The following is a 55,815-nucleotide window of genomic DNA, read 5'->3' as shown; positions in this document are numbered from 1 at the left end:
GATGGAGGCCCAGGGCTCGGTTCTGACCAACAAGTACGCCGAGGGCTACCCCGGCCGCCGCTACTACGGCGGCTGCGAACACGTCGACGTGGTCGAGCAGTTGGCCATCGCACGGGTGAAGGAACTCTTCGGCGCCGAGGCCGCGAACGTCCAGCCGCACTCGGGCGCCCAGGCCAACGCGGCCGCGATGTTCGCCCTGCTGAAGCCCGGCGACACCATCCTCGGCCTCGACCTCGCGCACGGCGGTCATCTGACCCACGGCATGCGCCTCAACTACTCGGGCAAGCTGTACGACGTCGTGCCGTACCACGTGCGCGAGTCCGACCTGCGCGTCGACATGGACGAGGTGGAGCGGCTCGCCCTCGAGCACCGGCCGAAGATGATCGTCGCGGGCTGGTCGGCCTACCCCCGGCAGCTGGACTTCGCCGGGTTCCGGCGGATCGCCGACGCGGTGGGCGCGTATCTGATGGTGGACATGGCGCACTTCGCGGGACTGGTGGCCGCGGGCCTGCACCCGAGCCCGGTGCCGTACGCCGACGTCGTCACGACGACCACCCACAAGACCCTGGGCGGTCCGCGCGGCGGTGTCGTCCTCAGCCGCGCCGACCTGGCCAAGAAGATCAACTCGGCCGTGTTCCCGGGCCAGCAGGGCGGCCCGCTGGAGCATGTGATCGCGGCGAAGGCGGTGGCCTTCAAGGTGGCGGCGGGCGAGGAGTTCAAGGAACGCCAGCGGCGCACCCTCAGGGGCGCGAAGATCCTCGCCGGCCGACTGCTGGCCGACGACGTGGCCGAGGCCGGGATCACCGTCCTGACCGGCGGCACCGAGGTCCATCTGATCCTCGTCGACCTGAGGAACTCCGAGCTCGACGGGAAGCAGGCCGAGGACCGGCTGCACCGCATCGGCATCACCGTCAACCGCAACGCCGTGCCGTTCGACCCGCGCCCGCCGATGGTGTCGTCCGGTCTGCGGATCGGAACGCCCGCCCTGGCCACCCGCGGCTTCGGCGAGACGGAGTTCCGCGAGGTCGCCGACATCCTCGCCGAGTCCCTGAAGGGCGAACGCCCCGAGGACGAACTGCGCGCCCGGGTCGAGAAGCTCGCCGCCGCCTTCCCCCTCTACCCCCACCTCGACGGAGACGCGGCATGACCGCCGAAGCCCTGCCGGAGCACCCGGACTTCCTCTGGCGCAACCCCGACCCGAAGCGGTCGTACGACGTCGTCATCGTCGGCGCGGGCGGCCACGGCCTCGCGACCGCCTACTACCTCGCCAAGAACCACGGCATCACCAACGTGGCCGTCCTGGAGAAGGGCTGGCTCGCGGGCGGCAACATGGCCCGCAACACCACGATCATCCGCTCCAACTACCTGTGGGACGAGAGCGCGGCGATCTACGAGCACGCCCTGAAGCTGTGGGAGGGCCTGCCGGAGGAACTGGACTACGACTTCCTGTTCAGCCAGCGGGGCGTCCTCAACCTCGCGCACACCCTCCAGGACGTCCGTGAGGGCGTGCGCCGAGTGAACGCCAACCGGCTCAACGGCGTCGACGCCGAGTGGCTGGAGCCCGACGAGGTCGCCAAGGTCTGCCCCATCCTCAACGTGTCCTCCCGCACCCGGTACCCGGTGCTCGGCGCCACCTTCCAGCCCCGGGCCGGCATCGCCAAGCACGACCACGTCGCCTGGGCACTGGCCCGCCGCGCCGACGAGCTGGGCGTGGACCTCATCCAGGGCTGCGAGGTCACCGGCTTCCTCAAGGACGGCGACCGGGTGGTGGGCGTCGACACCAACCGCGGCCGCATCCACGCCGGCCGGGTCGGACTCGCCGCCGCCGGGCACAGCAGCGTGCTGGCCGAGCGGGCGGGCGTACGGCTGCCGGTGCAGTCCCACCCGCTCCAGGCCCTGGTCTCCGAACTGCACGAGCCGGTGCATCCGACGGTCGTCATGTCGAACCATGTGCACGTCTACGTCTCCCAGGCCCACAAGGGCGAGCTGGTGATGGGCGCGGGCGTCGACTCGTACAACGGCTACGGCCAGCGCGGCTCCTTCCATGTGATCGAGCAGCAGATGGCCGCCGCGGTGGAGCTGTTCCCGATCTTCGCCCGGGCGCACGTGCTGCGGACCTGGGGCGGCATCGTCGACGTCACTCCGGACGCCTCGCCGATCATCGGCAGCACCCCGGTGGCGGGTCTGTACGTCAACTGCGGCTGGGGCACCGGCGGTTTCAAGGCCACTCCGGCGGCCGGCTGGACCTTCGCGCACACCGTCGCCACGGGCGAACCGCATCCGCTGAACGCTCCCTTCGCCCTCGACCGCTTCACGACGGGCGCGCTGATCGACGAACACGGCGCAGCAGCCGTGGCCCACTGAGGCATCGAGGCACCGAGGAGAACGCCATGCTGCTGATCACCTGCCCGTGGTGCGGTCCGCGCAACGAGACGGAGTACCACTACGGCGGACAGGCCCATGTCCCCTATCCCGAGTCACCGGCCGACCTCACCGACGAGCAGTGGGCCGAGTTCGTCTTCTACCGCGACAACCCCAAGGGCCCCTTCGCGGAACGGTGGATGCACAGCATCGGCTGCCGCCGCTGGTTCAACGTCCTGCGTGACACCGCCACCCACGAGGTGCTGACCTCGTACCGGCTCGACGAGCCGCGCCCGGGAGGGAACCGATGACCGACCAGCTCTTCCGGCTGCCGCGAGGCGGCCGTGTCGACCGCGGCACCCTGCTGCGCTTCACCGTCGACGGACGGGAGTTGACCGGCCACCCCGGCGACACCCTCGCCTCGGCGATGCTGGCGAACGGGCTCGTCGAGGTCGCCCCCTCGCTCTACCGCGGCCGCCCGCGCGGCATCGTCACCGCGGGCGTCGAGGAACCCAACGCCCTGGTGCAGCTGGGCGGTTCGTGCTCGGAGGGCATGCTCCCGGCGACGACCGTCGAGCTGTACGACGGCCTGTCCGCCACCACGCTCTCCGGGATGGGCCGCCTCGACCCCACTCCCGACCCCGCCGTCTACGACAAGAAGTACGTCCACACCGACGTCCTGGTCGTCGGCGCCGGACCGGCGGGCCTCGCTGCCGCCGCCGCTGCCGCCGCCTCCGGCGCCCGCGTGATCCTCGTCGACGAGCAGCCCGACCCCGGTGACGGGGCGGGGACCGACGAGCTGCGCGCGAGGCTCGACGCCGCGCCCGAGGCCGTCGTACTGCACCGGACCACGGCCTTCGGGTCGTACGACGACAACTACGTACTGGCGCTCCAGCGGCGCACCGACCATCTCGGCGCGGGTGCCCCCGAAGGCGTCTCCCGGCAGCGTTTGTGGCACATCCGGGCCCGGCAGGTGGTCCTCGCGACCGGCGCGCACGAGCGTCCGCTGGTCTTCGCGGGCAACGACCGGCCCGGCGTGATGCTCGCCGGGGCCGTGCGCACGTACCTCAACCGGTATGCCGTGGCGCCGGGTTCACGGGCCGTGGTGAGCACGACCAACGACAGCGCCTACGACACGGTCGCCGACCTGTGTGCCGCCGGGATCCCCGTGGCCGTGGTCGTGGACGCGCGTCCCGAGCTGTCCGACCGGGCCGCCGGAGTCGCCGCGGCGACCGGGGTGCCGGTGCTGACGGGCAGCACGGTGGTGGACACGGCGGGCGAGCACAGGCTGACCGGCGTCACCGTCCGGGCGCTCGACGCCGAAGGCCGACTGAAGGGTGCGGCCCGGTCGTTCGACTGCGACCTGCTGGCCGTGTCGGGCGGCTGGAGCCCGGTCGTGCATCTGCACACCCAGCGTCAGGGGCGGCTGCGCTGGGACTCGGACCTGGTCGCGTTCGTGCCGGACGGCGTCGTACGGGATCAGCAGGTCGTGGGGGCGGCCCGGGGGACGTACGACCTCGACCGCTGTCTGGCCGAGGGGGCACGGGCCGGAGCACTGGCGGCGACGGCGGCGGGCTTCCCGGTGCCCGTCCCGGGCGAGGGCGCGCGGCGCGCTCCCGGCCCGACGCGCGCCCTGTGGCTGGTGCCCGCCCCCGAGGGCGAACCCGGCACCTGGGACGGCCACTTCGTCGACCTCCAGCGCGATGTCACCGTCGCCGACGTGTGGCGCTCCACCGGCGCCGGCATGCGCGGCGTCGAGCACGTCAAGCGGTACACCTCGCTCGGCACGGCGAACGACCAGGGCAAGACGTCCGGTGTCAACGCGATCGGGGTGATCGCCGAGGCGCTCGGCGGTTCGCTGGGCGAGATCGGCACCACGGCCTACCGGGCCCCGTACACACCGATCGCCTTCGCCGCCCTGGCAGGACGCGAGCGCGGGGAACTGTTCGAACCGGAGCGCACCACCTCCATCCACGCGTGGCATGTGGCGCACGGCGCGGAGTTCGAGGACGTCGGGCAGTGGAAGCGCCCCCGGTACTACCCGCAGACCGGTGAGGACATGGACGCGGCCGTGGCGCGCGAGTGCCGGGCGGCCCGTGAGGGGGTGGCGTTCATGGACGCCTCCACCCTCGGCAAGATCGAGATCTGGGGTGCGGACGCGGGCGAGTTCCTCAACCGGATGTACACGAACGCCTTCAAGAAGCTCAAGCCCGGCCACGGGCGTTACGGCGTGATGTGCAAGCCCGACGGCATGATCTTCGACGACGGTGTGACGCTCCGCCTCGACGACAACCGCTACTTCATGACCACCACGACCGGTGGCGCGGCGAACGTGCTGGACTGGCTGGAGGAGTGGCTCCAGACCGAGTGGCCCGAACTCGACGTCCACTGCACCTCGGTGACCGAGCAGTGGGCGACGATCGCCGTCGTCGGGCCGCGGTCGCGCGAGGTCGTCGCCCATCTCGCCCCGGACGTCGACCTGGCCAACGAGGCCTTCCCGTTCATGGCCTTCCGCGAGACCACCCTGGCCTCCGGCATCCCGGCCCGTATCTGCCGGATCTCCTTCTCCGGCGAACTCGCCTACGAGATCAACGTCTCCGCCTGGTACGGCCTCGCCGTCTGGGAGGAGGTGGACGCGGTCGGACGGCCTTACGGCATCACCCCGTACGGCACCGAGACGATGCACGTCCTGCGGGCCGAGAAGGGCTACATCATCGTCGGCCAGGACACCGACGGGACCGTCACCCCGCAGGACGCGGGCATGGGCTGGGTGGTCTCGAAGCAGAAGGACTTCATCGGCAAGCGGTCCTTCGCCCGCGCCGACACCTCCCGCACCGACCGCAAGCAACTGGTCGGACTGCTCCCGGCCGACCGCACGACCCGGCTGCCCGAGGGCACCCAACTCGTCGCGCCGGACGTCGACCTGGGGACGGTGCCGGTGCCGATGCTCGGCCACGTCACCTCCAGCTACCACAGTCCGGCCCTCGGCCGCCCGTTCGCCCTCGCCCTCGTGGCCGACGGGCAGGCGAGGAAGGGCCAGACGCTGCTCGCCCCGGTGGGCGAGGCGCTGGTGCCGGTCGAGGTGACCGACTTCGTCCTCTACGACCCCGAAGGGACCCGGCGAGATGGCTGAACCGATCATGGCGGGACCGGTGGCCCTGCGCACCAGCCCGCTGGCCCACCTGGAGGAGCGGATGCGGGCCGCCGCCGTCACCGGCGCCCGGGGTGTCGCCCTGGCCGAGCTGCCCTTCCTCACGATGGTGAACGTACGGGTCGCCCCCGCCTCCGGGGCGGCCGACCGGATCGGGAGGGTGTTGGGGGCCCCGCTCCCCCTCCGGTGCGGCGACACCGCCGCCCACGGCCCCCACACGGTCGTGTGGCTGGGTCCCGACGAGTGGCTCGTGCTGTCCCGGGCCGACTCCGACCTCGTGACCGCACGGCTGCGGGAGGCGCTCGACGGCGACCCGGGTTCGGTCGTGGACGTCTCGGCGAACCGCACCACCCTGGAGCTGAGCGGCCCGGCCGCCCGGGAGGTCCTGGAGAAGGGGTGCCCACTGGACCTCCATCCCCGAGCCTTCGGACCCGGCCGCGCGGTGTCGACCACGGTCGGCCCGGTCCCGGCACTGCTCTGGCAGACGGACGACACCCCGGCGTACCGCCTGCTGCCGCGGTCCTCGTTCGCCGACTACCTGGCCCGCTGGCTCATCGACGCGATGAGCGAGTACGGGGACCCGCTGGTGGCCTGACGCGGAGGCGGTGCCGAGGGGCCGGGTCAGGAGGGCGTCGGCCCGGTCAGTGCCGGGAGGGGGTGACGCACCGGAAGCCGGAGGCGAGGGCCGGGTCCGCGTGGCCCGTGTACCGGGACACCCGGGGGTAGCGGCACAGGTCCCGGGCGACCTGCTCGCCCTCGGTGTTGATCAGCGTCGCGGGCAGCGTCCTGGGCGCCTTGCCGTGCTCGACCCAGGCGGTGAGCGCACCGAGGTCGTCGGTGGTGCCGTCGCCCTTGTTGAGGCCGCAGTGGACGGTGCCCGGGACGAGGAAGAGCCGGTAGAAGTCGTCGACCCGCTCGGCGCCGCCCAGCTTCCGTTCGACCTGCTCGCGGTAGCGCACGGTGCCCTCCGCGGGGATGTACTGGTCGTCCAGGCCCTGCCAGGTCAACAGCTTGCCGCCGGAAGCGCGGAAGTCCGAGAGGTCCGGGTCGTCGGTGCCGATGACCTTGTCGTACTCCGCCCGGGACTGCTGGAAGAGCTGCGTGAACCGGTCGTAGGTGAGCGTCGACAGGTCGAGTGACGGGTCCTTCGCCACCCACAGCCTGACCCAGTCCGCGGGCACCGGGAACGGCGCTCCCGGCGTGGCCAGCGCGGACAGATCGGCGCCGATCGGGACACCGGCCCACAGCTTCTTCCCGGAGGCGGTGCGCGGACCGTCCCAGATCTTGCGGACGACCGCCGCGTCGGCCGCCGTGATGGTCAACTCCTTGCCGTCGCACACCACTTGGGTGCCGATCAGACGTCGCGGGTCGAAGTCGCAGCGGCCGGGGTCGTTGACCAGGCCGTCCTCGAGGCCGTCGAGCGGGTCGCAGGTCTTGACGGCCGCCTCGGTGAACGCGGCGAACTCGCACTTCGACAGGTAGGTCCTCTCGTTGTTCATGACCACCTGCGGCCACAGGGTGGCGACCTCGAACTCGTCCCAGTTCACGGCGGGCGCGTCGGCGAGGATGCCGTCGTAGTCGTCGGGGTGGCGCTGGGCCTCCATGTAGCCCTGACGCCCGCCCGTGGAGCAGCCGTTGAAGTAGGAGTACGCGGGGCCGTGGCCGTAGACCGCGTCGACGACCTCCTTGCCGACGACGGCCGCCTCGTGCTGGGAGCGGGAGGCGAAGTTCTCCAGCAGCGCGGCGTCGACCCGGCCCGCACCGTTCAGCGCCCAACCGGTGTCGAGGGCGTCGCCGACACCGGCGTCCGTGGTGGTGGCGGCGTAGCCGTTCTTGACGGCGGTGCCGAGTCCGACGCCGTTGTCACCGGCCAGGTAGGCCGCGCCGCCGAGCCCTTGGAGGCGGCCGTTCCAGTCGCTGACGGGGAGCCAGGTACGCACCGTGGCACGGTCGTCGGCGCCCGGGTGGGTGAGCGTGACCGTCACCTCGCAGAAGGCCGGGACACCGGAGACCGACCCCTGCAGGACTCCGGTGCCGTTGATGGTGCCGCCCGCCCGACGGGCCGCGGCCACGGAGTCCACCCGGGTGCCGGCCGGGGCCTTCACGGACGGCGCCGAGCAGGTGACGGGCGCGGATGCGGAGGCGGTCCGGGGTTCCGCAGAGGCGGTCGGCAGGTACACCGCCGCGGCAAGCGGCACACCGGCCGCGACGGCGGTCAGAAGTCGTCTCATTGCGTGTCCGTCCAAAGAGGTGGGTATGCCGGAGAGCGAGCGTCACCGGTTTAACGGGTGACGATGCTGGCATGATGATCTCCGGGCTGTCAACAACAGGAGGCACGCATGGGGACCGGGGCTCACCGAGCGCGACTGCTAGGCTGGGAGCGGCGTTGACCGTGTATCGAGGAGTCACAGACGTGGTGGGTGAAGACGACATCTCCGGGTGAGACCCGGATCTGACGGCCACCGGCCGGCGCTCGGGAGCGCTGCCGAGGTGGTCCGTCTCGTCGTACCCCTTTTCCCACGTCTGCCCAGGGCAGAGGTCTCTTCCCTGCCCTCACACCGCCCGAGGTCATCCCCATGTCCGACGCGTCCGTCGTCTGCTCGAACCTCTCCTTCGCCTGGCCCGACGACACCCCCGTCTTCCAGGACCTGTCCTTCACCGTGCCCTCCGGCCGCACCGGCCTGGTCGCCCCCAACGGCTCCGGCAAGAGCACCCTGCTCAAACTGATCGCCGGTGAACTGAAGCCCCGCACCGGCTCGTTGACCGTGAGCGGCACGCTCGGCCACCTCCCGCAGAGCCTCCCCCTGACGGGCCGCCTCACGGTCGCCGAGGTGCTCGGCGTCGACGCCGTGATCCGCGCCCTGGACGCCGTCGAGTCCGGGGACGTGGACGAGGCGCACTTCGCCGTCATCGGCGACGACTGGGACATCGAGGAGCGCACCCGCGCCCAGCTCGACCGCCTGGGCCTCGCCGACCTCGGCCTGGACCGCAGCCTCAGCACGCTCAGCGGCGGCCGGATCGTCTCCCTCGGCCTCGCGGCCCAACTGCTCAGGCGCCCCGACGTACTGCTGCTCGACGAGCCCACCAACAACCTCGACCTGGCGGCCCGGCACCAGCTCTACGACGTGCTCAGCGACTTCACCGGCACCCTGCTCCTGGTCAGCCACGACCGCGCGCTGCTCGACCGCATGGACCGCATCGCCGAGCTGGGCAGCGACGAACTCCGCTTCTACGGCGGCGACTTCACCGCGTACGAGGAGGCGGTGCGGGCCGAGCAGGAGGTCGCCGAGAAGAACGTCCGCAGCGCCGAGCAGGAGCTGAAGCGGGAGAAGCGGGAGCTGCAGCAAGCCCGCGAACGCGCCGAGCGCCGGATGAGCAACGCCTCCAGGAACCTCAAGAACGCCGGGCTGCCCAAGATCTTCGCCGGCACCATGAAGCGCGGCGCGCAGGAGGCCGCGGGCAGGGCCGGCACGATGCACGCCTCCCGGGTCGGCGAGGCGAAGGCCCGCCTCGACGAGGCCGGACGCGCGCTGCGCGACGAGCAGCGCCTCGTCCTGGAACTGCCCGACACCCAGGTGCCCGCCGGGCGGAACCTCTTCCTCGGCGAGGGGATGCGGATCCGCCTCGGAGACCGGGACGTCTTCGCGGCGGGCGGTGTCGACCTGACCGTACGCGGCCCCGAGCGCATCGCGCTGACGGGGCCCAACGGCGCAGGGAAGACCACCCTGATGCGGCTGATCACCGGTGAACTCGCCCCGGACGAAGGGCGGATCAAGCGGAACGACGGCCGGATCGCCTACCTCTCGCAGCGTCTGGAACTGCTGGACCCGGACCGCACGGTGGCGGAGAACTTCGCCGCGTTCGCCCCCGGGCGGCCCGAGGCGGAGCGCATGAACCTGCTCGCCCGCTTCCTCTTCCGGGGCGCACGGGCCCACCTGCCGGTCGCTGTCCTTTCCGGTGGCGAACTCCTGCGCGCCACGCTGGCCTGCGTGCTGTGCGCCGAACCGGCCCCGCAGCTGCTGCTGCTCGACGAGCCCACCAACAACCTCGACCTGGCCGGCGTGGGCCAACTGGAGAGCGCGCTCAACTCCTACCGGGGCGCCTTCATGGTGGTCAGCCACGACGAGCGGTTCCTCGCCGAGATCGGGGTGAAGCGCCGGCTGCGGCTGGCCGACGGAGCGCTCAGGGAGACGGGAGCTCCCGCGGTGTGAACCGCCGACGTGTGAAGCGGCCCGCGCCCGAGGCCCTGTGCCCGGCGGGCCGACCACCGATCACGTCGGAAGGCCTCTCATGCACCGCTCCCCCATGCACCGCTCCGCCACGCCCGGGACCGCCGCGCCCCGGACCGCGATGTCCCAGCCCGCCCTGCTCGCCCACGATCTCGTCCGTGACCTGGGCGGACGACGTGTCCTCGACGGCATCTCCCTGACCGCCTCCCCCGGCCACCGCATCGGCCTGATCGGGGAGAACGGCGTCGGCAAGTCCACGCTGCTGCGCGTCCTGGCCGGCGTCGAGGAGTCCGACTCCGGAAGCGTCACCCGCCCCGCCGAACTGGGTTTTCTCCACCAGGAGTTGCCGTACGACGCCGACGCCACCATCGCCGTGGTGCTGGACGAGGCGCTCCGCGAGGCCCGCGAGGACCTCGCCGAGCTGGACCGGCTCGGCACGGAGCTCGCCCGTGTCCCGGAGGACGACCCCGCCCACCGAGGCCTGCTCGACGCCTACGGCAGGCGCCTGGAACAGGCCCAGGACCGGGAGTCCTGGGACGCCGACCGCCGTGCGGCCCTGGTGCTGGACGGCCTGGGCCTCGGCGCGTTCGGTCACGACCGCACGCTCGGTTCGCTCTCCGGCGGACAGCGCGGCCGTCTCGCCCTGGCCGCACTGCTCGTACGGCGGCCCTCGGCGCTGCTGCTGGACGAGCCGACCAACCACCTCGACGACGACACCGCCGCCTTCCTGGAGGAGCAGTTGCGCGGCCTGCCCGGAACCGTGGTCGCCGCCGGCCACGACCGCGCGTTCCTCGACGCCGTCTGCACCGACCTGATCGACCTCGATCCGGCGGTGGACGGCCCGGTCCGCCACGGCGGCAACTACAGCGCCTACCTCGCGCACAAGCGCGCCGAACGGGAGCGATGGGAGCGCCGGTACGCCGAGGAACAGGAGGAGTGGGCCCGGCTGCGGCACTCGGCGGGTGTGAGCGCGCACCGGGTCGCGCCGGACCGGGGCCCCACCGACAACGAGAAGATGGGCTACGGCCATCGGGCGGGCCGGGTGCAGAGCCAGATCTCCCGACGGGTGCGCAACGCCACCCGGCGCCTGGAGGAGCTGGAACGCACCCGGGTCGGCGAGCCGCCGCGCCCGCTGCGGTTCACGGTCGGGGAACTGGCCGCGCGCACGGAGGAGGAGCACCCGGGTCACTCGGACCCGCTGGTGTCCCTGCGCGACGTGCGGGTGCCCGGCCGGCTCGCACCGCTCGGCCTGAAGGTGACGGCGACGGAGCGGTTGCTGATCACGGGCGGCAACGGCACGGGCAAGTCGACGCTGCTCGCCGTGCTCGCCGGGCACCTGCCCTCCGAGGGCGAGGTGCACCGGCGGCCCGGGCTGACGGTGGGGCTGCTCACCCAGGACACCGAGTTCGAGCGGCCCGACCGCACGGTCCGGGACACCTACGAGCTGTCGCTGGGCGCGCAACGGGCCGAGCAGGTCCCGCTGAGCTCCCTCGGCCTCCTGGCCGAAGCGGATCTGGCCAAGCCGGTCGGAGCGCTGTCCGTGGGCCAGCGCCGCCGCCTCGCCCTGGCCCTGCTGGTGGCTCGCCCGCCCCAGCTGCTTCTGCTGGACGAGCCCACCAACCACCTCTCCCCCGTCCTGTGCGACGAACTGGAGGCCGCGCTGGGCCCCGGACCCGGCGCGATCGTCGTGGCGAGCCACGACCGCTGGCTGCGACGACGCTGGCAGGGTCGCGAGCACCGCCTGGAACGGTGACGCTTCTTGCGTCCGACCGGAGTCACCTGTCAAGATGGTGATGTGAATCTTGACCATGTCTTCGTATGCGGACACCCGGCCCTGGACTTCGCGGCCACCCTCCGCGCCCGGCGCTCGGCCCGGTTCGAGATGTTCGTGACGCCGGAGCGGCTCAACGCCTGGTACGTGGAGTCCGGGCTGGTGGACACGATCACTCCCGGGAAGGAGGACGACGTCCAGGAGGCGAGGGCCGTACGCGAGGCCCTGTACCGGCTCGTCACCAACCGGCGACTCGGCGAGGACTTCGACCGCGAGGCGCTCGCGGTGCTCAACGCGGCGGCGCGGAAGGCTCCTGTGACGCCGCAGCTCACCCTGGCCGGCCGGCACACCGACGCGACGCCCGAGCAGGCGCTGGCGACCGTCGCCCGGCAGGCGGTCGAGCTGCTCAGCGGCCCGGACGTCCCGCTGATGAAGGAGTGCGGCAACCCCGAGTGCACGCGGGTCTACATCGACCGCTCGCGAGGCATGCGGCGCCAGTGGTGCGGCATGGAGTCCTGCGGCAACAAGATCAAGGCCGCGGCGTACCGGGCCCGCAAGAAGACCGCCCCCGCGGCGGCGCACTGACCCTCACACGCGAGGTGTGGCGAGCGACTGCGCTCGCCACACCTCGTCGTGCTTTCCGGCTTCGGCGACCGGCCTTCGGGGCTCAGCGGCCCGGGGCGCGCTCGGTGACCTCCTGCAGGAACCACTCGTTGCCGTCGGGGTCCTTGAAGGCGGCGAACGTGCCGTAGCTGGCCCGCTCGGGGTGCGGGCCGGGCACCCGGTGGGAGTCACCGGCGTGATGGAAGGCGCCGGTCTCGTCGCGGAACGGTCCGGAGACCTCCACACCACAAGAGGCCAGCTCCTCCTGGGCCTTGAGGATGTCGGTGACGGTCAGCTGGAGGCCGTGGAGCGTTCCGGGCTCCTGCCGGGTGAGGCCGCTCCCGAAGATGATCGAGCACTCGGAACCGGGCGGAGTCACCTGCACGATCCGGTAGCCGTCGTCGATCGGGAAGTCGGCGTCGAGGCGCCAGCCGAGCTGCTCCGCGTAGAAGCCCTTGGCACGGTCCACGTCGGAGACGGGCACGATCACGACTTCGAGCTTCATGTCCATGGCCGGGATCTCGCTTTCGCTGGTTCTGTCGGGCGGGAAGGACTGCGCACGCCTGCCGGGACGGACGCAGAAGGCGTCACCACTTCAGGCGGTGACGCAATCATGGCAGCGCGCTCGTTACAGGTCAAGGCGGTGACGATTGCATCCGATGTCACCCTTACGGATTCACCGTCACCGGTTTGACAGGTGACGAGTGTCGTGCGAAGGTCAGCTCACCGAGAGTGACAGCGGTCACCGGAGACACACGGCGGAGGACTTCACATGATCGACAGGCGTACCTTCAGCAAGGCCGTCGGCCTGGGCACCGGCGCGACCGCGGCCGCACTGTCCGGTCTCGGGACCAGCGCGTCGGCCGCGACCGGGCCGGGTCTGCCGGGCGCCACCGTGCCCACGGTCGCTCCGGGCACCCACACCGGTTTCGGCACGATCAAGCAGGTCAAGGCGGGGTTGCTGAACATCGGTTACGCCGAGGCCGGCCCCGCGCACGGCCCGGTCGTGCTCCTGCTGCACGGCTGGCCGTACGACATCCACAGCTTCGTCGACGTCGCGCCGCTGCTCGCCGACCAGGGCTACCGGGTCGTCGTGCCCTACCTGCGCGGCCACGGCAGCACCCGTTTCCTGTCCCGGCACACCCCGCGCACCGCCGAGCAGTCGGCCATCGCGCTGGACGTCGTCGCCCTGATGGACGCCCTGAAGATCGACAAGGCGATCCTGGCCGGTTTCGACTGGGGTTCGCGCACCGCCGACATCATCGCCGCGCTGTGGCCCGAGCGGGTCAAGTCCCTTGTCTCCACGAGCGGTTACCTCATCACCGACCGCAAGGCGCAGCTGTCGCCCGCCCTCCCGGCCGTGGAGCACAACTGGTGGTACCAGTGGTACTTCGCGACCGAGCGCGGCAAGCAGACGATGGAGTCCGTCGACAAGCGCATCGCACTGTGCCGCTATGTGTGGACCCTCGTCTCCCCCAACTGGGACTTCGACGACGCCACCTTCGCGCGCACCGCCGAGGCCTTCAAGAACCCCGACTACGCCGCCATCGTGCTCTTCAACTACCGCTGGCGCATCGGCCTCGTCGAGGGCGAACCCCGTTACGACCGCTACGAGAAGCTGCTGGCGGCCCAGCCCTCCATCGGCGTTCCCACGATCACCCTGGACGCGGCCCTGGACCCCTTCACCGCTCCCGGTGACGGCTCCACGTACCGGGGTCACTTCACCGGCGCCTACGAGCACCGCACCGTCGCGGACATCGGCCACAACCTGCCGCAGGAGGCACCAGCCGTCTTCGCCCAGGCCGTGGTCGACGCCGACCGGCTCTGACCGCAACCACACAGGAAAGAGGTTTGTCGTGACGAACATCAGAGGTGGCCGCGGGCGGCTCACGACGGGGGCGGTCGCGACGGTCGCCGCGGGGCTCGCGTTCGGCGCGTTCGCGCTCAGCGGCTCCGCCGACGGGGCCACCAGGAGCGCCGAGGCCGGCGACGCCGGCCGACACCCCAGGCCGACCGTCGTCCTGGAGCACGGCGCCTTCGCCGACGGCTCCAGCTGGAACGGCGTCATCGCCGATCTCCGCGCCGACGGCTACCCGGTCGTCGCCACCGCCAACCCGCTGCGCGGCCCGGCCTCCGACGCCGCCGCCCTGCGCACGGTCCTGGACCACGTCAAGGGCCCGAAGATCCTCGTCGGCCACTCCTACGGCGGCAACGTGATCAGCCAGGCCGCCACCGGCGACCCCGACGTCAAGGCCCTCGTCTACGTCGCCGCGTTCCTGCCCGCACCCGGCGAGAGCGCCCTCGAACTCACCGACAAGTACCCGGGCTCCACCCTCCCCGAGGCTCTCGACCCGGTCACCTACACCCAGGCCGACGGCTCCACCGCCACCGACCTGTACATTCAACAGGCCAAGTTCCGCAAGCAGTTCGCCGCCGACGTCCCCACGCAGCAGGCCGCACTGATGGCGGCCGCACAGCGCCCCGTCGCCCAGGCCGCCCTGACCGAGAAGGCCACCACGGCTGCCTGGCGGACCACGCCCAGCTGGGACGTCGTCACCACCCGCGACCTCAACATCCCGGCCGCCGTCCAGCGCTTCATGGCCGAGCGCGCCCACGCGCACACCACCGAGATCGCCGCCTCCCACTCGGTCGCCGTCTCGCACCCGCACCTGGTGGCCGACGTGATCGAACGCGCCGCCCGCGCCACCGTCCGCTGATCGCCCTCGAAGCGCGGCTTCACGCGTCACGTCGACGCAGCACTTGACACGGTGAGCTCTACGTCGAAGAGACACTTGACGTCTCAGGTTTCACACCGGCCGACTAAGCTCGGTGCGGTGAGAGCCGACGCAGCGCGCAACCTGGAAGCCGTCCTGACCACCGGAGCCCGCATGCTCGCCGCCGACCCCGGCGCGAGCATCGCGAGCATCGCGGCCGAGGCGGGTGTGGACCGGCGCACCGTCTACCGCCGCTTCGCCTCCCGCGAGGACCTCCTGGCGGCCATCTACGCGGCCCGCCTCACGGCCATCGAGCAGGCCATCGAGGACGCGCGGCTGCGCGAGGCACCCGTCGCCGTCGCCCTGCACCGCTACGTCGAGAACATCATCGCCGTCAACCGCACCTGGCCCGTCGACCTCACCCGCATGCTCGCCGACGACTCGGTCCACAGCCGCCGCGACGCAAGCATCGCCGAGGTCGACATGTTCCTCCGCCGCGCCACCGACGAGGGCCTCCTGCGGCCCGACCTCCCGAGCGGGTGGACGAGCGCGCTCCTGCCCCAGCTCATGCACCTCGTGTCCCGGCAGCTGCCCGACCTGAGCCCGGGCCAGGCCGCGGACGTCGTCGTCGACACCCTCCTCAACGGCCTCGGGACCCCCTGACACCCCGCGCTGCCGCACACGAAAAGGGCCCCCACAGGCTCTCGCCTGCGAAGACCCTTCGCACCGTCGGGACGACAGGATTTGAACCTGCGACCCCTTGACCCCCAGTCAAGTGCGCTACCAAGCTGCGCCACGTCCCGGTGCCCGTCTGACCTGGGGTTTCCCCTGGCCGAACGCGCAGAGAAACCATACCGCACTCGGGTCGGTGGTCGCGCACCCCTTTCTCCGCTTGACCTCAGGTTTGGTTGAGGTTGCACGATCGTCCGCATGACGATCACCGAGGAACGCGGACAGACGTACGGCTACGAGGACCTGCCCCGGCTCATGGGGCTGATGACGGGCGACGAGAAGCACGGACCGGCGGCCACGTCCACGCTGGACGTGCTGTGGGTGCTCTACGACCGGGTACTGCGAGTGAGCCCGGAGCGCGTGGACGATCCGGCGCGGGACCGTTTCCTGCTGTCCAAGGGACACGGGCCGATGGCCTACTACGCGGTGCTGACCGCGAAGGGTTTCGTGCCCCTGGACTGGCTGCCCGGCTTCGGCGCGTACGCCTCGCCGCTCGGCCACCACCCGGACCGCGTGCTGGTGCCGGGGGCGGAGATCGGCAGCGGGTCGCTCGGCCACGGACTGCCGATCGGCGTCGGGACGGCGCTGGGGCTGCGCGCCCAGGGCATCGACGATGCGCGGGTGTGGGTGCTGGTCGGGGACGCCGAGCTGGACGAGGGCAGCAACCACGAGGCGATCGCCTTCGCCGGACCCGCCGGGCTCGACCGACTGAACACCGTCGTCGTCGACAACTCCTCCGCCAGCCATGCCCGGCCCGGCGGGATCGCGGCCCGCTTCGAGGCCGCGGGCTGGTCCGCGGTCACGGTGGACGGCCGGGACCACGAGGCGCTGTACACCGCTTTCACCGCACCGCATCCGGACCGTCCGCACGTGGTCGTGGCGCAGGTCGAGCCCAAGTCCTTCTGAAGATCCTTTCCCGAAAGAGGTTCGCATCCCCATGGACACCATGCGTGAGCGCTTCACCACCACCGTCTCGCGACTGCTCGACGAGGACCCCCGGGTCGCGGTCGTCCTGGCCGAGATCGGCAGGGACGGATTCACCGAGGCGGCCCGCCGGCATCCCGACCGGGTCGTCAACGTCGGCATCCGCGAGCAACTGCTCGTCGGGACGGGCGCGGGCCTGGCGCTCACCGGACTGCGTCCCGTGCTGCACACCTTCGCCAGCTTTCTCGTCGAGCGACCCTTCGAGCAGGTCAAGCTGGACCTGGGCCACCAGGACGTGGGGGCGGTCCTGGTGAGCGCGGCCGCGTCCTTCGACTGGCCCGCGGGCGGGTACACGCACATGGCTCCCGGTGACGTGGCTCTGCTGGACACCCTCGACGGCTGGACGGTCCATGTGCCGGGCCATCCGGACGAGGCCGAGACCCTGCTGCGGCACGCCGTCGCGGCGGGCGACGACAAGGTGTACGTACGGCTGTCCCTCCAGGCCAACCGGGAGGCGCGCCCCGTCGACGGCGAGCGGTTCCGCACCGTGCGCGAGGGACGCTCCGGGGTCGTGGTGGCCGTCGGGCCGCTGCTCGATCCCGTCCTCGCCGCCACGGAGGGCCTCGACGTCACCGTCCTGTACGCGACGACCGTCCGGCCCTTCGACTTGGCCGCGCTGCGCCGGGCCACCGGGGCGGCGGGCGCCGAGGTCGTCCTGGTCGAGCCCTACCTGGCGGGCACGTCGACCGCCGCGGCGAACGACGCCCTGGCCGACGTACCGCACCGGGTGCTGGGCCTGGGTGTGGGCCGCCGTGAGCTGCGGAGGTACGGCACCGTCGAGGAACACGTCGCCGCGCACGGGCTGGACGCGCGGTCGCTGCGGGAGCGGATCGGCGCCTTCCTCAGCCTCTAGGCAGCCCCAGGTCCGGATAGGCGTCGAGGAGCCGGGGCGGGGCCGCCTGCCGCCAGGAGTCGGCGAGGATGTCCCGCAGTTCACCCTCGTCCTCGATCTCGGCGAGGCGGGCGCGCACCCACGCGAACTGCGCCTCGTGGTCGGCGATCCAGAACTTCCCCGGCTCGGCCAGCACCAGCTCGTCGCGCTCCTCCTTCGGGCAGCGCACGGCGATGGAGGTCTCGTCCTCGGGCAGCGTGGCGAACATCTTGTCCGCGACCCGGAACGTGGGCATGCTCCAGGCGATCTTCTCCGTCGTGTCCGGCAGGGACAGGGCGATACGGCGTACGTCTTCGGCGTCCGGCATGACAGGCACCGTATCGGCCGGGACTGACAATCACCTGGTGGGAGCCGTCACATCCAGCTGCTTGTAGTACAGCGTCGTCGGCCGCAGCACCCCGGCGGGGTCGGCCGCGTAGTCGGGGATGACACCGGCCCGGGTCCAGCCGGCCGAGCCGTAGAGGTGCTCGGCGGGGCTGTCGGTCTCGGTGTCCAGGTGGAGCAGGGTGATACCGGCCGCCCGGGCGGCCCGCTCCGCGGTTTCGAGGAGGAGGCGTCCGAGACCCCTGCCGCGCGCGTCCCGGTGCACCATCAGCTTGACCAGCTCGGCGCGGTGGCGGGAGTTGGGCTTGTCGGGGAAGGCCAGACCGACGGTGCCGACCACGCGGTGGCCGTCGTACGCCGCCCAGACCGCCAGGTGTCCCGCGGCCACCGCGCCCGCACGCTCCTTCCACCAGGCCAGCGCGGCGGCACGGTCCATCGGTGCGAGGAACCCGATGGAGGCGCCGTCGTTCACGGTGTCGGCCACCAGATCGGCCAACTCCTGCCGATCGGCCGACAGTTGCCTCTCGTCGAGGCGGGTGACGATCACGGCAGCACCACCGCCAGCGCATACCGCGCGGCGTCGGGACCGGCGCACCTGAACCGCGTGGGTCCCCACACGCGCAGCCGCAGACAGTCCCCGGTGCCGAGGTGGTGCTCGACGTCCTGGGCGGTGACGTCGAGCGCGCCCTCGAGGACCCAGATGTGCTGCTCCAGGCCGGGCACGGGCGGCCGGTCGTAGGCGATGTCGGCGCCGGCGGCCAGCCGCCCCTCGACGAGTTCGCCGCGCAGCCCGGGGTGCGGCGGCGACACCGACCTCCGTACGAACCCGGAGGCCCGGTCCTCCCACACCGGCTGCTCGGCGCCCCGGACCACCGGTGCGGGCTCGTCCTCCACCTCGCTGAGCAGTTGGGACATGGTCCGTCCGTACACCCCGCACAGCCGGTTCAGCAGCGAGGCGGTGGGGCTGATCTCGGCGCGCTCCGCGCGGGAGAGGGTGGACCTGCTGACTCCGCTGCGCTCGGCCAACTCGCCCAGGGACCAGCCACGCCCGGCCCGCAGCTCGGCGAGCCGGAGGCCGAGGCGGGTGTCGACGGGGTCAGGCGACTGCTGTTTCATATCCGGGAAGCTATCCCACATACGAGATTCCATCCAGTCCCCGCGGCCTCCCGGTCCCTGCGCCCTCCAGCCCCCTGCGATCCTCTACTCCCTGCCGCCGAACGCCGCCAGCGTGCGCTCCAGCGCGGGCATCGCCCGCACCACCCGCTGCGACCGGATCAGCAGGTCCCACGCGGGCTCGAACTTCTTCCAGCCGCCCGCGTAGGCGAGATGCCGCAGCCGTTCGTGCCGGCCGGGCTGGGCCGCCGAGCCGCGCCAGATGTTGGACCAGCGGTAGAAATCGCGGTACGCCCGCCAGTAGCCGTCCTCCAGCTGACGGGGCGTCATGCCCGCTGGTCGATAGACGACATGACGGGTGTCGTACAGGTCCCAGTCGCGGTGCACGATGCGGTTCTCGGACTCCAGCTGCTTCCACAGACCCGTGGAGGGATACGGCGTCATGATGTGGAAGGTCGCCGTCTCGATGCCCTGTTCCACGGCCCAGGCGACGGTCCGGTCGAAGACGTCGGGGCCGTCCTGGTCGAGCCCGAAGACGAAGCTGGCGTTGACCATGACCCCGGCGTCGTGCAGTCGACGTACCGCGGCCGCGTAGTCGGTGCCGATGTTCTGGTTCTTGCGGCGCTCGGCGAGGTTCGCGTCGTTGACGGTCTCGAAGCCGACGAACAGGCTGCGCAGCCCCGCCTCCACCGCCCGCTCCAACAGATCCGGTCGCAGTACCGAGTTGACGGTGCCCGCCGCCTGCCACAGTCGGCCCATGCCCTTCATGCCGTCGAACAGGGCTTCCGCGAAGCGCCGGTTGCCCAGCAGGTGGTCGTCGAGGAAGTAGAGATGACGGCCGGGCAGTCGGTCGATCTCGGCCAGGGCGTCGTCGACGGCCTGGGTGTAGAAGGACTTCCCGCCCTCGAAGAAGGCGTCCTTGTAGCAGAAGTCGCAGTGGTGCGGGCAACCCCGTGACACGACGATGGAGTTGGGGACGAGATACAGGTGACGCTTGATCAGGTCGCGTCTTATGGGCGGCAGTCCCGCCAGGGTGCGCTCCTTCGAGTCGTAGCGGCGGGCCGGGACGCCGTCGCGGAAGTCCTTCAGGAACAGCGGCCAGGTGTCCTCGCCCGGGCCCGTGAAGATCGTGTCGGCGTGGGCGGCCGCCTCCTCGGGTAGCGAGGTGACGTGCAGGCCGCCCATGGCGACGTGGACGCCCCGGGCGCGGAAGTGGTCGGCGATCTCGTAGCTGCGGCGGGCCGAGGTGATGTACGGCTGGACGACCAGGAGGTCGGGGGTGTCGAGGGCTTCCAGGTCGATCCGTTCGACGTGTTCGTCGTGGAGCGTGATCTCGTCGTCGGGGTCCAGGTAGCCGGCCAGGGTCGCAAGGCCGAGCGGCGGGAACAGCGAGTACTTGATGGGCCGGAACAGCGGGCTGGTCGCCTCGGTCAGGGCCGGAAGGATCATCGTCACACGCATGTCAACCCAGACTGCGTTCGGCCGGTGGCCGGTTCCCTACCCCTCGGCGACGGCCTCGAGCGCGTCCAGGACGGGGCGGATCAGGGGATGCTCCTCGGCCCCCCGGCGTACGGCCGCGAAGACCCGGCGGGTCGGGGCCACCCCGTCGACGGGCCGTACGACCACTCCGGCGAGGCCCATCCCGATCAGTGCCGACCGCGGCACCAACGCCACCCCGGCGTCCGCCGACGCCAGCGCGACCACCGCGCGGAAGTCGTCCGAGGAGTGCTCCAGGCGTGGCTGGAATCCGGCGCTCTCGCAGGCGAGGACCACGACGTCGTGGCAGGGGTTGCCCGGGTAGGGGCCGATCCACGGGTCCTTGGCGAGCTCCGCAAGAGGCACCTCGCCCGCGTCGGCCAGCCGGTGGCTCACCGGCACGACCGCGTCGAAGGGCTCGGCGTAGAGCGGCACGTGTGCCAGGCGCGGGTCGTCGGCGGGCGGGGCCCCGCGGTACTCCACGGCGACCGCCACGTCGACCTGCCGGTCAAGGACCATCGGCAGGCTGGCGTCGCCCTCGGCGTCCAGGACGCGCAGGTGGATGCCGGGGGCCGTCGCGGCGAGGCGGGCCACCGCGGGCGCCACGACCAGGGCGATCCCGGTCGCGAAGGAGGCGACCGTGACCGTCCCCGCCGCGCCCGAGCTGTAGGCGGCCAGCTCCGCCTCGGCCCGCTCCAGCTGGGCGAGGACCGCGTGGGCGTGGCTGAGCAGGATCTCGCCCGCCGGGGTCAGCCGTACGCCCTTGGCGCCGCGCTCCACCAGACGATGTCCGGTCTCCTGCTCCAGGGCCGTGAGCTGCTGCGAGACCGCCGAGGGCGTGAGATACAGCGCGGCGGCAGCCGCCGTGACCGTACGGTGGTCGGCCACCGCACGGAGGATGTGGAGCCGCCGCGCTTCGATCATGGGATCGATTATCGCAAGCCGTCGGGGCTAACCGGCCATCTCGGCCCTGGCCGCGACGAACGCGTCGACCGCCCGGTTCACGTCCTCGGTGGAATGGGCCGCCGAGAGCTGCACCCTGATGCGCGCCTGCCCCTGCGGGACCACCGGGTACGAGAAGCCGATCACGTACACGCCCCGCTCGAGGAGCAGCTCCGCAAGACGCCCGGCCTGCGCCGCGTCCCCGATCATCACCGGCGCGATGGCGTGATCGCCGGGCAGGACGTCGAAGCCCTCCTCCGTCATGCGGCGCCGGAACAGCGCGGTGTTCTCGCGCAGCCGCACCCGCAGGTCGTCCGCCGACTCCAGCAGGTCGATGACCTTCAGGGAGGCCGCGGCGATCACCGGGGCGAGCGTGTTGGAGAAGAGGTACGGCCGTGAGCGCTGACGCAGGAGCGCGACGATCTCGGCGCGGGCGGCGACGTAACCCCCGGAGGCACCGCCGAGCGCCTTGCCGAGGGTGCCCGTGATGATGTCGACGCGGTCCATGACGCCGTGCAGTTCGGGGGTGCCGCGGCCGCCGGGGCCGACGAATCCGACCGCGTGGGAGTCGTCGACCATGACCATGGCGTCGTGGCGGTCGGCGAGGTCGCAGATCTCCTTCAGGGGCGCCACGTAGCCGTCCATGGAGAAGACCCCGTCGGTGACGATCAGCTTGCGGCGGGCGCCCGCGGCCTCCTTCAACTGCCGTTCCAGGTCGGCCAGATCACGGTTGGCGTAGCGGAAGCGGCGGGCCTTCGAGAGCCGGATGCCGTCGATGATGGACGCGTGGTTGAGGGCGTCGGAGATCACCGCGTCCTCGGGGCCGAGCAGGGTCTCGAAGACACCGCCGTTGGCGTCGAAGCAGGAGGAGTACAGGATCGTGTCCTCCTGCCCGAGGAAGGCGGACAGCCGCGCCTCCAGCTCCTTGTGGACCTCCTGGGTGCCGCAGATGAAGCGCACGGAGGCCATGCCGTAGCCCCAGCGGTCCAGGGCGGCGTGGGCGGCGGCGATCACCTCGGGGTGGTCGGCGAGACCGAGGTAGTTGTTGGCGCAGAAGTTGAGGACCTCGCCGGGGCGGCCGCCCGCGGAGACGTTCACGGTCGCCGACTGCGGGGTGTCGATCACGCGCTCGGGCTTGTGCAGTCCGGCGGCGCGGATCTCGTCGAGGGTGGCGCGCAGGTCGTCGCGCACGGAGTCGAACATCGTCAGTCCCTAAGTCAGTTGGTCCAGTCGAGGATGACCTTGCCGCCGCGGCCGCTCGCCGCGTCGGCGAACGCCGCCTCGAAGTCGCGGTACCCGTACCGGCCGGTGATCACGGGGGCGAGGTCGAGGCCGCCCTCCAGGAGGACCGACATCGCGTACCAGGTCTCGAACATCTCACGGCCGTAGATGCCCTTGATGGTGATCATGGAGGTGACGATCCGGGCCCAGTCGACGGCGAACTCCGCGGCCGGCAGTCCCAGCATCGCGATCCGGCCGCCGTGCGTCATGTTGGCGATCATGTCGCGCAGGGCCTCCGGCCGCCCGGACATCTCCAGGCCGATGTCGAAGCCCTCGCGCAGCCCCAACTCCCGCTGCCCGTCGGCGATCCCGGCGTCCGAGACGTTCAGCGCGAGGCTCACTCCGATCTTGCGGGCCAGCTCCAGGCGCTCCTCGCTGACGTCGGTGACGACGACGTTGCGGGCCCCCGCGTGCCGGGCGACCGCCGCCGCCATCAGCCCGATCGGCCCCGCACCGGTGATCAGCACGTCCTCGCCGACCAGCGGGAAGGAGAGCGCGGTGTGCACGGCGTTGCCGAACGGGTCGAAGATCGCGGCCACGTCGAGTTCCACGGGGACTCGGTGCACCCACACGTTGGCCGCCGGCAGCACGACGTACTCCGCGAAGGCCCCGTCCCGGCCGACCCCGAGTCCGACCGTGGCCCGGCACAGGTGCCGTCGCCCGGCGAGGCAGTTGCGGCACTTGCCGCAGACGAGGTGCCCTTCGCCGCTCACCCGGTCGCCGGGCTTGATCTCCGTGACATCGCGCCCGGTGTCCACGACCTCGCCGACGAACTCGTGCCCCAGCACGAGCGGGGTCCGGATGGCCTGCTGCGCCCAGCCGTCCCAGGACCGGATGTGCAGATCGGTGCCGCAGATCCCGGTGCGCAGCACCTTGATCAGTACGTCGCCGGGTCCGACGGCGGGCTCCGGGACGTCCACGAGCCACAGCCCGGGCTCCGCCTTCTCCTTGACCAGCGCCTTCACGCTACGGCTCCTGTGGGTACGAGGGGTGGAAACGTCCAGCAATCTGCCGTACGGCACCGTCCTGGTCCATCGAGGATTTCTTAAGCGGTGCCACAGTTCCGCTTCACACCCGCGCACCGGCCTCGGGGCTGCCGGGACGGTCATGGCCATCGATAAACATCCGGGTTGCGAATTTACGAAAGAAATACCCTTGCGCCAGGTCCGTACTATCACGGGGCACCAAACGAACGCCAGGGCGGCCGAGAACCTGTCCAAAGGTGGTGGAGGTCTGGCGGATTCTTCATCCTTGCAACCTCCTCAGCACATTCGTAAGATCATTCCATCTGCGCTATCGTTCGACGGGGGAGCAAATGGCGATGCAGAACACAGGTATGCGGTCCTGCGTGGATTACCCTTCGGGGCGGCACCGACCATGACGGCCAGAACGGTACTCGACACAAGAATCGTTCTCCGGTCCGGCCGGGCGTCCGACACCCTGCACTCACGCGATCTCGCACTGCTCGGTCCGGAAGAAAGAGCCAGGTTCTCGGCTTTCCGAGACCGGGTCCGTGGAGCCCATTACGCAGCCGCGCACGCGGCGGTGCGGCGCATGCTCTCGGATCTGCTCGGCTGCGGCGCGGGTGATATCCGCTTCGATCGTCACCGTTGCCCAGGCTGCGGCCGGACAAGCCACGGCCGCCCTTTCATTCAGTCGCCACGGACCTCGTTGGAGCTGAGTCTGTCCAGGTCAGGACCGTACTGGCTGTGCGCGGTCGCCGACGGGGTACGGGTGGGTGCCGATATCGAGAGGGTGCGACCGTTCAACGCCGAGCGGCTGGCGCGGCTGGCCGAAGCCGTTCTGACGGGCGGCGAGCGATCCTATATGGCAGAGGTCCCCGCCGAACGGCTCCCGGCCGAATTCATCCGCTGCTGGACGCGAAAAGAAGCCGTGACCAAGGCGAGCGGTATCGGCATCGAGGCCGCAATGGGGCGCCTCGATGTACATCCGGAGCGCTCGCGCGCGCTGGTTCGCCACTCGGTCGGCGGCTGTCCAGCGAACACCTGGACCGTGCATAACCTGCCCAGCGGGCCGGATCATTTCGCCGCTGTGGCATTCCCTGCCGAGTAGCCGGTCCTTCTTCCTCTTCTTTTCCTGCCTTATTGAAGGAGATTTCTCACAGTGGGAACTCAGTCGAGCGCCGCTGGGTTGCGCGTTTCCCTGATTATCGAGAACACGATTCATCGCTATGGCATCGAGGGCATGATCCGTTCGCTGAACGGAATCAGCTCGGTCCACAGCGTCAGCTTCGGCCTGGACGAGATCAGAACCTGGGACGGACAGCAGTTCGACCTCGTGCTCGCGGCGGCCGACGACCTCGAGACCGACGAGGCCCGCGACGCCATCCGCGCACTGTGCAACCAGGGCATGAAGGTGCTCCTGCTCATCGACGGCCCGGACGGGCTCGACGCGTCATGGCTGGCGCACATCGGTGCGCAGGGATTCGTGGACTGGACGGGCCTCGAACCGCGGATCCTGGCCGACGCGGTGGCCGACGTCACCGCGGGCAAGTTCCACGTGTCGAGCTCACTGGCCCGGCGGTTGCTGGGGCGGGCCGGCCCCAACTCGCTGGGCGGGGTGCAGCCCTGGGGTCCGGCCGGTGCGACTCTGACGCCACGTGAGCTCCAAGTGCTGCGGCTGGTCGCGGAGGGCCTGAGCAACAAGCAGGTGTCCCGCCAGCTCCAGATCTCCGAGCACGGCGTGAAGCGGTTGGTGGGCAATGTGCTGGCCAAGCTGAACTGTCCCAACCGCACCCTGGCTGTCGTCCGCGCCATGGAGGACGGCCTGTTGGCGGTCTGAGCCGCGGGCGGCCCGGGTGACACGGGCGGCGGGACACCCACGCGCCGCCCGTGGGCCGCTTGTACGCCCGTCCGGGCGACGGCGCCGACGCGGCCGGCCTCGACCGTCCGGCGCGGGAGCTGCCTCGCGCGCGCGTCCGGGCTGTCGAGGACGGCTTCAGGATCTTCAGGATCCGGCGCGCCGGCCAGAGCCTGCGGCCCCCCTGCGGACGCGGAGGCCGAGGTGGTTCCGCCGGGTTCGGCGTGGAGCCGCGTGTCGCCCCGCCCGCCGTCCGGCACGTGGCGGACCCCGGCCAGGACTGTCCCGCGCCCGGTGGTGGCGAGGACGTCCGGGGCACCGAGGTTCAGGCTCCGGGACTTCACGGCGTCCCGCGGTCCGGCTCCGCCGTGCCGCGGGTCCAGGTTGTCCCGGCGGTGGCCCTCGAAGGTGTGCACCCGCAGCGCGGCCGCCGGGCGGAGCCGGAGCCCGCGGCTCCCGCCGACCGCTCCCGGCCGCGGGCCGGCCACAGGTCGGGGGCACCGGTGGGGCGGTGCCTGCTGAGGTCGCATCAGGGGCGGGCCTGATCGGTCCGGGCCTCGGTCCACATGCTCGGCCTCCAGTGGGTGGACTGCGAAACGGCTCGACTATACAACAGGCGTCGCTTATCCATTGAGTGTCGTCCACGGGTAGGGTGGCAGGGTGGTGGAATCCAACGCAGAGACCTCGACCGGCCGCGTCGACCCCCGGGTGCTCAGGACGCGCGCGCTGCTTCGCACGGCCGCGCTGGAACTCGCCTCGGAGCGCGACGCCGACAGCATCACGATGGCCGACATCGCTGAGCGGGCGACAGTGAACCGGGCCACCGTGTACCTCCATTACAAGGACCGGGACGAGCTGCTGCTCGCGGCCATGGAGAGCGAGATCAGCGCTCTCGCCCGCGCCGCCGCCAGCTGCCCGCTCGCCCATCCCCCGGACCGGATGCCCCCCGAGCTGGTGGAGCTGTTCCAGCACATCGACTCCAACGCCACGCTGTACCGGCGGCTTCTGGGCCCGTCCGGCACGGCCCGCTTCGTCAACCGGCTGCGGGACCTGCTCGCGCAGGAGGTGATGGCCCAACTGCGCACCCCTGGTGCCCGGCCGTCCGGCGCACTGCCGGACGACCTGCGCGCGCACTACCTGGCCGGTGCCTTCGTGGGCCTGATCACCCAATGGCTGACGAGGCCGGACCGGCTGTCCTACCGGGAGGCGGCGGCTGCCGCGTGGGAAGGACTGCGGCGCCCCTCCTGAGGCCGGCGTCGGCGGCCACCTCGCGGGCCAGGGCGTGCGCGGCCCGCATGCCCTCCTCCACGGCCCGGACCGCGTTCAGCCGGCGGGCGTCGGCAGCGCCGCCCGCGACCCGGTGGGTGACGCCCACCGCGGCCAGTACCGGACGCAGCGCGTCCACCGGCGTCTGCCCGGCCGAGATCACCACGGTGTCGGCCGGCTCCAGCCTTTCGGTGCCCTCGGCATCCCGCAGCAGCACGCCCTGCGGCAGTACGGCCCGGTAGCGCACCCCGGTCCGCCAGCGCACGCCCCGCTCGCGCAGCTCGGCCAGTACGGCCCACCGGGTGCTGCGGCCCATGCCCTCGCCGACGCGTCCCGAGCGGCGCAGCAGACACACCTCGTGTCCCCGCCGGGCGAACAGGTGCGCCAGGTCCACAGCGATGCCGCCGCCTCCGATCACCACCACCCGCTGTCCCAGGAGCCCGGGGTGGCGCAGGGCGTGCTGGTAGTCGACGACGTGCGGCAGGTGCTCGCCGGGCAGGCCGGCCGCGCGCGGGACGACACCGGTCGCCAACACCACCCCGTCGAAGCCGCGCAGAAGGTCGGTGTCGGCGGTGTTCAGCGGCCGGTTGAGGTGGACGCGCGCGCCGAGTCTGTGCAGTTCGGCGGAGAAGTAGCGGACGGTGTCGCCGAAGTCCTCCTTGCCGGGGACGTGACGGGCCAGCCGGAATTGGCCGCCCAGTTCGTCGGCCGCCTCGTAGAGCTCGACCCGGTGGCCGAGTGCGGCCAGGGTCCGGCCCGCCTCGAGTCCGGCCGGTCCACCACCGACCACGGCGATCCTGGGCTGCCGGGGCCGCTGCCGGCCGGTGGGGCGCGGGTACTCCAGCTCCCGTCCGGCCCGGGGGTTGACGAGGCAGGAGACGGGTTCGTCGCCCAGCGAGCGGTCGATGCAGGCCTCGTTGCAGGCGATGCAGATGTTGGTCGGCGCGCCACCGGGGCGGCCCGCCTTGCGCACGATCTCCGGGTCGGCGAGGAACGGGCGTGCCATGGACACGAAGTCGGCCTGCCCGGAGGCCAGCACGCGGTCGGCGAGGTCCATCCGGTTGATCCGGTTGGACGCGATCACCGGGGTGCGCAGGCCCGCCGCCCGTACCGCGCGGCGGATCCGGGCCGCCTCGCCGGTCCAGGCGCCCGGCGGGACCAGGCTCTGCACGGTCGGGACCCGGGATTCGTGCCAGCCGACGCCGACGTTCAGCGCGTCGGCGCCGGCCCTGGCCAGTTCGACGGCGAAGCGGTCGATCTCCCCGGGGGTGCTGGAGCCGGGCATCAGGTCCGTGCCGGAGATCCTGAACAGCACCGGGAATCCGGGGCCGACGGCGGCCCGTACGGCGTCCAGCACGGCCAGCGGGAAGCGGGTACGGCGTTCGGGGTCACCGCCCCAGGCGTCGTCGCGGATGTTGGTCAGCGGGGACAGGAACTGGTTGAGCAGATAGCCCTCGGAGGCCATCACCTCGACCGCGTCGAAGCCCAGTTCGCGGGCGCGCCGGGCGCCGTCGTGGAAGCGGCCGACCAGTTCGTGGACGCCCGCCTCGTCGAGCGCCCGGGGGACCTCGCGGCTCAGTCCCCCGGCGAGCGCCGACGGTGCCACCGGGGTGTGTCCGGTGGCCTGCCGGGTGGTGGAGCGTCCCGCGTGGAAGAGCTGGAGCGCGATGCGGCCGCCCTCGCGGTGCACGGCGGCCGCCCAGGCGGCGAGGGCGGTGTGCCGGGCGGGGTCGTCGATCCTGGCGTAGTGCCGTCCGCCCGACCCCTCCGGGCCGACCGCGCAGCCCCCGGTGACGATGAGACCGGCACCGCCCCTGGCCCGTTCCGCGTAGAAGGCGGCCATCGCGGCACCGCCGTCGTCGCGGGTCTCGAGGTTGAGGTGCATGGCTCCCATGACGATGCGGTTGGCCAGCCGCAGGTCGCCCAGGGTGCCCGGCCGCAAGGCGTGCTCCAGCACCTACGCCTCCCAGGTGGGCCGCTCGCCGAGGCTGAGCGGTGCCGAGGTGTCGGCGAAGAACGGCGGCGCGGCGACACTGAGGCCGCCGTCGACCACCAGGCTCTGGCCGGTGATGTACTCGGCGCCGGGCGACAGCAGGAAGGCGATGCTGTCGGCGACTTCCTGGACCGTGCCGGCCCGTCCCTTGGGCACCCGGTCCAGGACGGTCCTCATGTCGGCCATGCCGGGGACGCCGTAGAAGTACGCGAGGGAGTCGGAGTCGATGAGGCCGCCGTTGACGGCGTTCACGTTGATGCCGTAGGGGGCGAACTCCACGGCCATGTAGCGGACCCAGGATTCGAGGGCCGCCTTCATCGAGCCGAGCGCCGCGTAGGTCGGGTAGGCGCGGATGCTGCCGTAGCTGGACAGGGCCACGATCCGGCCGCCGGAGTCCATGAGCCGGACGGCCTGCTGGGCGCCGAGCACGAACGGGCGCAGGTTCATTGCGTACGTGCGGTCCAGGTGGTGCGGCTTGAGGTCGAGGATGTTCTTGAAGGCGCCCGCCGCCGCGTTGGACACGAAGTGGTCCAGCCTGCCGTACTCCTCGCGGACGGCGGCGAACAGCGCCGTCACGCCCTCCACGGTCTCCACGTCGGCCTGTACGGCGAAGCCGCGGCCGCCCGCCTCCTCCAGGTCGGCGACGGTCTTCTCGGCGAGGTCGGCGTTCTTCTTGTAGTTCACCACCACGGTGGCGCCGCCGCGCCCGAGAGTGAGCGCGAGGGCCCGCCCGATGCCGCGGGACGCCCCCGTGATCAGCGCCACCCGGTCCTGGAACGGCCTGTCGGACGTGGTCATCGGTCGGCCTCCGTACGGCTGAGCAGCTCGCGGAAGACGATCGTCTTCTGGATCTCGTTGGTGCCCTCCTCGAAGCGCTGGGCCCGGGCGTCCCGGTAGACCCGCTCGATGGGGCTGGTCTTCCAGTAACCGGAACCGCCGTGCACCTGGAGGGCCTTGTCGGTGACGCGGCCGAGCATGTCGACGGCCGTCAGCTTGGCCATCGAGGAGAGCATCGCGGCATCGGCGTCGCCCGCCTCCCAGCGACGGGCCGCGTGCAGGGTGAGCTGCCTGGCCGCCTCGATGTCGGCCTCGTTCTCGGCCAGCATGAACTGGAGGGCCTGACGGGAGGTCAGCGGGCGCCCGAAGGTGACCCGGTCGCGGGCGTACCTGAGGGCCAGTTCCTGGGCGCGGCAGGCCAGGCCCACGCAGCTCATCGCCACCGAGATCCGCGACGGGGTGAGGAACCCGCCGAGTGCGACCGCGAGGCCGTCGCCCTCGGCGCCGAGCCGGTTCGCGACCGGGACGGGGGTCCGGTCGAAGGTGAGCCGTGCGTGGTCGGTGCCGGTCACGCCCATGGTCTGCGAGGTGTCCTCGACCCGTACGCCGGGCGCGTCGCGCGGGACCATGAGGGCGACGGTGCCCTCGTGTCCGCTGCTGCCGGCGAGCCGCGCGGCCAGCAGCCAGTAGTCGCACCGCACCCCGAAGGTGATGAGGTGCTTGACGCCGGTCAGGTAGTACGTGTCGCCCTCCCGTACGACACTGGCGCGGATGTCGGCGCCGGAGCCGGCATCCGGTTCGGTGAGCGTGAACGCGGCCTTGATGCGGCCCGCGATCGACGGCAGCACGAATCGCTCGCGCTGCTCGGGGGTGGCGAAGCGGTCGATGGCCCGCCAGGTGCCGTTGACGACGTGCACGACCATGCGCAGCGAGCCGTGGGAGCGGGAGAACAGTTCCATCAGGTCCATCCACTGCGGGAAGGACAGTCCGCGTCCGCCGTACTCGCGGGGGGCGGCCAGTGACAGGTAGCCGCGCTCCCGCAGTTCGCTCCACAGTTCCTCGGGGACCTCCCCGCTGTGTTCGATCCGCTCGGCCCAGGCCTCGGCGGGGCCGGCCACGTACGCGGCGACCTCGGCGCGCAGCAGTTCGAACTCGGCGGTGTCGATGCCGGGCGCCGCGGTCGCGGCCTCGGTGGTGAGGGTCATGCCTGCTGCTCCTGGAGGGGGGCGGGGCGGCGGGTCTCGGCCCACTGCCGGAGGACGAACTTCTGGACCTTGCCCGCGGGGTTGCGGGGCAGCCGGGCGACGATCTCGAGCCGCTCCGGCCAGTAGTGCTTGGAGACCTGTTGCTGGTCGAGGTACTTGCGCATGGCCTCCAGGTCGAGGTCGGCGCCGTCGGCGAGGGACGCGTAGGCGCAGGCGCGTTCGCCGAGCCGTTCGTCGGGGGTGCCGACGACGGCGACCTCGTCGATCGCGGGGTGCTGGTGCAGGAGTTCCTCGATCTCGGCCACGGGCACCTTCTCGCCGCCGCGGTTGATGACGTCCTTGACCCGGCCGGTGATGCGGACGTAGCCGTCGGAGCCGATGACGGCGAGGTCGCCGGTGCGGTACCAGCCGTCGGCGGCCCAGGCCTCGGCCGTCAGGTCGGGGCGGTCCAGGTAGCCGACGAAGGAGGTGTCCGAGCGGACCTCGAAGTGGCCCTCGCTGCCGGCGGGCAGAGTCCGTCCGCTGTCGTCGGTGACGCGCAGTCCGACACCGGGCAGGGCGCGGCCGTCGGTGCCCCACACCTTCGCGGGCGGGTCGCTGGGCGCGGAGAGCGAGCCGAGGCAGGTCTCGGTGGTGCCGAACGCGCCGCACACGGCGGTGCCGAGGACGGCGGTGGCCCGCTCGGCCAGGGTCCGCGGCACGGCGGCACCGGTCACCACGACCGCGCCGAGCGTCTCGGGGGCGGCGCCGCCCGCCTCGACCTCCTTGACCAGGTCGGCCAGGAACGGCGTCGCGGCCTGCATGAACGTGGCGCCGTGTGCGCCCATCACGCGCAGAGCGGTGCGCGGGTCCCAGTGCGCCTGGAGGAGCTGGGGCGCTCCGAGGGCGATCGCCGACCACATGCCGTAGAGGAAGCCGGTCTGGTGGGCGAGCGGGGAGGGGATGAAGACCACGTCACGGTCGTCGAGGCCGATGCGTTCGGCCTGGAGGCGGGCGGCGTGCGCGAGGGTGTCGTTGCGGTGCAGGACTCCCTTGGGTTCGCCGGTGGTGCCGGAGGTGAACAGCAGTTGGGACAGTGCGTCGGGGCGAGGGCGGCGGGCGGCGAGCGCGGCCGGGTCGATCTCGGTGCCGGCCGTGAGGCTGCCCCAGTCGTGCCAGGTCACACCGGGTGTGCCGACGGGCAGTTCCACCGGCTCGCGGTCGCCGCTGACGACGGCGACATGCCGTACCCGGGCGCGGCCCGCGGGTTCCTCGGCGAACCAGGCCTCGGTCTCGCGGCGGTGGTCGCGGTTGCGGAAGCGGTCGGCGACGAGCAGCACGCTCGCGCCGGAGCGGCGCAGCGCGAACGCCATCTCGCGCTGGCGCAGGATCGGCATGAGCGGGCAGCAGACGGCGCCGATGCGCAGGACGGCGAGGGAGACCTCGACGAACTCCGCCCAGTTGGGCAACTGGTAGGCCACGGCCTCGCCCGGTCGCACCCCGAGGCCGAGCAGGGCGGTGGCGGCGCGGTCGACGCGCCGGTCCAGCTCGGCCCAGGTCAGCCTGGTGTCGTGGTCCTCCCGGGCGTCGACCAGGGCGGTCTCGTCGGGGCGGTGGGCGGCCCAGTGGCGCAACTGGTCGGCGGGGGCGGTGCTCGCGGCGGGCCCGCGGCCCTGTTCGACGCTCAGCCGCAGCCCGAGACCGGTCATGTCGGTCAGGAACCCCGGGTAGGAGATCTGGTACGCCTTCGGGTAGGTGAGGGTGGTGGCGCCGTGCGCCCGGGTACCGGCCAGAGCCAGCGACATCAGGATCCGGTGGTCGTTGTACGAGGACAGCCGGGCGCCCGTGAGGCTGCCGACGCCGCGCACCCGCAGCCGGTCGCCGTCCAGGGCGAGGTCGGCGCCCATCGCGTTGAGCTGGAGCATGGCGGCGACCCGGTCGGACTCCTTGAGCCGAACATGCCCGACGTGCTCGAAGACGGTCTCGCCGTCGGCGAGGGCGGCCAGTGTGGACAGCACCGGGAGCATGTCGGGCACCTGCCGGCAGTCGACGGTGGTGCCGCGCAGGCGGGTGCCGTCATGGCGGATGCGGACCCCGCCCGCCGCCTCGTCGAGGGCCATCGGCACACCCATGCGCCGTACGACGTCCAGAAAGCCGATCTCCGGGTGGTCGCCGGGGTCGCCGTCGAGCCGGGTGATCCCGCGCAGCAGGACGTCGGAGGGGTGCAGGGCGGCGGCGGCGATGCCGAACGCGGCCGAGCCGACATCGGGCGGCAGGACCAGGTCGGTGGGGCGGGCCGACTGGCCGGGCTCGATCTCGAAGCGCCGCCAGTCGTCGGCGACGCCCACCCGCAGTCCGAAGCGGCGCATCATCGCCACCGTGAGCTCCACGTACGGGCGTTCGTTGAGTTCGCCCTCGACCTCGACCACGGTGGGTCCGGAGGCGAACGGGGCGAGCAGCAGCAGCCCCGATATCCACTGCGACAGGGTGCCGGGGATGACCACCCGGCCGCCGGTGGGACGGCCAGGGGTCAGGTGAACGGGCGGGCAGCCGTCGGCGGACTCCAGGTGCACGCCCAGGTCCCGCAGCGCGTCGAGCAGCGGCCCGACCGGCCGGCGCCGGAAGTACTTCTGGCCGGTCACGGTGACGGGGGCGTCGGCCAGTGAGGCGAGGCCGAGCATGAAGTACAGCGTCGTACCGGAGCTGCCGGCCGAGACGGAGGGGCCGCTCGGCCGGTAGCGGCCGCCGGTCACGACGTAGGTGTCGCCCTCGACGGTGATACGGGTGCCGAGGTCGCGCAGCAGGCGGACGGTGTACCGCACATGGCGGGCGTCGGAGACGCCCTGGATCCGGCTGGTGCCCTCGGCGAGGGAGGCGAGGATCAGCGCGCGGTGCACGTGGTACTTGGACGGAGGGACCAGCAGCTCGCCGCGCAGCGGCTTTCTGGTCGGCCTGGCCATGAGATGCATGAACTGCCTTTCCGGCTCGTCGAGTCGGGCGGGTGGCGGCCGTCAGGCCGGGATCTCTCCGCGTTCGAGGTAGGCGACCGCCTTGCCGACGGTGGTGAGCTGGTCGAAGACCTCGTTGGGTACCTCGGTGCCGAAGCGGCGCTGGACCAGGACGAACAGCGACACGACGGTCAGCGAGTCCAGGGCGAGGTCCTCGGTGAAGGAGCTGTCGGGTGTGACGTCCTCGGCCGGTACTCCGGCGACCTCGTCGAGGATCTCCTTGAGGGTCTGGAGGGTGTCGCTCTGCACTGCGGTCATGATCGGGTCTCCTTCGTGGGTGCGGTGGGGGTGGTGTCGGTGGTGGGTGCGGTGGCGGCCGGCCGGGGCGGCCCGGAGGGTGCCGGGGGCAGCCGTACGACCTGGCCGGCCCAGACGAGGCCGGTGCCGAAGGACAGCAGCAGCGCGAGGCCGCCTGGCGTGGCGTCGCCGCCGGCGAGCAGTTCCTCGATGGCGAGCGGGACGGACACCGCGGAGGTGTTGCCGTGGATCTCGACGCTGCGGGCCACGGCGACTTCGGCGGGCAGGCCGAGGCCCTTGACCAGTTCATCGGTGATCCGGGCGTTGGCCTGGTGCGGGACGAAGGCGTCGAGGTCGGCGGCGCTCACCCCGGCCCGTGCCAGGGCCTCTTCGGCGATCGGGCCGAGTTGGTAGGCGGCCCACCGGAAGACCTCGCGACCGTCCATGGTGATGTACGGCCGGCCCGGTCCAGGTGTCTCGCGCAGCGCGGCCCAGGAGTGCGTCTGCCGGATGGTGTCCTTCTGGGAGCCGTCGGAACCCCACACCACGGGCCCCACGCCGGGCTCGTCGCTCGGTCCGACGACGGCGGCGCCCGCCCCGTCGCCGAACAGGAACGCGGTGTGGCGGTCGGTGGGGTCGAGGAGTTCGGAGAGCCGTTCGACGGCGATGACCAGGACGTGGCGGGCGCTGCCCGCGGTGATCATGTCGGACGCGAGGGACAGCCCGTAGCAGAAGCCCGCGCAGCCGGCGGAGATGTCGAAGGCCCCGGGTGCGCCAGCCCCGATGCGGTGGGCGACCCCGGCCGCGAGGGAGGGGAACTGGTGCAGGTGGGAGACGGTCGACACGATCACGCATCCGACCTCGCGGGCGTCGATCCCGGCGTGTTCCAGGGCCCGTTCGGCTGCGGTGGCGGCCATGTACTCGACCGTCTCGGACGGTTCGGCCCAGTAGCGGACGCGGATGCCGGAGCGGCTGCGGATCCACTCGTCGGAGCTGTCGATCCGCTCGGCGATCTCCTCGTTGGTGATCTTGCGCGAGGGCAGGTAGGTGCCGAGTCCGAGCAGGCCGGTCGGGGCGCCGCGGAAGGCGGAACGGGTGGGCGGGGGCAGGGTGTTCACGAGGTCGCCACCGTCTCGAAGTCCTCGGCGCCGCACCAGCGCAGCAGCGCGACCCCGACGCTCAGGCCGGAGCCGAACGCGGCGAGCACGACCTCGTCGCCCGGTGCGAGCCTGCCGAGGTCCTGGGCCTCGCGCAGCACCAGGGGCACGCTGGCTCCCGAGGTGTTGCCGTACTTCTCGATGTTGGTGACGGTGCGGTCCTCGGGGACGCCGAGGGCGGCCATGATGCCGCGGACGATGTAGAGGTTCGCCTGGTGCAGCGCGAACAGGTCGATGGCGTCGGCCCTGCGGTCGGCCCGGGCGAGCAACTCCTTGATGAGAACGGGGACTTCACCGACCGCGAAGTCGTGCACGTCGCGGCCCGACAGCTGGGCGAAGTTGTCGCCGAAGCCGCTGGTCAGCGGAGTGCCGTCGCGCAGGGCGCGCTTCTCGCGGGCCACCCAGACCGACTGGTAGCGGGTCGGGTCGCTGTGCAGCAGGGTGGGGCCGAGGCCCCGTTCGGGGCGGCAGCGCTCCAGCAGGTAGCAGGCGGCTCCGTCGCCGAAGATGACGGCCGGGCCGGGGTCCTTCCAGTCCATGGTCCGGGTGTTGACGTCGGCGAGGACCACGGCGACACGCCGGTACTCGCCGGAGGCGAGGTACTTGGCACCGACGTCCAGGGCGAACACCCCGCCGGGGCAGGCACCGCTGTTGATGTCGAACCCGGTGGCGCCGTGCGCGCCCGCCTTGTCGATCACCAGCATCGCGGCGGGCGGTGCCATGTTGTCGGGGGTGTAGGTGCCGCAGATGACGAGGTCGACCTCGGCGGGGTCGATGCCCGCGCGGGCGCAGGCGTCCTTGAGGGCGGCGGCCCCGAGGTCGGAGGTGCGCTCGTCGTCGGCGGCCATCCGGCGGGTCTCGACACCGATGTTCGCCCTGATCCAGTCGTCCCGGGTGAGGAGGATCTCCTCCAGGTCGGTATTGCTGACCGACTTCTCGGGGAGATATCCGCCGACCGCCCGGATCCCCACTCCCCAGGACCGCTCAAGCGGTTTTCCGAATATGCCCATGCGACGATTCCTGTTCGTTTCGGTGAGCGGGTTCAGATGATTCGGCGTGCCTTTTCGCGCCGGTTCGCCCTGGCTTTGCGCCAGGCCCCGACTGCCTCGGCGACGAGTTCGGGGTGGCCCGCGAGGACTTCCCCGAGCGCCTGTGCCGCTTCGTCGGCGTCGGCGAGGTAGTCGATGGTCTGGGTGCCGCCGCGGGCCCGTACGACGTTGTCGCCGAGGACGGCGACCTTGCCGTCGGGCAGAGTGCGCGAGCACAGCAGGCTGCCGGTCAGCGGGGAATCCTCGGCCGTCAGGTGGAAGTCGACGATCCACGCGTAGTCCGGGATGTCCAGCGGCTGCGAGGCGAAGCGGTACACCGGCGTCCACACCCCGTGGGCGTCGGCCCGCAGCAGGGTCGGGCCGTCGTCCTCGGCCACCACGCGGAACGTCCACCCGCCCTGTTCCGCAAGGGTGCCGGAGATGTCCAGCGGCTGCGGCGGGGAGAGCATGAGGAAGCCGACGTCCACGAGGTACGTGGTGCCTTCGACGGTGACCAGCAGCACCAGGTGGTCCCAGTGCGGCCACCACTCGCCGCTGACCCGCCACATCTGCGCGGCCACCAGCCGCACGTCGAACCCGGCGGACCGCAGGAACGCGCCGAACAGCGGGGTGGCCTCCAGGCAGGTGCCGCCGCGCCGGCGGCGGACCAGCTTCTCGAAGATGTCGCCGTACTCCAGCGAGGGCCGGATCCCCTCGAGGGATTCGAGCATCTCGTAGGGGACGGCGCCGAGGTGGGCGGTGAGCAGGGCGCGCAGGCAGTCCGCGGTCGGCTCCACCGGCCCGGTGTAGCCGATCCGGTCCAGGTATTCCGGCCAGGGGAGACGGTCGGAATCCGCGGGCGAGGGGGAATGGGGCGCGAATTCCAAGGAGTTCTCCGATGGCTCGGGATGCGTCAGTCGGGCGGCTCGCTGAAACGCTGCCGGGATGAATTCTGGAAGAGCGGATTCGCGCTTATAAGACCCGACTGCCCTGCTCGATGGTGCACCCCGATGACGTCCCCGGCGGATGAGATTCGGGTACCTGGATCAGGTCTTGGCCGGCCTGCCCGGGCGCGCGACAGTACGGAATGAAGCCCGGTGCCCGACGGTGCTCGGGTCCGCGACCCAGGAGAAGAGACCTATGGAGAGCAGGGCCGTGAAGGCCGACGTCCCGGCGCCGGCCGAACCGCCGGTGCCCCGCAGCATGTTGTCGGTGCCGCCCGCGCTCGCGGACCGGCAGCTCGCGACGCGGATGGGCATCGAGATCGTGTCCTGGGACCCGGACCGGCTGGTCGGCACGATGCCCGTGGACGGCAACCAGCAGCCGTTCGGCTGGCTGCACGGCGGCGCCAACGCGGTGCTCGTCGAGACCCTCGGATCGGTCGCGGCCGGCCTCCACGTCGCGCCGCGGGGCACGGTGGCCGGGCTCGAACTGTCCTGCACGCACCACCGCGCCGCCCGCAGCGGCCTGGTGACCGGTGTGTGCACCCCGCTCCAGCGGGGCGACCGGGTGGCGTCGTACCAGGTCTCCATCACCGACGACCAGGGGCGGCTGACCTGCACGGCCAGGCTGACCTGCCTGGTCTACAAGCGCTGAACCCGAGAGAGGCGAACGCATGTCGATGCACGTTGCGCGGCGGCCGGGCGGCCGTGCCGCCTCCGTGGACGCCGCGCTCTTCCGCCGCACGATGGGCCTGCTGCCGACCGGCGTCACGGTCGTCACCGCGGGCAGCGGCGGCACGACCGAGGCGGTGACGGCGAGTTCGGTCACCTCCATCTCGCTGGACCCGCCGCTGGTGCTGGTGAGCGTCGGCGCGACGGGCAGACTGCGCGGGGCGATCGAGGAGGCGGGCGGCTTCGCCGTGAACGTACTCGGCGAGGACCAGGCGGAGCTCTCCGCGGTGTTCGCCGGCCGGGACCGGCCGCGCGGCGACCGGGCGCAGGAGCGCCTGGGCGGCCGGATCGGCGACGGCGGGCACGCGCTGCTGGCCGGTGCGGTGTTCTCCCTGGAGTGCCGTACCGAGCACGTCTACCCGGGCGGCGACCACGTGCTGTTCCTCGGCCGGGTCGGGGCGGTGCACGCGGCCGACCCGGTCCGGCGTCCGCTCGTCCACCACCAGGGCGGTTACACCGTCCTGGGCCCCCGGCCCGCGCAGGCCAGGACCTGACCGATCCGTGAACCGACTCGAGAAGGAGCACACCACTGTGGGACGTTCGGTACTGGTGACAGGCGGCAACCGCGGCATCGGGCTCGCGGTGGCCCGGCGGTTCGCCGCCAACGGCGACTCGGTGGCCGTCACCCACCGCGGCTCGGGCGCCCCGGAGGGCCTGCTCGGCGTCAAGTGCGATGTCACGGACGCCGAGCAGGTCGCCGAGGCGTTCGCGCAGGCGGAGACGGCGCACGGGCCGGTGGAGGTGCTGGTGGCGAACGCCGGCATCACCGACGACGGGCTGCTGATGCGGATGAGTGACGAGCAGTTCTCCCAGGTGCTGGAGACCAACCTCGGGGGTGCCTTCCGGGTGGCTCGCCAGGCGTCCGCCGACATGGTGCGCAGGCGGGGCGGGCGGATGGTGTTCCTGTCGTCGGTGGCCGGGCTGCGCGGCTCGGCCGGGCAGGCCAACTACGCGTCGAGCAAGGCGGGCATGGTGGGCCTCGCCAGGTCGCTGGCCCGCGAGTTCGGGCCGCGGTCGATCACCGTGAACGTGGTCGCGCCGGGTCTGGTGGACACCGAGATGACCGAGGGCCTCGGGCAACGGCGGCGCGAGCAGATCCTCAGCGAGGTACCGCTGGGCCGCAGCGCGTCCGCCGAGGAGGTCGCCGAGGCGGTCTTCTGGCTGGCATCGCCCCAGGCCGCGTACGTCACCGGGGCGGTCCTGCCGGTGGACGGCGGTCTCGGCATGGGCCACTGAGCGCGCGCACCGCGCGAAGCCGGGCGGCGGCCCCTCCCAGGGGGCCGCCGCCCGGCTTCGTGGTCCGTGTCCCGGCGCTACTTGGTGGCGGGCGCCGGACGGCCGAGCAGGGTGGCGCCGTGCCGCTCGGCCCATGCCCGGGTCTGCCGCGAGGTCCACTCCTGGGAGGCCTCGAGGCCGCGCAACGAGCCGTTGAAGCGGGGCGCGACGAACCGGGCGAGCAGTTCGAAACTGTGCTTCATACGGTCGCGGGGCGCCCAGTCCTGGACCGTGACCAGGAGCCGGCCGAAGCCGCCGGTGGCCTCCTGGACGCGGGCGACGGCCTCGATGGCGTCGTCCACGGAACCGATGATCGCACCGTGGTTGTCGACGGCAGTCTCCAGCGCCTTGCGGGCGTCGGCGCGCGAGAGCGCGATCGGCAGTCCGAGCGTCTGGGCCCAGTACTCGTTGCGGTAGCGCAGCCAGCCCTCCACCACGTCGCGGTAGGCGTCCTCCCGGGTCTCCGCGATGTGCACGGGCAGGGTGACGCGCCAGTCGGCACGGTCGGCGGTGCGGCCGTGCTCGGCGGCGGCCTCCTCGGCGTGCTCCCATTGCGCGCGCAGGTCGCTGGGCGAGGTGCCGGGGCGGGGGGTGCCGAGGGAGAGCGCGCCGAGGCCGTGCCGTCCCGCCAGCCGCATCCCGCTCGGCGAGGAGGCGCTGGAGACCGCCAGGGGGATGCCGCCCGCCGAGTAGGGGCGCAACTGGAGGCGCGCGTCGCGCAGTTCGAACCAGTCGGTGCTCCGGGTCAGCGGCTCCTCGCTGCGCAGCAAGTGCAGGATCACCTCCAGGGCCTCGGCGGTACGCGGGCGGGTCTGCGCCGGGTCGATGCCGAGGATGTGCATGTCGGAGGGGAGCGAGCCGGCGCCGACGCCGAGCTGGAAGCGGCCCCGCGTCATGTGGTCGAGCTGCACGGCCCGCGAGGCCACCATGAACGGGTGGTGGTACGGCAGGCTGGTGACGCCGGTGCCGAGCCTGATGTGGCGGGTGCGCTCGGCGGCGGCGGCGATGAACAGCTCGGGCGAGGCGATCGTGCCCCAGCCGGCCGAGTGGTGCTCGCCCACCCAGAACTCGTCGTAGCCGAGCTGGTCGAGCCATTCGACCAGTTCCATGTCCCGCCACATGCTGAGGGTCGGGTCCTCGCCGAGCGGGTGCAGCGGTGAGAGGAACGCGCCGAAGCCGATCCGGTCCATCTGCGGACTCCTTCTGTGGTGTGTCAGTGGTTCGCGGCGGCGTACCGCGCCTGGTGTGCGGCGGCCCGCGCGAGCAGCGGCCTGATCTCGGGCTGGCCCAGGGCGAGGACCTCGAACTCGGGCGCCCGTTCCCGCTCCGGAGCCGCCTGGTCGGCGCGAGCGGGGGTGTTGGTGGCCTGGAGGTTCTGGAGGGCCTCTATGTAGGGGCGGCGGATCCGTTCGAACGCCTCGAAGCCGCCTGTGTCCTGGCCGGTCAGCGCCTGGTCAATGGCGTCCGTGAGGCACACGGCGTCCTGGAGGGAGGTGTTCATGCCCTGCCCCGCGAAGGCGTGCATCCCGTGTGCGCTGTCGCCGAGCAGGACGACGTTGCCCGCGCTCCACGTCCGTGCCCGTACCGAGTGGTGCTGGACGCGGCGCACCTGGTCCCAGTCGGTGATGTGCCGTGCGAACCAGTCGGCCAGCCGGGGCACCACGTCGGACCACACCTTCACCAGGCCCTCCACCGGCCCGTCGAGGACCGCGGCGGCGGCTGCCGCGTCGGTGATCCACACGATGACCAGGCCGTCCTCGCCGCGGCGGGTCTCCAGCAGGTAGCCGTGCGCGCCGAAGTGCGCCCGGGTCAGCTCGTCCCAGCCGGGCGGGATGGGCACGCCCGCGTCGAGGTAGCCGCCGCCGGACGCGGTGACCTCCGCGGGGATCCCGGCGAGCGCGCGGGTGGCGGAGTCGCGGCCGTCGGCCGCCAGGAGGTACCCGGGCCGGTACTCGCGGGTGCCGTCGGGCGTACGTACGGTCAGGGTGCGGGTGCCGCCGGGGGTGCCGCCGAGCGACTCGACCTCGGCGCCCCACACCAGCGTCACGTTCGGCAGGGCGTCCAGCGCGGCGAGCATGCCGGCCAGCAGGGCGCCCGGCCGTATCGACAGCGCGTACGGGAGGGGGCTGCCGGGGAGTTCGTCGTAGCGGTAGCTGCCCGCGAGGGCGCCGCCGAAGTAGGCCTCGGCGCCGAGCATCCGGCCGGCTCCCTCGGCGGCGGCGGTGAGCAGTCCCGCCTGTTCGAGCAGGCCGAGGGTGACCGGCTGCACGATGACGGCCCCGCCGGCGGCCGGTGCAGCGCCGGCGGGGTCGGGGCGACGCTCCACGACGACGACGCGCCGGCCCCGGCGGCCGAGCAGCAACGCCGCCAGCAGTCCGGCCGGTCCGGCTCCGACGACGACGCAGTCGGGGGCGGTGTCGTCCCCGACGGCGGGGGCGGGGCCGTTCGATGCGTGCGTGTTCAATGCGCAACCTTCCTGTGGTTCTCGGGTCGGTCAGGAGGTGGTGGGGCCGACCTGGAAGCGGTCGGGGCCACTGCTGTGGACGACCGCGCGGGTCACCCGGCCGCCGCTGACCCGTTCGGCGGCCTGCGCCGTCTCGACGAGGGCACGCAGCCAGCCGAAGGGCGCGCTCCACGGCACGGTGTCGGTGGCCGTGGGACCCGGCTCGGCGGGCACGGACCTGAGTTCGGGCAGTCCCGGCGTGGTGCGGCGCAGCAGCAGGGCGACCGCCGCGTCACCGGCGGGCAGCGCGTCCAGGCCGTCCTCGGCGGCGATCCGCTCGTGCACCCAGGTGGCCCGCTCCCCCGGCTCGGTCTCCACGCCGATCACCAGGACCTGTTCCACGTCGTCCTGGTCGAGCAGCAGGTCGGCGGTGCGCAGGGCGTCGGCGGCCAGGTCGCCGCCCGCCGAGAGGCAGGTGAGCTGCCCGGTGATGCCGTACCGCTTGGTGAGGTGGCCGAGGATCGAGGTGGTGACGGACTGGAAGAACAGCAGCGGGCTGTGCACCTGGCCGGCGACCAGGCGCTGGGTGGCGGTGTCCGTGGTGGTGGTGTCGCCGTAGAGGGTGGCCAGGACGATCGCGGTACGCGAGCCGAGGTCGCCGACCAGGTCGTCGGGGGTGCCGGGGGCGCCGAGGCAGGCGGTGACCACGTCGTGGACGAGGGGGCTGAAGCGGGAGACGACGAAGCCGACCACCTTGGGCAGTTCGGTGTCGGCGGCGCCGGGCAGCCCGGCCGCCGCCTCCCCCCACGGGGTGCGGCAGGCGGCGCCCGCGATGGCACGCGGCCGGGTGAGCGCGGTCGGCATACGGACGCCCTTCGTCAGCGGGGCCGGGTGAGGGGTGGCGGGTGTCATGGGCGCTCCAGCACGAGGGCGGCGTTGACCCCGCCGAACGCGGCGTTGAGGGAGAGCGCGTAGCGGGCGTCGGACGGGCGGGCCACGGACGGAATGTGATCGAGGTCGCAGGCCGGGTCCGGCTCGGTCAGGCCCGCGGTGGGCGGCAGTACGCCGTCGCGCAGGGCGAGCAGAGTGATCACGGCCTCGACGGCTCCGGTGGCCTCCAGCATGTGGCCGGTGCTGCTCTTGGTGGAGCTGACCGGTACGGAGCCGGTGTGCGGTCCGAGGATGCAGTGCAGGGCGGCCGTCTCGGCGACGTCGTTGAGGGGGGTGCCGGTGCCGTGCGCGTTGACGTATCCCAGGCTCTCGGGCGGTATCCCGGCGCGGCGCAGCGCGGCCCCGGCCGCCGCGGCGAGGCCGAGGCCCTGCGGGTGCGGCTGGATGACGTGGTGGGCGTCGGCCGCCATGCCCCATCCGGCGACCCGGGCCTGCACCTCGGCGCCTCGGGCGCGGGCGCGGGCGGCGTCCTCCAGGACGAGTACGGCCACGCCGTCGCCCTGCAGGAGGCCGTCCCGGTCGGCGGCGAAGGGACGGACGCGGTCGCGGCGGCTGAGGGCCTTGCCGGAGTCGAACTTGGCGAACACGTCCTCGGTGACGAGGTAGGCGCCGCCGCAGACCACGGTGTGCGCGGCGCCGCTCGCGACGAGTGCCGCGCCGTGCGCGATCGCGTTGGTGGAGGCGACGCAGGCGTTGACGAACGCAAGCCTGGTGCCGCCCAGGCCGTGGCGCTCGCCGAGCCGTTGGGCGAGGCGGGCGGGCAGGCTGTCCAGCATGCGCCGGTCGGCGGGCCGGTGTCCGGCCGCGCTGTCCTCCCAGAAGGAACGGGCCGCCGCGTAGTCGCCGTTGGTGCCGAGCAGGACCGGCGCGCCGGCGGCGTCGGTGTCCGCCATCCGCAGCGCCTCCGCGGCGCACGCGTCCAGTACGTCGGCCTGGGCCGGGGTGTATCCGGGCTTGACCGGCACGTCCGGGACGGACGGCCCGTCGCCCTCGTAGGTCCCGGCGTACGCGGCCCGGTAGGGGGCCGGGTCGAAGCGGGTGACCGGCGAGAATCCGGGCCGTCCGGCGAACACGCCGTCGCGCAGGGCCTGGGCACCGAACCCGAACGCGGTGAACACGCCGAACCCGGTGATCGCCACCTCATGCGTCATGGACGACCTCCTTGGCCGTGGTGCGGGTGAGCAGGCGGTGCAGTTCGGCCGCCGAGGTGCAGGAGGCGAGGTCCTCCTCGTCGTCAGGGCCGACGGTGATGCCGTGTTCCTCCTGCAGCAGGTGCACCAGCCAGACCAGGGTCATGGAGTCGAGTACGAACTCCTCGTCGGGGTCGGCGTCCTCGGCGAGGAAGCCGCACTCCCCGAGCATCCGTACGACGTCGTGGACGGAGATCACTGAGCCGCCCCGCCGGCGGCCACGCGGGAACGGCGCTCGACCACCACCGCGACGAGTTCGCCGAGCGTGGAGACGACCGCGGGATCGATCTCCGACTCCGGCAGCTCGATGTCGTACTCGCCCTCCAGCTGGAGCATCAGCTCGATGGTGGCAAGGGATTCCAGGCCGAGGCCGGCGTCGCCGAGGGGGGTGCTGTCGTCGACACGGTCCGGGAGGGGCAGGTTGATCACGTCGCGCACCACGGTCAGGACGAACGCGCGGGTTTCCTCATGCATGACTGGTTCCTTCGGCAGCGGGTGGACAGGGCGGCAGGTGCCGGGCGCGTCGAGCGCCCGCTCACCGCACGACGGCCGGGACCCGGCCGGTGAGCAGTTCCGCGGAGGCGGGCAACCCGTGGATCACCGAGGCGAGTTCACGGACCGCCTTGACGGGCTCGGGGTGCTGGAAGACGCCGCGGCCGACGGCGAGGCCGCCTGCTCCGGCGGCCATCGCGGCGGCGGCGAACTCGTTGAGCGCGGTGCCCGCGGGGCCGCCCGCGAGCAGCACCGGGATGGGGCAGCTCTCGACGATCTCGGCGAGCCGCTCGAACGGCCGCGGCCATGAGGTCTTGACGAGGGTGGCGCCGAGGTCGGCGGCCACGTTCACCACGTGCGCGAGCAGCGCCGGGTCGTGCGGGTCGGTGACGCGCGGGCCGCGCGGGTAGGCCATGGCCAGAAGCGGGACGTTCCAGCGCTGGCAGGCCTCGGCCACCGAGCCGAGGTCGGACAGCTGCGCGGCCTCGCTGTCGGAGCCGATGTTGACGTGGACGCTCACCGCGTCGGCGCCCAGCCGGACTGCCTCCTCGACGTCGCCGACCAGGACCTTGGCGTCGCCGTCGAGCGCGTGCGGGGTGCTCGCGCTGAGATGGACGACGAGGGCGCACTCGCGCAGCAGCCGGGGATCGACCGTTCTGGCCCGGCCCTTGTGCACGACGATCGCGTCGGCGCCGCCGGCCACCACGTCGCCCACCAGCCCGTTGAAGCGGGCGGCGTCGACGATCGGCCCGTCGGCCACCGAGTGGTCCATCGGCACGAAGAGGAAGCGCCCGTCCCGGTGCCGGGAGAGCCGGGCCAGCCGAACGGCGAGCCCGTCGGACCGTGCAGTCATACTCCATCAACTCCTGGTTTCCGTTCGGATGTCGCCGCACCTCGGCGGGCAACTGGAGTCTTGCGCGGGAGCCGTGACACGGCAGCCCCCGAATGGAGCGTCTGTAGGGCGGCCGCGGGCAGCGCGATGGAGGTAGCCGTACAGGCAGGTGGGACCCCGCCGGTGCGGAGCCCGGTCGAGCAGTCCTATCGAGCATGGGGAGCGCCGATGCCCGATGCGAGGGTTCTGGCAGTCAGCGAGCCGATCGTAGGGATGGTAGTTGTGAAATTCGCTTGGGTTGATCTCCGCTCCGTCGCCGCCGACCGGCGGGAGTCGATCGTCGACGCCACGGTCCACGCCCGGCTGGCCGGTGTGCTGGACGACCGGCTGGAGACACTCGCGCTCCTGCCGCCGACGGTGCAGAAGCTGCTGGTCACCGAGGACGGCGCGACGCTCGCGCCGGAGGCCGCCGACGTCGCCGACGTGGTGCTCACCCGGATCGGGACCATGGCGGAGCTGGACAAGCTGAAGCTGTCGGCGGCCGACCGGCCCGACCGCTGCGGCGCGTTCGTCGAGGTGGTCGACGACCCGACGCTGCGGGTGGCGTGCGCGGCCGCGCAGGCGCTGGAGTACACGGTGGTCAAGTTCCGCGACCCCACGAAGATCCCGCTGGAGATCGTGATCGCCGCCGCCGACAAGTCCCCGGGGCGCCTGATCTGCGAGGCGGGCAGCCTGGAGGAGGCCGGCATCATCGTCGACGTTCTGGAGAAGGGCTCGGACGGTCTGCTGCTGGCCCCCGAGGACGCCAACGACATCTTCGGTCTGACGACGCTGCTGGCCAGCAGCACCCCCGACCTGGACCTGACCACGCTGACCGTGGAGTCCATCGAGCACAACGGGCTCGGCGACCGGGTGTGCGTCGACACCTGCACGCACTTCGAGAAGGACGAGGGCATCCTGGTCGGCTCGTACGCGCACGGCTTCGTGCTGTGCGTGAGCGAGACGCACCCGCTGCCGTACATGCCGACCCGGCCGTTCCGGGTGAACGCCGGCGCGCTGCACTCGTACGTGCTGGGCGCGGACAACCGGACGAACTACCTCAGCGAGCTCAAGGCGGGCAGCACGGTTCTCGGTGTCACCGCCGACGGGCGGACCCGGCGGATCGTGGTGGGCCGGGTGAAGCTGGAGTCGCGTCCCCTGCTGACGGTCCGGGCGCGTTCGGAGAGCGGTGTCGAGGTCAGCCTGACGCTCCAGGACGACTGGCACGTACGGGTCCTCGGTCCGGGCGCGACGGTGCTGAACTGCACCGAGCTGAAGCCCGGCGACAAGCTGCTGGGCTACCTCGCCACCGACAAGCGGCACGTCGGATGGCCGGTGGGCGAGTTCTGCATCGAGAAGTGACCGACGCGCGAGGTACCGCCGGCATCCGCCCCGACGGGATGCCGGCCCTCGCCTCAACGTCCACGCTCTGCACGGAGCCTGACGGAAGGGATGACGCGATGGCTGCCGCCACGGACTTCGACTCCTGGCTCGCCGCTCTCCTGTCTGACCAGGAACGTTTCGACGAGGTGTGGGCCCACGGGGAGACCGTGGTGACCCGGCAACGGTTGCGCGCCGGGACCGAGCGCGCGGCTGCGGCCCTCGGGGCGCACGGCGTCAGGGGCGGCAGCACGGTCGCCGTCCAGGTACCGCCGAGTTTCACCCTGCTGTGGTCGGTGTTCGCGCTGTGGTCGGCGGGCGCGCAGGTGATGCTGTTCGACCCGCGGTTGACGGCCGCCGAGACGACCCGGCTGCTGGAGCTGTGCGAGCCGCAGTTCCATCTGACCTCCTCCGCCACGGGCCGGCCCATGGCCGTCTTCCGGGACGAGTGCGAGGTGGTCGTGGAGCGCCGCCGGACCGGCCGGCCGGCGCAGAGCGAGCACGCGCTGCTCCAGTTCAGTTCGGGTTCGACCGGGCTGCCCAAGGTGATCGGCCGGTCCGGTCGGTCGCTGCTCGCGGAGGTGGAGCGGTTCGCCGACCTGCCCGACATGCCGAAGCGGGGCGAGAACCTGCTGCTGCTCAGTTCGTTGATGCACTCCTTCGGGCTGATCGGGGGTGTGCTGCATTCCCTGTCGGCCGGGGTGGCGTTGCACTTCGCGGCCCGCCCGCAACCTTTCGAGCTGCTGAAGCTGATGGCGGAGCGGCCGGTGGACGCGGTGTTCGGGGTGCCGGTCCACTTCGATCTGCTGAGCCGGACGGCCGCGCCGCCTCCGCTGCCCGCGCTGCGGCTCGCGGTCTCCGGCGGCGAGATGCTGTCGGGCGAGGTCTTCGACCGGTTCGCGCGGCGCTACGGCGTCCGGGTGGGCCAGGCGTACGGGATGACCGAGGCGGGGATCATCGCCACCGATCTGACGGGGCGTCATGGTCCGCCCGCGGTGGGGCTTCCGGTGCCCGGTGTCGAGGCGGCCGTGGTCGACGGGACCCTGCGGGTGCGCCTGGCGGAGGATCCCTACTTGCACACGGACCGCGCCGAGCGGTTCACGGACGGCTGGCTCAACACGTACGACCGGTGCCGGGCACGGCCGGGTTCGGGGGTCCTGGAGATCAACGGGCGGGCCGACTCGGTGGTCGCGGTCGGAGGGCTGAAGGTCGACCTCACGGAGGTCGAGGCGGTGCTCGCCGGCCATCCCGAGGTCGGGGAGGCCGTTGTGGTCTTCGGCGAGGCGATCGAGGCGCATGTCAGGGTCAAGGGGACGCTCGGCAAGGGGGCGTTGCTCGACTGGTGCCGGGAGCGGCTCAGCGCGCACAAGATTCCCAAGGTGTTCCACTTCAGCGCGGCGGCGCTGCCGCGCACCAGCAACGGAAAACTGATCCGCAACCGCGAGCTGCTGCACGCGGCGCGGGAGAAGGGCCGTCAGGCGGTGATCCGGTGATCGACACGGCGTTCGTGGGCAGCAGGTCCGCGCCCTTCACGGCGGACGTGGAGCGCGGCAGGCTGCGGATGTTCAACCAGGTCGTGGGGGCGCCCGGGGCGGAGTTCACCGACCTGGACGCCGCCCGGCGGTCCGGGCACCCGGACCTGCCAGTGCCGCCGACCTTCCTGTTCGGCCTCGACCTCGCGGACCCGTCGGATCTGCTGGCCGAGATGGGCGTGGACCTCGACCGGGTGCTCCACGTGGAGCAGGGCTTCGTCTACCACCGCCCGGCGTTCGCGGGCCAGACCCTCACCTTCGCGCCGGTCATCACGGACATCAGGGCCCGCGGGGCACTGGAGTTCGTGGTGCGCGACACGGCGGTGACCGGTCCCGGCGGGGAGCCGGTGGCCGACCTGCACCAGGTGATCGCGGTGCGGGCGGCGAGCCGGGGCGGGGAGGGGGCATGAGCGTGTTCTCCCCCGCGTCGGCCGAGGTCGGCACCGAACTGCCCGAGCTCCCGGGCGTACGGGTCACCCGGACGCTGCTGGCGTTGTTCGCGGGCGCGTCCGGTGACCACAACCCGATCCACATCGACTCGGACGCGGCGCGGGCAGCCGGTCTGGACGACGTGATCGCGCACGGCATGCTGTCCATGGCGCTGCTGGGCCGACTGCTGACGACCTGGGTACCGGTCGAGGACCTGCTGTCGTTCAAGGTCCGCTTCTCGGCGCCCACCCCGGTCCACGCCGTGCTGCGCTGCACGGCCCGCATCACCGCGATCGACGAGGACGAGGGGGTGCGCCGGGCCCGGCTGTCCGTCACCGTACGGATCGAGGACGGTCCGGTCACCGTGCGCGGCGAGGCCTTCGTACGCCTCCCGGACCACGGGGCGGAGCGGTGAGCGGGGTGCGGTCGGCCGAGGAGCGGGTGACGCGGCAGCACGAGTACATCGGGGAGTTGGACCGGTCGCTGATCGATCTGGTCGTACGGCGCAGCGAGGCGGCGGCGGAACTCGCCTCGCTGAGCCGCCGCCTCGGCTCGCCCGGTGTGGAACTGGCCCGGGAGAACGCCGTACTGCGCCTCTACCACTCGGCGCTCGGCCGCCCGGGCACCTCGCTGGCGCTGCTGCTGCTGGGTCTGGGTCGGCGTGAACCCTTACCGGCGGGCGAGGAGAAGACGCACGACTGAGGTGGGCGCGGGAAACCGGGGCCGGGCACGCACGGACGTGCCCGGCCCCGGTGCTGTGAGCGGCCCCGCCTTCGGGACGGGCCTCGCCCGGCCCCCGGCGGAGCCCGCATCCGGGTCCGTCCCGACTCCTGGAGGGGAGGCGGGACGGGCCTTTCGTCATCGTCCGCCGGGCCGCCCGGCCGGCCACCGACATCGGTCGGGTGCAGCCACAGCAGCCGCCCGTCTCCCGCAGGGGCGTTTCACGAAGGACCGGTGACGCGGCCCATGCCGGGAGCGGAGTTCGTACCGGTGCACCCGTTTGCCCGGATTCCCGTACGGGGTGGGCACGCCCGGAGTCCGGGCCGGGGGCCTGGAGCCGCCAGGGCCCGAGGACGCGGAAGGGCGGCGCGGCCCGGACCGTGAGGTCCGTTCGGCCGCGCCGCCCGGCGCGAGGCTCGGCCCAGGAGGTCAGACGGCGGCTTCGCCGAGTTGCGCGGGCTCGGCGGCCGGCGAGGACGCTTCGCGCGGCTGCCTGCTCGGCAGCATCGTGCACGGCAGCAGGGCGAGGACGGTCAGCCCCAGCGCCCACCAGAACGTCGTGGAGAAGGCACCCGCCAGGGAGTGCGCGATGTCGCTGTCCGGCAGCACCTGGGTCAACCCGGCGGCGCGGCCGTGCAGTTCAGTGGTCGCGCGCTGCTGGAGCACCACGGCGAGCGCGGCCGTGCCCACCGAGGCGCCGATCCGCTGGAAGATGTTGAAGGCGCTGGTCGCGTGCGGCACCGTGGCGGCCTCGAGATTCGAGTAGGCGGTGGTCATGCAGGGGAGCATGGCCGCGCCGAAGCCGAAGCCGCGGACCACCATCGACGAGCAGAGCAGGACCTTGCTGCTGTCGGCGGTGATCAGACCGAACGGAAGGGTCGCGACCGCCGCGAGGACGACACCGCCGATCGAGACCGCCCGCGCGCCGTACAGGGCGGTGAGCCGGCCGACCACCACGATGGCGAGGAAGTAGCCGATGCTCTGCGGCATCAGCAGCAGGCCCGACTCCATCACGTCCGCGCCGCGCACCAGTTGGAAGTACAGCGGCAGGGGGATCATCGCGCCGAACATCGCCATGCTGAGGAAGAACGTCGCGGCCGTGCCGCTGGTGAAGTTGCGCTCCCGCAGCAGCCGCAGGTCCATCAGCGGCGCGAAGCGGGTCCGCAGCGCGTGCACGCTGAAGGCCGCGATCAGCAGGACACCGGCGATCAGTCCGACGAGTGTGCGGCCGTTGCCGAGGCCGCCCTCCTCACCCACCTCCGACAGGCCGTACAGGAAGGCTCCGAGGCCGGGCGCCAGCAGGACGAGACCCAGCACGTCCAGGCGGGAGCGGCCGGGAACGACCACGTTGCTGATCTTCATCAGGGACAGCGCGATGGTGACGAGGCCGAGGGGCAGGTTGAGGTAGAAGATCCAGCGCCAGCCGATGTCGTCGATGACGACTCCGCCGAGCGTCGGTCCGACGACCGGGGCGAACATGGCCGGGATGGAGACGATGCCCATCAGCCTGCCCAGCCGCTTGGTGCCCGCGGCCTGCGCCAGCAGCGACTGGCCGACCGGCATCACCAGACCGCCCCCGATGCCCTGGAGCACACGGAAGAGGATCAGGCTCTCCACCGACCAGGACAGCCCCGCGAGCAGCGAACCGGCGAGGAAGACCACCTGGGAGAAGAGCCAGGTCTGCTTGGCGCCGAAGCGCTCGATGGCCCAGCCACTGAGCGGGATGGTCATGCACAGAGCCAGCAGATAGCCGGTCACGGACCACTGGACGGCGGACAGTTCGGCGTCGAACTCCTTGGCGAGGGTACCGACGGCGACGTTCACGATCGTGCTGTCCAGCAGGGTGGCGAATCCGCCCAGCACCAGGATGCCGGTGAGCCACCACAGATCGGGGCCGATGCGTTCGGAGTCGGCCGCGGCCACCGGCGGCGCCGCGTTGTCCTTGCTCATGGGTGTGGGTGTCCATTCTCTTCCGAGGATCGTCGGCCCCGATCGTTCCACGACACCTGTCGTCTGTGCAACACGTGTCGTCGAATGCCCCCGCCCTGTCGGCCGGGAACCGCCGAGCCCCCGCCGACCAGGGCCGCCAGCTCGCGCTTCAGGACCTTTCCACTGGGTCCGAGCGGGAAGGAGTCGACGAACTCCACGCGCCGGGGGTACTTGTAGGCGGCGAGCCGCTCCCGGCTCCAGGCCACGATCCGCTCGGCGAGCGGCAGCCCGGCCGTCACCCCGGGCCGAGCGACGACCACCGCGCACACCTCCTCGCCGTACCGCTCGTCGGGCAGGCCGATGACGGCGACCTGCGCGACGGCCGGGTGGTGCACGAGCACCTCCTCGACCTCGCGCGGGTACACGTTGTAGCCGCCGCGCACCACCATGTCCTTCTTGCGGTCCACCACCGACAGATAGCCGTCCTCGTCCTTGACGCCGAGGTCGCCCGACCGGAACCAGCCGTCCACCAGCACCTCGGCGGTCGCCTCGGGGCGCCCCAGGTACCCGGCCATCACGTTGTGGCCGCGGACCACGATCTCGCCCACCGTGCCCGCCGCCACGAGTTCGATCCGGCCCTCCACGTCGGCCCGTGCGATCTCGACCTCGACGCCCTGGATCGGCATCCCCACCGTGCCCGGCCGGATCGGCCAGGCCTTTTGGTTGTACGCCACCACCGGGGAGGTCTCGGTGAGTCCGTACCCCTCGTACACCGGGCAGCCGAAGGTCCGCCGGACCTCGTCGAGCACCTTGACCGGCAGCGCGGAGCCACCGGAGTAGGCCCGGTCGAGCGGGGGCCGCCGGGGCTCGTGCCGCGCCGCCTCGAGCAGCGCCAGGTACATCGTGGGTACGCCCATGAACACAGTGCAGCCGTGACGGATCATCAGCTCGAGGGCGGGCCCGGCGTCGAACCGCTCCATCAGCACCATGGTCGCCCCGGCCCGGAAGCAGGTGCTCATCGCGCAGACCAGCCCGAAGGTGTGGAACAGCGGCAGGCAGCCGAGCAGGACGTCGGCGGGCTTGAAGTCGAACGGCGAGACCACACCGACCTCGACGTTGCTCACGATGTTGCGGTGCGTCAGCATCGCGCCCTTGGGGCGGCCAGTGGTGCCCGAGGTGTAGAGCACCACCGCGAGGTCGCCCGGCTCGCGCGGCGTCCAGCCGTCGGCCGGCTCGGACCGGTCGGCCAGCGCGTCCAGCCGGGGCGCGTCCGCGGCCCGCGGCGCCAGTACCGTGACCAGCGGTACCCCGGCGAGCTCCGCGCCCGCCGCCCCCTCGGTCAGCAGCGCCCCCTCGCACACCAGGACCGAGGCGCCGCAGTCGCGCAGCACGTAGTCGATCTCGGACGCCTTGAGCAGAGCGTGCACGGGAACCACGACCGCGCCGCACGTCAGTGCCCCGAAGTGGACGGCCGGGAACTCGGGCGAGTTGCCGATCAGCAGCGCCACTCGGTCACCCGCACCGACGCCGAGACCGGCCAGGGCCGCCGCGTACTTCCTGGCGCGTTGCCACAGCCGCTCGTACGTCACCCGCTCGTCACCGAAGACGACGGCCGGATGGTCCGGGCGCCGGGCCGCGGAATCGGCGAGGATCGCCGCCACCGACAGGAACATGAGGCCTCCGCTCAGCAGTGCTCGACGTGCGCTCTCGCGCGCGGCGCCCCGGCCTCGGGGCCGGGGCGCCGCGCAGGGCGGTTCGGGTCACAGGGTGTGCGCGGTCCGTGTCCTGGCGATGTCCAGCTCCTGCCAGATGCCGCCGAGCGCCTCGGCGAACTTCTCCACGTCGCTGGTGGTGTGGGTGGCCGAGGGCGCGACCCGCAGGATCTCCTCGCCGGCCCGGACACTGGGCGCGTTGATGGCCTGGACGTAGATGCCGTGCCGCTCCAGCAGGAGGGCGGAGGCCTGCCGGCACAGGGCGTCGTCGCCGACGAAGACGGACACGATGTGCGACATCGGCGAGATGTAGGGGATGCCCCGCTCGTCCAGCAGGCGGTGCAGCAACCGGGCGTTGTCCCGGAGCCGGTCGCGCTCCTCCTCGCTCGCGCGCAGATGGCGGACGGCGGCGAGCGCGCCCGCGGCCAGCGCCGGGGGCAGCGAGGTGGTGAAGATGAACGACCGCGAGAAGCTGCGGACCGCGTCGATCAGCGGGGCGGGTCCGGCGATGTAGCCCCCGGAGGTGCCGAACCCCTTGGCCAGCGTGCCCATGATGACGGTGAACTCGTCGGCGATGCCCTCGCGGGCGGCGATCCCGGCACCCTCGGGACCGTACATGCCGACCGCGTGCACCTCGTCGATGAACGTCGTCGCTCCGTAGCGCCGGGCGAGGGCGGAGATGTCCTTCAGCGGCGCCACGTCGCCGGACATCGAGTACACCGACTCCAGGACGATCATCTTGGGCCGCCCGGGGTCGGCGGCGGCGAGCAGTTCTTCCAGGTGTGCCACGTCGTTGTGGCGGAAGATGCGCTTCTCGGCGCGGCTGTGGCGCAGCCCGTCGATGATGGAGGCGTGGTTCAGCTCGTCGGAGAAGACCAGCGTGCCGGGCATCCGTCCGGCAAGGACGGACAGCGCGCCGTCGTTCGCGGTGTAGCCGGAGCTGAAGATCAGGGCGCTCTCCTTGCCGTGCAGCGCCGCGAGTTCGTTCTCCAGCAGGACGTGGTAGTGGTTGGTGCCGCCGATGTTGCGCGAGCCGCCGGAGCCCGCGCCGAACGCGTCGAGTGCGGTGCGCATCGCATCGAGCACCGCGGGGTTCTGCCCCATGCCGAGGTAGTCGTTGCTGCACCAGACGCTGATGTCGAGGTCGCGGCCGTCGCCCGCGGTCCGGGCCGTCGCGCTGGGGAACCGCCCGGCGCGGCGGCCGATCTCCAGGAAGGACCGCTTGCTGTCGGCGAACTCCCTCATCTCGCTCGCAAAGAAGTCCAGATGCTGGGTCATGGTGCGAACTCGCTTTCTGGTAAGGGGCGTTGAACCTTCACCGGCATCCGAGGAACCGGGCGAGAAGGGTCGTGCTCGGGCAGTGACGCTCAGACGGTGGCGGAGAGCCGGCGCAGACGCCGTTTGTCGGGCTTCCCCGAGTCGTTGAGCGGGAGTTCGTCGAGGAAGCGGATCTCCTCGGGTACGTGGGCCGCTGTCAGCGCGGCGCCGACCCGGGAGCGGACCTCGGCCGGGCCGACCCGGGCGCCGGGCTTCGTCACGATCGCGGCGTGCAGGTGCTCGATGCCGTCCATGTCCCGTACGCCGTAGACGGCGACGTTCGCGACGCCGGTCAGCGCGGCGATCTCCCGCTCCACGACGGCGGGGTAGATCTTGACGCCCTCGGCCTTCACCATGTCCGCGACCCGGTCCAGCAGGTGCAGATAGCCCTGGGCGTCGACGCGTCCGATGTCGCCGGTGCGGTACCAGCCGTCGCGCAGGACCAGCGCGGTCAGGCCGGGGTCCTTGAGATAGCCGTCCATGACGTGGGGTGAGCGCACCCACACCTCGCCGCTGTGCCCGGCGGGAAGTTCGTCGCCGGTCTCGGGGGCGCAGATCTTGACGGCGGTCTCCTTGAAGGGTCTGCCCACCGTGGTGCGCAGCCGTGGGTCCATGTGCTCGCCGGGGTCCAGCAGGGTGATCCGGCCGCCCTCGGTGGTCCCGTAGCCCTGGACGAGGACGGGCCCGAAGATCTTCGCGGCCTCCTCGATCCGGGTGGGCGCGGCGGTGCTGCCGCTGTAGATCAGTTGCCGCAGGGAGGAGAGGTCGGCCGGTTCGCCGCGGGCGTGGTCCACCGCCCGGTACAGGTGCGCGGTGGCCATGAAGGTGTGGGTGATGCGGTGGTCGGCCACCGCCCGCAGGGCGCGCGCCGGGTCGAACTCCTCGTGCAGGACCACGGTCCCGCCCGCGGCGAGGACGGCGTCGGCCATCGGTCCCGCGGTGTGGCTGAGCGGTGTGACGACGAGCAGCCGCGGGTCGTCCGTGCCGACGGAGGCCGCGGTCGCGGCGACGACGCTCTCCCAGGCGCGCACCGACAGCCGGATCCCCTTGGGGTGGGCGGTGCTGCCGCTGGTGAAGACGACAGCGGCGAGGTCGCTCGGATCGGCCGCGGTGAGCGGGCCGAGGTGGGCCGGGTCCGCGGGTTCGGCGGGCACGGCACCCCCGGCTCCGACGCCGAACCCGGTGACGGCGGGCCGCCGGTTGACGCGGGCGCACAACTCCTGGGCGCGACCGGCGTTCTCGGCGTCGGTGAACAGCACGTGGACCGAGGTGTCCACCAGGATCCGAAGCTGGGCTGCGAGCGGCAGAACGGGCGCGGTCGAGCCGGGGTTGGCGGACCGCAGATGAGTGACGGCGGCGCCCAGGAGGTGGGCTGCGTACCGGGCGATCAGGGTGTCGGGGCTGTTGGGCGCCACCAGGATGCCGACGACGCTGCCGGGGCCCACACCGAGCCCGTGCAGGGTGCGGGCCACACCGGTGACGGCCCGGGCGAACTCCCCCGCCGTGGTGGCCCGTCCGCGCCAGTGCGTGGCGGTCCGGTCCGGGGTCGCGACCAGTCGGGCCAGGATCCGGGCGGCGTAGCCCCCGGGATCGGCGGGCAGGTCCTGTGCGGCACCCATGGTCACCTCATTTCAGCGTGCGGCGGCTCTGGCACGGGCCGGCGCTGTCCTCCAACGACGCGGATCAGCCTCCCGGCCCGCGAACCCGGCGACAATGTGCGAATGGCGTGCCTGAACGAGCGACGGACATCGCTCCGGTGACCGATCGGGCAGCGCACGACGGGCACGGTTAGGGCACCCCGAACGGGCCCGCGGGCGTCCGCCGCGACCTCGGCGCCGGGCTGCGGCTCGGCTCGCTG

At 72.2% G+C, this 55,815-nt stretch carries 52 protein-coding genes and 1 tRNA gene (1 of these 53 only partly in view); 24 read left to right on the top strand and 29 right to left on the bottom strand.

From position 1 onward, the window contains the following. The 5 genes in view from glyA to IOD14_RS14880 are tightly spaced (at most 26 nt apart) and all read left to right on the top strand, a layout consistent with a single transcriptional unit that may run on beyond the window. Positions 1-1,147, top strand: the 3' portion of a protein-coding gene (gene glyA / locus IOD14_RS14900; protein WP_123993979.1) for a serine hydroxymethyltransferase. Its footprint begins 158 nt before the window's first position; 1,147 of the gene's 1,305 nt are visible here — the last part of the coding sequence; its start codon lies beyond the left edge, outside the window; its stop codon occupies positions 1,145-1,147. Then, positions 1,144-2,364 carry a sarcosine oxidase subunit beta family protein gene (locus tag IOD14_RS14895; RefSeq protein ID WP_123993980.1) on the top strand — a complete coding sequence of 407 codons (1,221 nt, stop codon included), beginning with the start codon at positions 1,144-1,146 and terminating at the stop codon, positions 2,362-2,364. The genes glyA and IOD14_RS14895 overlap by 4 nt, the downstream gene beginning before the upstream one ends. A gap of 26 nt (positions 2,365-2,390) precedes the next feature. Continuing rightward, positions 2,391-2,672, top strand: a complete 282-nt coding sequence (locus IOD14_RS14890) for a sarcosine oxidase subunit delta (protein WP_123993981.1) — start codon at positions 2,391-2,393, stop codon at positions 2,670-2,672. Further along, positions 2,669-5,494: a sarcosine oxidase subunit alpha family protein gene (locus IOD14_RS14885; protein WP_212670460.1), complete on the top strand. Its 2,826-nt coding sequence runs from the start codon at positions 2,669-2,671 to the stop codon at positions 5,492-5,494. Before IOD14_RS14890 ends, IOD14_RS14885 begins: the two co-directional genes overlap by 4 nt. Beyond that, positions 5,487-6,107: a sarcosine oxidase subunit gamma family protein gene (locus IOD14_RS14880; RefSeq protein ID WP_212670459.1), complete on the top strand. Its 621-nt coding sequence runs from the start codon at positions 5,487-5,489 to the stop codon at positions 6,105-6,107. Before IOD14_RS14885 ends, IOD14_RS14880 begins: the two co-directional genes overlap by 8 nt. Before the next feature lie 46 nt (positions 6,108-6,153). On the opposite strand, the gene IOD14_RS14875 is transcribed toward IOD14_RS14880, so the two are convergent. Continuing rightward, complete coding sequence (locus IOD14_RS14875) at positions 6,154-7,743, bottom strand: tannase/feruloyl esterase family alpha/beta hydrolase (RefSeq protein ID WP_212670458.1); 1,590 nt, start codon at positions 7,741-7,743, stop codon at positions 6,154-6,156. Between the two features lie 345 nt (positions 7,744-8,088). Here IOD14_RS14875 and IOD14_RS14870 point away from each other — a divergent pair, with 345 nt between their 5' ends. The 3 genes from IOD14_RS14870 (at position 8,089) to IOD14_RS14860 (ending at position 12,097) form a co-directional block, all read left to right on the top strand. Then, entirely contained in the window at positions 8,089-9,723 is a 1,635-nt protein-coding gene (locus tag IOD14_RS14870; RefSeq protein WP_123993985.1) for an ABC-F family ATP-binding cassette domain-containing protein, read from the top strand. A 139-nt stretch (positions 9,724-9,862) separates the two neighbouring features. Beyond that, the gene (locus tag IOD14_RS14865) at positions 9,863-11,494 is read left to right on the top strand and encodes an ABC-F family ATP-binding cassette domain-containing protein (RefSeq protein WP_123994872.1); all 1,632 of its coding nucleotides are present in this window, start codon (positions 9,863-9,865) and stop codon (positions 11,492-11,494) included. A gap of 42 nt (positions 11,495-11,536) precedes the next feature. After that, entirely contained in the window at positions 11,537-12,097 is a 561-nt protein-coding gene (locus tag IOD14_RS14860) for a CGNR zinc finger domain-containing protein (protein ID WP_212670457.1), read from the top strand. An 82-nt stretch (positions 12,098-12,179) separates the two neighbouring features. Here IOD14_RS14860 and IOD14_RS14855 read toward each other — a convergent pair whose 3' ends face one another. Continuing rightward, positions 12,180-12,626: a VOC family protein gene (locus IOD14_RS14855; RefSeq protein ID WP_123993987.1), complete on the bottom strand. Its 447-nt coding sequence runs from the start codon at positions 12,624-12,626 to the stop codon at positions 12,180-12,182. A 261-nt stretch (positions 12,627-12,887) separates the two neighbouring features. Between IOD14_RS14855 and IOD14_RS14850 the strand changes: the two genes are divergently transcribed. The 3 genes from IOD14_RS14850 (at position 12,888) to IOD14_RS14840 (ending at position 15,492) form a co-directional block, all read left to right on the top strand. Then, on the top strand, positions 12,888-13,943 hold the full coding sequence (locus tag IOD14_RS14850) for an alpha/beta hydrolase (RefSeq protein WP_212670456.1): 1,056 nt from the start codon (positions 12,888-12,890) through the stop codon (positions 13,941-13,943). 28 nt (positions 13,944-13,971) lie between these two features. After that, positions 13,972-14,832: an alpha/beta hydrolase gene (locus IOD14_RS14845; RefSeq protein ID WP_212670455.1), complete on the top strand. Its 861-nt coding sequence runs from the start codon at positions 13,972-13,974 to the stop codon at positions 14,830-14,832. Between the two features lie 171 nt (positions 14,833-15,003). Next, a complete protein-coding gene (locus IOD14_RS14840; protein WP_123994873.1) occupies positions 15,004-15,492 on the top strand; it encodes a TetR/AcrR family transcriptional regulator in 489 nt (162 codons plus the stop codon). Between the two features lie 66 nt (positions 15,493-15,558). On the opposite strand, the gene IOD14_RS14835 is transcribed toward IOD14_RS14840, so the two are convergent. Further along, a tRNA-Pro gene (locus IOD14_RS14835) sits at positions 15,559-15,632 on the bottom strand. A 127-nt stretch (positions 15,633-15,759) separates the two neighbouring features. Between IOD14_RS14835 and IOD14_RS14830 the strand changes: the two genes are divergently transcribed. Beyond that, the gene (locus IOD14_RS14830; protein WP_212670454.1) at positions 15,760-16,467 is read left to right on the top strand and encodes a transketolase; all 708 of its coding nucleotides are present in this window, start codon (positions 15,760-15,762) and stop codon (positions 16,465-16,467) included. A gap of 31 nt (positions 16,468-16,498) precedes the next feature. After that, positions 16,499-17,398, top strand: coding sequence for a transketolase (locus tag IOD14_RS14825; RefSeq protein ID WP_212670453.1), 900 nt, complete (start codon positions 16,499-16,501; stop codon positions 17,396-17,398). Here IOD14_RS14825 and IOD14_RS14820 read toward each other — a convergent pair. From IOD14_RS14820 to tdh, 7 genes are all read right to left on the bottom strand, one after another. Next, positions 17,388-17,744, bottom strand: a complete 357-nt coding sequence (locus IOD14_RS14820; RefSeq protein ID WP_123993992.1) for an MmcQ/YjbR family DNA-binding protein — start codon at positions 17,742-17,744, stop codon at positions 17,388-17,390. The two genes, IOD14_RS14825 and IOD14_RS14820, sit on opposite strands and share 11 nt — an antisense overlap. A 30-nt stretch (positions 17,745-17,774) precedes the next feature. Then, a complete protein-coding gene (locus IOD14_RS14815; RefSeq protein ID WP_123993993.1) occupies positions 17,775-18,308 on the bottom strand; it encodes a GNAT family N-acetyltransferase in 534 nt (177 codons plus the stop codon). After that, positions 18,305-18,877 (bottom strand): helix-turn-helix domain-containing protein, encoded by a 573-nt coding sequence (locus IOD14_RS14810; protein ID WP_123993994.1) that lies wholly within the window; start codon positions 18,875-18,877, stop codon positions 18,305-18,307. The genes IOD14_RS14815 and IOD14_RS14810 overlap by 4 nt, the downstream gene beginning before the upstream one ends. Before the next feature lie 84 nt (positions 18,878-18,961). Then, positions 18,962-20,335 carry a radical SAM protein gene (locus IOD14_RS14805; RefSeq protein WP_212670452.1) on the bottom strand — a complete coding sequence of 458 codons (1,374 nt, stop codon included), beginning with the start codon at positions 20,333-20,335 and terminating at the stop codon, positions 18,962-18,964. A gap of 36 nt (positions 20,336-20,371) precedes the next feature. After that, positions 20,372-21,274: a LysR family transcriptional regulator gene (locus tag IOD14_RS14800; RefSeq protein ID WP_212670451.1), complete on the bottom strand. Its 903-nt coding sequence runs from the start codon at positions 21,272-21,274 to the stop codon at positions 20,372-20,374. 27 nt (positions 21,275-21,301) lie between these two features. Then, positions 21,302-22,495, bottom strand: coding sequence for a glycine C-acetyltransferase (locus IOD14_RS14795; protein WP_123993997.1), 1,194 nt, complete (start codon positions 22,493-22,495; stop codon positions 21,302-21,304). A 14-nt stretch (positions 22,496-22,509) separates the two neighbouring features. Further along, complete coding sequence (tdh, locus tag IOD14_RS14790) at positions 22,510-23,538, bottom strand: L-threonine 3-dehydrogenase (RefSeq protein WP_123993998.1); 1,029 nt, start codon at positions 23,536-23,538, stop codon at positions 22,510-22,512. Positions 23,539-24,127: 589 nt separating this feature from the next. Here tdh and IOD14_RS14785 point away from each other — a divergent pair. The 3 genes from IOD14_RS14785 to IOD14_RS14775 all read left to right on the top strand — a co-directional run bounded on the left by IOD14_RS14785 (position 24,128) and on the right by IOD14_RS14775 (position 26,641). Continuing rightward, positions 24,128-24,646: a 4'-phosphopantetheinyl transferase superfamily protein gene (locus IOD14_RS14785; protein ID WP_212670450.1), complete on the top strand. Its 519-nt coding sequence runs from the start codon at positions 24,128-24,130 to the stop codon at positions 24,644-24,646. A 132-nt stretch (positions 24,647-24,778) separates the two neighbouring features. Then, entirely contained in the window at positions 24,779-25,375 is a 597-nt protein-coding gene (locus tag IOD14_RS14780) for a response regulator transcription factor (RefSeq protein ID WP_123994000.1), read from the top strand. 681 nt (positions 25,376-26,056) lie between these two features. After that, positions 26,057-26,641, top strand: coding sequence for a TetR/AcrR family transcriptional regulator (locus IOD14_RS14775; RefSeq protein WP_123994001.1), 585 nt, complete (start codon positions 26,057-26,059; stop codon positions 26,639-26,641). On the opposite strand, the gene IOD14_RS14770 is transcribed toward IOD14_RS14775, so the two are convergent. From IOD14_RS14770 to IOD14_RS14735, 8 genes are read right to left on the bottom strand one after another with little or no spacing between them, the layout of a single operon-like run. Continuing rightward, on the bottom strand, positions 26,556-28,616 hold the full coding sequence (locus IOD14_RS14770; RefSeq protein ID WP_212670449.1) for an FAD-dependent oxidoreductase: 2,061 nt from the start codon (positions 28,614-28,616) through the stop codon (positions 26,556-26,558). The two genes, IOD14_RS14775 and IOD14_RS14770, sit on opposite strands and share 86 nt — an antisense overlap. Beyond that, on the bottom strand, positions 28,617-29,450 hold the full coding sequence (locus tag IOD14_RS14765) for an SDR family oxidoreductase (protein WP_123994003.1): 834 nt from the start codon (positions 29,448-29,450) through the stop codon (positions 28,617-28,619). It lies immediately after the preceding gene. Then, positions 29,447-30,634, bottom strand: coding sequence for an acyl-CoA dehydrogenase family protein (locus IOD14_RS14760; RefSeq protein ID WP_212670448.1), 1,188 nt, complete (start codon positions 30,632-30,634; stop codon positions 29,447-29,449). Before IOD14_RS14760 ends, IOD14_RS14765 begins: the two co-directional genes overlap by 4 nt. Further along, on the bottom strand, positions 30,631-33,582 hold the full coding sequence (gene aroA, locus IOD14_RS14755; protein WP_212670447.1) for a 3-phosphoshikimate 1-carboxyvinyltransferase: 2,952 nt from the start codon (positions 33,580-33,582) through the stop codon (positions 30,631-30,633). The genes IOD14_RS14760 and aroA overlap by 4 nt, the downstream gene beginning before the upstream one ends. Before the next feature lie 42 nt (positions 33,583-33,624). Then, entirely contained in the window at positions 33,625-33,879 is a 255-nt protein-coding gene (locus tag IOD14_RS14750) for an acyl carrier protein (RefSeq protein WP_212670446.1), read from the bottom strand. Continuing rightward, complete coding sequence (locus tag IOD14_RS14745; protein ID WP_212673272.1) at positions 33,876-34,967, bottom strand: beta-ketoacyl-ACP synthase III; 1,092 nt, start codon at positions 34,965-34,967, stop codon at positions 33,876-33,878. The genes IOD14_RS14750 and IOD14_RS14745 overlap by 4 nt, the downstream gene beginning before the upstream one ends. Positions 34,968-34,972: 5 nt before the next feature. Continuing rightward, positions 34,973-36,025 carry a ketoacyl-ACP synthase III gene (locus tag IOD14_RS14740; RefSeq protein ID WP_212670445.1) on the bottom strand — a complete coding sequence of 351 codons (1,053 nt, stop codon included), beginning with the start codon at positions 36,023-36,025 and terminating at the stop codon, positions 34,973-34,975. 32 nt (positions 36,026-36,057) lie between these two features. Continuing rightward, complete coding sequence (locus tag IOD14_RS14735) at positions 36,058-36,930, bottom strand: arylamine N-acetyltransferase (protein ID WP_212670444.1); 873 nt, start codon at positions 36,928-36,930, stop codon at positions 36,058-36,060. Between the two features lie 316 nt (positions 36,931-37,246). Here IOD14_RS14735 and IOD14_RS14730 point away from each other — a divergent pair, with 316 nt between their 5' ends. The 3 genes from IOD14_RS14730 to fabG are packed head-to-tail and all read left to right on the top strand — an operon-like array spanning position 37,247 to position 38,952. Then, on the top strand, positions 37,247-37,639 hold the full coding sequence (locus IOD14_RS14730; protein ID WP_123994875.1) for a PaaI family thioesterase: 393 nt from the start codon (positions 37,247-37,249) through the stop codon (positions 37,637-37,639). Between the two features lie 19 nt (positions 37,640-37,658). Then, on the top strand, positions 37,659-38,210 hold the full coding sequence (locus IOD14_RS14725; protein ID WP_123994009.1) for a flavin reductase family protein: 552 nt from the start codon (positions 37,659-37,661) through the stop codon (positions 38,208-38,210). A 37-nt stretch (positions 38,211-38,247) separates the two neighbouring features. After that, positions 38,248-38,952 carry a 3-oxoacyl-ACP reductase FabG gene (gene fabG, locus IOD14_RS14720; protein ID WP_123994010.1) on the top strand — a complete coding sequence of 235 codons (705 nt, stop codon included), beginning with the start codon at positions 38,248-38,250 and terminating at the stop codon, positions 38,950-38,952. Between the two features lie 77 nt (positions 38,953-39,029). Here fabG and IOD14_RS14715 read toward each other — a convergent pair whose 3' ends face one another. The 7 genes from IOD14_RS14715 to IOD14_RS14685 form a co-directional block, all read right to left on the bottom strand. After that, positions 39,030-40,181 carry an LLM class flavin-dependent oxidoreductase gene (locus IOD14_RS14715; protein WP_123994011.1) on the bottom strand — a complete coding sequence of 384 codons (1,152 nt, stop codon included), beginning with the start codon at positions 40,179-40,181 and terminating at the stop codon, positions 39,030-39,032. 23 nt (positions 40,182-40,204) lie between these two features. Next, on the bottom strand, positions 40,205-41,455 hold the full coding sequence (locus tag IOD14_RS14710; protein WP_123994012.1) for an NAD(P)/FAD-dependent oxidoreductase: 1,251 nt from the start codon (positions 41,453-41,455) through the stop codon (positions 40,205-40,207). A 30-nt stretch (positions 41,456-41,485) separates the two neighbouring features. Continuing rightward, positions 41,486-42,346 carry a beta-ketoacyl synthase chain length factor gene (locus IOD14_RS14705; RefSeq protein WP_249125914.1) on the bottom strand — a complete coding sequence of 287 codons (861 nt, stop codon included), beginning with the start codon at positions 42,344-42,346 and terminating at the stop codon, positions 41,486-41,488. Further along, positions 42,343-43,536: a beta-ketoacyl-[acyl-carrier-protein] synthase family protein gene (locus tag IOD14_RS14700; RefSeq protein WP_212670443.1), complete on the bottom strand. Its 1,194-nt coding sequence runs from the start codon at positions 43,534-43,536 to the stop codon at positions 42,343-42,345. The genes IOD14_RS14705 and IOD14_RS14700 overlap by 4 nt, the downstream gene beginning before the upstream one ends. Beyond that, positions 43,526-43,774: a hypothetical protein gene (locus tag IOD14_RS14695; RefSeq protein ID WP_123994014.1), complete on the bottom strand. Its 249-nt coding sequence runs from the start codon at positions 43,772-43,774 to the stop codon at positions 43,526-43,528. The genes IOD14_RS14700 and IOD14_RS14695 overlap by 11 nt, the downstream gene beginning before the upstream one ends. Continuing rightward, on the bottom strand, positions 43,771-44,049 hold the full coding sequence (locus tag IOD14_RS14690) for a phosphopantetheine-binding protein (RefSeq protein ID WP_123994015.1): 279 nt from the start codon (positions 44,047-44,049) through the stop codon (positions 43,771-43,773). The genes IOD14_RS14695 and IOD14_RS14690 overlap by 4 nt, the downstream gene beginning before the upstream one ends. A gap of 61 nt (positions 44,050-44,110) precedes the next feature. Further along, positions 44,111-44,920, bottom strand: a complete 810-nt coding sequence (locus IOD14_RS14685) for a 2-amino-3,7-dideoxy-D-threo-hept-6-ulosonate synthase (RefSeq protein ID WP_123994016.1) — start codon at positions 44,918-44,920, stop codon at positions 44,111-44,113. Positions 44,921-45,181: 261 nt separating this feature from the next. Between IOD14_RS14685 and IOD14_RS14680 the strand changes: the two genes are divergently transcribed. From IOD14_RS14680 to IOD14_RS14660, 5 genes are all read left to right on the top strand, one after another. Then, on the top strand, positions 45,182-46,300 hold the full coding sequence (locus IOD14_RS14680; RefSeq protein ID WP_123994017.1) for a 3-dehydroquinate synthase II: 1,119 nt from the start codon (positions 45,182-45,184) through the stop codon (positions 46,298-46,300). Between the two features lie 98 nt (positions 46,301-46,398). Then, on the top strand, positions 46,399-47,811 hold the full coding sequence (locus IOD14_RS14675) for a class I adenylate-forming enzyme family protein (protein ID WP_123994018.1): 1,413 nt from the start codon (positions 46,399-46,401) through the stop codon (positions 47,809-47,811). After that, positions 47,808-48,260 carry a MaoC family dehydratase N-terminal domain-containing protein gene (locus tag IOD14_RS14670; RefSeq protein WP_123994019.1) on the top strand — a complete coding sequence of 151 codons (453 nt, stop codon included), beginning with the start codon at positions 47,808-47,810 and terminating at the stop codon, positions 48,258-48,260. Before IOD14_RS14675 ends, IOD14_RS14670 begins: the two co-directional genes overlap by 4 nt. After that, the gene (locus tag IOD14_RS14665) at positions 48,257-48,694 is read left to right on the top strand and encodes a MaoC/PaaZ C-terminal domain-containing protein (RefSeq protein ID WP_212670442.1); all 438 of its coding nucleotides are present in this window, start codon (positions 48,257-48,259) and stop codon (positions 48,692-48,694) included. Before IOD14_RS14670 ends, IOD14_RS14665 begins: the two co-directional genes overlap by 4 nt. Further along, on the top strand, positions 48,691-48,981 hold the full coding sequence (locus tag IOD14_RS14660) for a chorismate mutase (RefSeq protein ID WP_249125913.1): 291 nt from the start codon (positions 48,691-48,693) through the stop codon (positions 48,979-48,981). Before IOD14_RS14665 ends, IOD14_RS14660 begins: the two co-directional genes overlap by 4 nt. A 447-nt stretch (positions 48,982-49,428) precedes the next feature. Here IOD14_RS14660 and IOD14_RS14655 read toward each other — a convergent pair whose 3' ends face one another. The 4 genes from IOD14_RS14655 to IOD14_RS14640 form a co-directional block, all read right to left on the bottom strand. Beyond that, positions 49,429-50,949 carry a DHA2 family efflux MFS transporter permease subunit gene (locus tag IOD14_RS14655; protein WP_123994021.1) on the bottom strand — a complete coding sequence of 507 codons (1,521 nt, stop codon included), beginning with the start codon at positions 50,947-50,949 and terminating at the stop codon, positions 49,429-49,431. Continuing rightward, on the bottom strand, positions 50,946-52,601 hold the full coding sequence (locus tag IOD14_RS14650; protein WP_212670441.1) for a long-chain fatty acid--CoA ligase: 1,656 nt from the start codon (positions 52,599-52,601) through the stop codon (positions 50,946-50,948). The genes IOD14_RS14655 and IOD14_RS14650 overlap by 4 nt, the downstream gene beginning before the upstream one ends. Before the next feature lie 87 nt (positions 52,602-52,688). After that, positions 52,689-53,918 (bottom strand): 5-aminolevulinate synthase, encoded by a 1,230-nt coding sequence (hemA, locus tag IOD14_RS14645; protein WP_123994023.1) that lies wholly within the window; start codon positions 53,916-53,918, stop codon positions 52,689-52,691. An 89-nt stretch (positions 53,919-54,007) separates the two neighbouring features. After that, complete coding sequence (locus IOD14_RS14640; RefSeq protein WP_123994024.1) at positions 54,008-55,576, bottom strand: AMP-binding protein; 1,569 nt, start codon at positions 55,574-55,576, stop codon at positions 54,008-54,010. Between the last annotated feature and the right edge of the window lie 239 nt (positions 55,577-55,815).

The sequence above is a fragment of the Streptomyces sp. A2-16 genome (assembly GCF_018128905.1).
GTDB lineage: Bacteria > Actinomycetota > Actinomycetes > Streptomycetales > Streptomycetaceae > Streptomyces.
This window is presented reverse-complemented; position numbering and strand designations above follow the sequence as displayed.

What these genes read in the sequence shown, in the direction of transcription:
- IOD14_RS14650 (WP_212670441.1), bottom strand. Translation starts at nt 52,601, where the DNA reads ATGTTCCTGTCGGTGGCGGCGATCCTCGCCGATTCCGCGGCCCGGCGC.
- IOD14_RS14665 (WP_212670442.1), top strand. Translation starts at nt 48,257, where the DNA reads ATGAGCGTGTTCTCCCCCGCGTCGGCCGAGGTCGGCACCGAACTGCCC.
- IOD14_RS14890 (WP_123993981.1), top strand. Translation starts at nt 2,391, where the DNA reads ATGCTGCTGATCACCTGCCCGTGGTGCGGTCCGCGCAACGAGACGGAG.
- IOD14_RS14760 (WP_212670448.1), bottom strand. Translation starts at nt 30,634, where the DNA reads ATGACCCTCACCACCGAGGCCGCGACCGCGGCGCCCGGCATCGACACC.
- IOD14_RS14655 (WP_123994021.1), bottom strand. Translation starts at nt 50,949, where the DNA reads ATGAGCAAGGACAACGCGGCGCCGCCGGTGGCCGCGGCCGACTCCGAA.
- IOD14_RS14740 (WP_212670445.1), bottom strand. Translation starts at nt 36,025, where the DNA reads ATGGGCATATTCGGAAAACCGCTTGAGCGGTCCTGGGGAGTGGGGATC.
- IOD14_RS14885 (WP_212670460.1), top strand. Translation starts at nt 2,669, where the DNA reads ATGACCGACCAGCTCTTCCGGCTGCCGCGAGGCGGCCGTGTCGACCGC.
- IOD14_RS14850 (WP_212670456.1), top strand. Translation starts at nt 12,888, where the DNA reads ATGATCGACAGGCGTACCTTCAGCAAGGCCGTCGGCCTGGGCACCGGC.
- IOD14_RS14865 (WP_123994872.1), top strand. Translation starts at nt 9,863, where the DNA reads ATGTCCCAGCCCGCCCTGCTCGCCCACGATCTCGTCCGTGACCTGGGC.
- hemA (WP_123994023.1), bottom strand. Translation starts at nt 53,918, where the DNA reads ATGACCCAGCATCTGGACTTCTTTGCGAGCGAGATGAGGGAGTTCGCC.
- IOD14_RS14725 (WP_123994009.1), top strand. Translation starts at nt 37,659, where the DNA reads ATGTCGATGCACGTTGCGCGGCGGCCGGGCGGCCGTGCCGCCTCCGTG.
- IOD14_RS14675 (WP_123994018.1), top strand. Translation starts at nt 46,399, where the DNA reads ATGGCTGCCGCCACGGACTTCGACTCCTGGCTCGCCGCTCTCCTGTCT.
- IOD14_RS14715 (WP_123994011.1), bottom strand. Translation starts at nt 40,181, where the DNA reads ATGGACCGGATCGGCTTCGGCGCGTTCCTCTCACCGCTGCACCCGCTC.
- IOD14_RS14805 (WP_212670452.1), bottom strand. Translation starts at nt 20,335, where the DNA reads ATGCGTGTGACGATGATCCTTCCGGCCCTGACCGAGGCGACCAGCCCG.
- IOD14_RS14895 (WP_123993980.1), top strand. Translation starts at nt 1,144, where the DNA reads ATGACCGCCGAAGCCCTGCCGGAGCACCCGGACTTCCTCTGGCGCAAC.
- IOD14_RS14785 (WP_212670450.1), top strand. Translation starts at nt 24,128, where the DNA reads ATGCTCTCGGATCTGCTCGGCTGCGGCGCGGGTGATATCCGCTTCGAT.
- IOD14_RS14855 (WP_123993987.1), bottom strand. Translation starts at nt 12,626, where the DNA reads ATGGACATGAAGCTCGAAGTCGTGATCGTGCCCGTCTCCGACGTGGAC.
- IOD14_RS14640 (WP_123994024.1), bottom strand. Translation starts at nt 55,576, where the DNA reads ATGGGTGCCGCACAGGACCTGCCCGCCGATCCCGGGGGCTACGCCGCC.
- IOD14_RS14690 (WP_123994015.1), bottom strand. Translation starts at nt 44,049, where the DNA reads ATGCATGAGGAAACCCGCGCGTTCGTCCTGACCGTGGTGCGCGACGTG.
- IOD14_RS14825 (WP_212670453.1), top strand. Translation starts at nt 16,499, where the DNA reads ATGGACACCATGCGTGAGCGCTTCACCACCACCGTCTCGCGACTGCTC.
- IOD14_RS14870 (WP_123993985.1), top strand. Translation starts at nt 8,089, where the DNA reads ATGTCCGACGCGTCCGTCGTCTGCTCGAACCTCTCCTTCGCCTGGCCC.
- IOD14_RS14810 (WP_123993994.1), bottom strand. Translation starts at nt 18,877, where the DNA reads ATGAAACAGCAGTCGCCTGACCCCGTCGACACCCGCCTCGGCCTCCGG.
- IOD14_RS14780 (WP_123994000.1), top strand. Translation starts at nt 24,779, where the DNA reads ATGATCCGTTCGCTGAACGGAATCAGCTCGGTCCACAGCGTCAGCTTC.
- IOD14_RS14685 (WP_123994016.1), bottom strand. Translation starts at nt 44,920, where the DNA reads ATGACTGCACGGTCCGACGGGCTCGCCGTTCGGCTGGCCCGGCTCTCC.
- IOD14_RS14800 (WP_212670451.1), bottom strand. Translation starts at nt 21,274, where the DNA reads ATGATCGAAGCGCGGCGGCTCCACATCCTCCGTGCGGTGGCCGACCAC.
- IOD14_RS14795 (WP_123993997.1), bottom strand. Translation starts at nt 22,495, where the DNA reads ATGTTCGACTCCGTGCGCGACGACCTGCGCGCCACCCTCGACGAGATC.
- IOD14_RS14880 (WP_212670459.1), top strand. Translation starts at nt 5,487, where the DNA reads ATGGCTGAACCGATCATGGCGGGACCGGTGGCCCTGCGCACCAGCCCG.
- IOD14_RS14705 (WP_249125914.1), bottom strand. Translation starts at nt 42,346, where the DNA reads ATGACACCCGCCACCCCTCACCCGGCCCCGCTGACGAAGGGCGTCCGT.
- IOD14_RS14875 (WP_212670458.1), bottom strand. Translation starts at nt 7,743, where the DNA reads ATGAGACGACTTCTGACCGCCGTCGCGGCCGGTGTGCCGCTTGCCGCG.
- IOD14_RS14765 (WP_123994003.1), bottom strand. Translation starts at nt 29,450, where the DNA reads ATGACCACGTCCGACAGGCCGTTCCAGGACCGGGTGGCGCTGATCACG.
- aroA (WP_212670447.1), bottom strand. Translation starts at nt 33,582, where the DNA reads ATGCATCTCATGGCCAGGCCGACCAGAAAGCCGCTGCGCGGCGAGCTG.
- IOD14_RS14700 (WP_212670443.1), bottom strand. Translation starts at nt 43,536, where the DNA reads ATGACGCATGAGGTGGCGATCACCGGGTTCGGCGTGTTCACCGCGTTC.
- IOD14_RS14830 (WP_212670454.1), top strand. Translation starts at nt 15,760, where the DNA reads ATGACGATCACCGAGGAACGCGGACAGACGTACGGCTACGAGGACCTG.
- IOD14_RS14820 (WP_123993992.1), bottom strand. Translation starts at nt 17,744, where the DNA reads ATGCCGGACGCCGAAGACGTACGCCGTATCGCCCTGTCCCTGCCGGAC.
- IOD14_RS14730 (WP_123994875.1), top strand. Translation starts at nt 37,247, where the DNA reads ATGTTGTCGGTGCCGCCCGCGCTCGCGGACCGGCAGCTCGCGACGCGG.
- IOD14_RS14750 (WP_212670446.1), bottom strand. Translation starts at nt 33,879, where the DNA reads ATGACCGCAGTGCAGAGCGACACCCTCCAGACCCTCAAGGAGATCCTC.
- IOD14_RS14840 (WP_123994873.1), top strand. Translation starts at nt 15,004, where the DNA reads ATGCTCGCCGCCGACCCCGGCGCGAGCATCGCGAGCATCGCGGCCGAG.